This window comes from Streptomyces sp. RLB3-17 (genome assembly GCF_007113425.2).
In the GTDB taxonomy this organism is placed as follows: domain Bacteria; phylum Actinomycetota; class Actinomycetes; order Streptomycetales; family Streptomycetaceae; genus Streptomyces; species Streptomyces mirabilis_D.
Genome location: NZ_CP041610.2, coordinates 846994 through 904664, shown reverse-complemented (window position 1 = coordinate 904664; position 57671 = coordinate 846994). Strand labels below are relative to the sequence as shown.

42 protein-coding genes and 3 pseudogenes (2 of these 45 only partly in view) are annotated in these 57671 nt (G+C 70.3%); 15 read left to right on the top strand and 30 right to left on the bottom strand.

The window, feature by feature from the left end; all coding sequences use genetic code 11:
• From FNV62_RS04320 to FNV62_RS04305, 4 genes and pseudogenes are all read right to left on the bottom strand, one after another.
• On the bottom strand, positions 1–508 hold the start of the coding sequence (locus FNV62_RS04320) for an FUSC family protein (protein ID WP_060900542.1). Its footprint begins 1769 nt before the window's first position; only the first 508 of its 2277 coding nucleotides appear in the window; its start codon is at positions 506–508; the stop codon falls past the left edge of the window.
• A gap of 98 nt (positions 509–606) precedes the next feature.
• A complete protein-coding gene (locus FNV62_RS04315; RefSeq protein WP_144314689.1) occupies positions 607–1266 on the bottom strand; it encodes a spherulation-specific family 4 protein in 660 nt (219 codons plus the stop codon).
• Positions 1263–2022, bottom strand: a pseudogene (locus FNV62_RS04310) (NAD-dependent epimerase/dehydratase family protein). The gene FNV62_RS04315 and the pseudogene FNV62_RS04310 overlap by 4 nt, the downstream one beginning before the upstream one ends.
• Before the next feature lie 7 nt (positions 2023–2029).
• Positions 2030–2299: pseudogene (locus FNV62_RS04305) on the bottom strand (nucleotidyltransferase family protein); the annotation flags it as partial.
• A 440-nt stretch (positions 2300–2739) separates the two neighbouring features.
• Here FNV62_RS04305 and FNV62_RS04300 point away from each other — a divergent pair.
• Positions 2740–3633 (top strand): DMT family transporter, encoded by an 894-nt coding sequence (locus FNV62_RS04300; protein WP_054229397.1) that lies wholly within the window; start codon positions 2740–2742, stop codon positions 3631–3633.
• A 27-nt stretch (positions 3634–3660) separates the two neighbouring features.
• Here FNV62_RS04300 and FNV62_RS04295 read toward each other — a convergent pair whose 3' ends face one another.
• From FNV62_RS04295 to FNV62_RS04275, 5 genes are all read right to left on the bottom strand, one after another.
• Positions 3661–4194: a GNAT family N-acetyltransferase gene (locus FNV62_RS04295; RefSeq protein ID WP_054229396.1), complete on the bottom strand. Its 534-nt coding sequence runs from the start codon at positions 4192–4194 to the stop codon at positions 3661–3663.
• An 80-nt stretch (positions 4195–4274) separates the two neighbouring features.
• On the bottom strand, positions 4275–5015 hold the full coding sequence (locus FNV62_RS04290; protein ID WP_144314688.1) for an FAD binding domain-containing protein: 741 nt from the start codon (positions 5013–5015) through the stop codon (positions 4275–4277).
• Between the two features lie 142 nt (positions 5016–5157).
• Entirely contained in the window at positions 5158–6144 is a 987-nt protein-coding gene (gene meaB, locus FNV62_RS04285; RefSeq protein WP_143599975.1) for a methylmalonyl Co-A mutase-associated GTPase MeaB, read from the bottom strand.
• 5 nt (positions 6145–6149) lie between these two features.
• On the bottom strand, positions 6150–8333 hold the full coding sequence (gene scpA, locus FNV62_RS04280) for a methylmalonyl-CoA mutase (RefSeq protein ID WP_097282673.1): 2184 nt from the start codon (positions 8331–8333) through the stop codon (positions 6150–6152).
• Complete coding sequence (locus tag FNV62_RS04275; protein ID WP_143599974.1) at positions 8333–10138, bottom strand: methylmalonyl-CoA mutase subunit beta; 1806 nt, start codon at positions 10136–10138, stop codon at positions 8333–8335. The genes scpA and FNV62_RS04275 overlap by 1 nt, the downstream gene beginning before the upstream one ends.
• Before the next feature lie 393 nt (positions 10139–10531).
• Here FNV62_RS04275 and FNV62_RS04270 point away from each other — a divergent pair, with 393 nt between their 5' ends.
• The gene (locus FNV62_RS04270; RefSeq protein ID WP_143599973.1) at positions 10532–11707 is read left to right on the top strand and encodes a cytochrome P450; all 1176 of its coding nucleotides are present in this window, start codon (positions 10532–10534) and stop codon (positions 11705–11707) included.
• Here the strand turns inward: FNV62_RS04270 and FNV62_RS04265 are convergent, their stop codons facing one another.
• The 8 genes from FNV62_RS04265 to FNV62_RS04230 all read right to left on the bottom strand — a co-directional run bounded on the left by FNV62_RS04265 (position 11708) and on the right by FNV62_RS04230 (position 23651).
• Positions 11708–12736 (bottom strand): acyltransferase family protein, encoded by a 1029-nt coding sequence (locus tag FNV62_RS04265; RefSeq protein ID WP_063818498.1) that lies wholly within the window; start codon positions 12734–12736, stop codon positions 11708–11710.
• Between the two features lie 727 nt (positions 12737–13463).
• Complete coding sequence (locus FNV62_RS04260) at positions 13464–14951, bottom strand: MFS transporter (protein WP_143599972.1); 1488 nt, start codon at positions 14949–14951, stop codon at positions 13464–13466.
• A gap of 89 nt (positions 14952–15040) precedes the next feature.
• Entirely contained in the window at positions 15041–16366 is a 1326-nt protein-coding gene (locus tag FNV62_RS04255) for a serine hydrolase domain-containing protein (protein ID WP_143599971.1), read from the bottom strand.
• 197 nt (positions 16367–16563) lie between these two features.
• Positions 16564–18336, bottom strand: coding sequence for an RICIN domain-containing protein (locus tag FNV62_RS04250; protein WP_143599970.1), 1773 nt, complete (start codon positions 18334–18336; stop codon positions 16564–16566).
• Between the two features lie 52 nt (positions 18337–18388).
• A complete protein-coding gene (locus FNV62_RS04245; protein WP_143605152.1) occupies positions 18389–19150 on the bottom strand; it encodes a carbohydrate ABC transporter permease in 762 nt (253 codons plus the stop codon).
• A 56-nt stretch (positions 19151–19206) separates the two neighbouring features.
• The gene (locus FNV62_RS04240) at positions 19207–20184 is read right to left on the bottom strand and encodes a carbohydrate ABC transporter permease (protein WP_143599969.1); all 978 of its coding nucleotides are present in this window, start codon (positions 20182–20184) and stop codon (positions 19207–19209) included.
• 82 nt (positions 20185–20266) lie between these two features.
• Positions 20267–21517, bottom strand: coding sequence for an extracellular solute-binding protein (locus FNV62_RS04235; RefSeq protein WP_097282668.1), 1251 nt, complete (start codon positions 21515–21517; stop codon positions 20267–20269).
• 112 nt (positions 21518–21629) lie between these two features.
• On the bottom strand, positions 21630–23651 hold the full coding sequence (locus FNV62_RS04230) for a glycoside hydrolase family 127 protein (RefSeq protein ID WP_143599967.1): 2022 nt from the start codon (positions 23649–23651) through the stop codon (positions 21630–21632).
• Positions 23652–23902: 251 nt separating this feature from the next.
• Between FNV62_RS04230 and FNV62_RS04225 the strand changes: the two genes are divergently transcribed.
• Positions 23903–24922 carry a LacI family DNA-binding transcriptional regulator gene (locus FNV62_RS04225; protein ID WP_060895856.1) on the top strand — a complete coding sequence of 340 codons (1020 nt, stop codon included), beginning with the start codon at positions 23903–23905 and terminating at the stop codon, positions 24920–24922.
• 79 nt (positions 24923–25001) lie between these two features.
• Here the strand turns inward: FNV62_RS04225 and FNV62_RS04220 are convergent, their stop codons facing one another.
• The 3 genes from FNV62_RS04220 to FNV62_RS04210 form a co-directional block, all read right to left on the bottom strand.
• Positions 25002–25601, bottom strand: a complete 600-nt coding sequence (locus FNV62_RS04220) for a histidine phosphatase family protein (RefSeq protein ID WP_143599966.1) — start codon at positions 25599–25601, stop codon at positions 25002–25004.
• A complete protein-coding gene (locus FNV62_RS04215) occupies positions 25598–26590 on the bottom strand; it encodes a Ppx/GppA phosphatase family protein (RefSeq protein WP_143599965.1) in 993 nt (330 codons plus the stop codon). Before FNV62_RS04215 ends, FNV62_RS04220 begins: the two co-directional genes overlap by 4 nt.
• A 200-nt stretch (positions 26591–26790) precedes the next feature.
• On the bottom strand, positions 26791–27210 hold the full coding sequence (locus FNV62_RS04210; RefSeq protein ID WP_143599964.1) for an arsenate reductase ArsC: 420 nt from the start codon (positions 27208–27210) through the stop codon (positions 26791–26793).
• Between the two features lie 120 nt (positions 27211–27330).
• Between FNV62_RS04210 and FNV62_RS04205 the strand changes: the two genes are divergently transcribed.
• The gene (locus FNV62_RS04205; RefSeq protein WP_097282664.1) at positions 27331–27645 is read left to right on the top strand and encodes an ArsR/SmtB family transcription factor; all 315 of its coding nucleotides are present in this window, start codon (positions 27331–27333) and stop codon (positions 27643–27645) included.
• A gap of 64 nt (positions 27646–27709) precedes the next feature.
• Here the strand turns inward: FNV62_RS04205 and sbnA are convergent, their stop codons facing one another.
• On the bottom strand, positions 27710–28717 hold the full coding sequence (gene sbnA, locus FNV62_RS04200; RefSeq protein ID WP_143599963.1) for a 2,3-diaminopropionate biosynthesis protein SbnA: 1008 nt from the start codon (positions 28715–28717) through the stop codon (positions 27710–27712).
• A 487-nt stretch (positions 28718–29204) separates the two neighbouring features.
• Between sbnA and FNV62_RS04195 the strand changes: the two genes are divergently transcribed.
• From FNV62_RS04195 to sbnB, 3 genes and pseudogenes are all read left to right on the top strand, one after another.
• Positions 29205–31856 carry a Pls/PosA family non-ribosomal peptide synthetase gene (locus FNV62_RS04195; protein WP_375336681.1) on the top strand — a complete coding sequence of 884 codons (2652 nt, stop codon included), beginning with the start codon at positions 29205–29207 and terminating at the stop codon, positions 31854–31856.
• 35 nt (positions 31857–31891) lie between these two features.
• Positions 31892–34417 (top strand): annotated as a pseudogene (locus FNV62_RS04190) (non-ribosomal peptide synthetase); the annotation flags it as partial.
• A gap of 211 nt (positions 34418–34628) precedes the next feature.
• Positions 34629–35663, top strand: coding sequence for a 2,3-diaminopropionate biosynthesis protein SbnB (gene sbnB / locus FNV62_RS04185; RefSeq protein ID WP_097288670.1), 1035 nt, complete (start codon positions 34629–34631; stop codon positions 35661–35663).
• A 60-nt stretch (positions 35664–35723) separates the two neighbouring features.
• Here the strand turns inward: sbnB and FNV62_RS04180 are convergent, their stop codons facing one another.
• Entirely contained in the window at positions 35724–36149 is a 426-nt protein-coding gene (locus FNV62_RS04180) for an ATP-binding protein (protein ID WP_054229379.1), read from the bottom strand.
• A 197-nt stretch (positions 36150–36346) separates the two neighbouring features.
• Here FNV62_RS04180 and FNV62_RS04175 point away from each other — a divergent pair, with 197 nt between their 5' ends.
• Complete coding sequence (locus FNV62_RS04175; protein ID WP_097282661.1) at positions 36347–37111, top strand: IclR family transcriptional regulator; 765 nt, start codon at positions 36347–36349, stop codon at positions 37109–37111.
• Positions 37112–37153: 42 nt separating this feature from the next.
• Complete coding sequence (glpK, locus tag FNV62_RS04170) at positions 37154–38668, top strand: glycerol kinase GlpK (RefSeq protein WP_143599960.1); 1515 nt, start codon at positions 37154–37156, stop codon at positions 38666–38668.
• A gap of 145 nt (positions 38669–38813) precedes the next feature.
• Here glpK and FNV62_RS04165 read toward each other — a convergent pair whose 3' ends face one another.
• From FNV62_RS04165 to FNV62_RS04150, 4 genes are all read right to left on the bottom strand, one after another.
• Complete coding sequence (locus FNV62_RS04165; RefSeq protein WP_143605151.1) at positions 38814–40952, bottom strand: DUF1996 domain-containing protein; 2139 nt, start codon at positions 40950–40952, stop codon at positions 38814–38816.
• Between the two features lie 177 nt (positions 40953–41129).
• The gene (locus tag FNV62_RS04160; protein ID WP_143599959.1) at positions 41130–42413 is read right to left on the bottom strand and encodes a sugar ABC transporter permease; all 1284 of its coding nucleotides are present in this window, start codon (positions 42411–42413) and stop codon (positions 41130–41132) included.
• Positions 42414–42418: 5 nt separating this feature from the next.
• Entirely contained in the window at positions 42419–43201 is a 783-nt protein-coding gene (locus tag FNV62_RS04155; RefSeq protein ID WP_054229374.1) for an ATP-binding cassette domain-containing protein, read from the bottom strand.
• Positions 43202–43239: 38 nt separating this feature from the next.
• Entirely contained in the window at positions 43240–44328 is a 1089-nt protein-coding gene (locus FNV62_RS04150) for a substrate-binding domain-containing protein (protein ID WP_143599958.1), read from the bottom strand.
• Positions 44329–44509: 181 nt separating this feature from the next.
• Here FNV62_RS04150 and FNV62_RS04145 point away from each other — a divergent pair, with 181 nt between their 5' ends.
• Entirely contained in the window at positions 44510–47044 is a 2535-nt protein-coding gene (locus tag FNV62_RS04145; RefSeq protein WP_143599957.1) for a SpoIIE family protein phosphatase, read from the top strand.
• On the top strand, positions 47041–48126 hold the full coding sequence (locus tag FNV62_RS04140) for a sugar ABC transporter substrate-binding protein (RefSeq protein ID WP_143599956.1): 1086 nt from the start codon (positions 47041–47043) through the stop codon (positions 48124–48126). The genes FNV62_RS04145 and FNV62_RS04140 overlap by 4 nt, the downstream gene beginning before the upstream one ends.
• A gap of 40 nt (positions 48127–48166) precedes the next feature.
• Here FNV62_RS04140 and FNV62_RS04135 read toward each other — a convergent pair whose 3' ends face one another.
• On the bottom strand, positions 48167–48961 hold the full coding sequence (locus FNV62_RS04135; protein ID WP_143599955.1) for a polysaccharide deacetylase family protein: 795 nt from the start codon (positions 48959–48961) through the stop codon (positions 48167–48169).
• A gap of 570 nt (positions 48962–49531) precedes the next feature.
• Here FNV62_RS04135 and FNV62_RS04130 point away from each other — a divergent pair.
• Positions 49532–50257 (top strand): GNAT family N-acetyltransferase, encoded by a 726-nt coding sequence (locus FNV62_RS04130; RefSeq protein ID WP_143599954.1) that lies wholly within the window; start codon positions 49532–49534, stop codon positions 50255–50257.
• Between the two features lie 80 nt (positions 50258–50337).
• On the opposite strand, the gene FNV62_RS04125 is transcribed toward FNV62_RS04130, so the two are convergent.
• Together FNV62_RS04125 and FNV62_RS04120 are read right to left on the bottom strand one after the other, a co-directional pair.
• Positions 50338–52008: an MFS transporter gene (locus FNV62_RS04125; RefSeq protein ID WP_143605150.1), complete on the bottom strand. Its 1671-nt coding sequence runs from the start codon at positions 52006–52008 to the stop codon at positions 50338–50340.
• Positions 52009–52112: 104 nt separating this feature from the next.
• Positions 52113–52574 (bottom strand): MarR family winged helix-turn-helix transcriptional regulator, encoded by a 462-nt coding sequence (locus FNV62_RS04120; protein ID WP_225900137.1) that lies wholly within the window; start codon positions 52572–52574, stop codon positions 52113–52115.
• Between the two features lie 217 nt (positions 52575–52791).
• On the opposite strand from FNV62_RS04120, the gene FNV62_RS04115 reads away from it, so the two are divergent.
• The 3 genes from FNV62_RS04115 to FNV62_RS04105 all read left to right on the top strand — a co-directional run bounded on the left by FNV62_RS04115 (position 52792) and on the right by FNV62_RS04105 (position 56162).
• Positions 52792–54348: a hypothetical protein gene (locus FNV62_RS04115; RefSeq protein WP_225900136.1), complete on the top strand. Its 1557-nt coding sequence runs from the start codon at positions 52792–52794 to the stop codon at positions 54346–54348.
• A 123-nt stretch (positions 54349–54471) separates the two neighbouring features.
• The gene (locus FNV62_RS04110) at positions 54472–55329 is read left to right on the top strand and encodes a class I SAM-dependent methyltransferase (RefSeq protein WP_143599952.1); all 858 of its coding nucleotides are present in this window, start codon (positions 54472–54474) and stop codon (positions 55327–55329) included.
• Positions 55330–55340: 11 nt separating this feature from the next.
• Positions 55341–56162 carry a class I SAM-dependent methyltransferase gene (locus FNV62_RS04105; RefSeq protein WP_143599951.1) on the top strand — a complete coding sequence of 274 codons (822 nt, stop codon included), beginning with the start codon at positions 55341–55343 and terminating at the stop codon, positions 56160–56162.
• A gap of 42 nt (positions 56163–56204) precedes the next feature.
• On the opposite strand, the gene FNV62_RS04100 is transcribed toward FNV62_RS04105, so the two are convergent.
• On the bottom strand, positions 56205–57671 hold the 3' portion of the coding sequence (locus FNV62_RS04100; protein WP_413083912.1) for a HEAT repeat domain-containing protein. Its footprint extends 375 nt past the window's final position; 1467 of the gene's 1842 nt are visible here — the last part of the coding sequence; its start codon lies beyond the right edge, outside the window; its stop codon occupies positions 56205–56207.

The following is a 57671-nucleotide window of genomic DNA, read 5'->3' as shown; positions in this document are numbered from 1 at the left end:
CGACGACGAAACGCACCAGCGCGCTGCACACGAACGCGACGACCAGGGTCCCGCACAGTCCCGGCAGACCGGAGACGCCGGCCCTGACGAACAGCGACACGAAGTAGACCTGGAACCCGATGAGGCCCAGCGCCGTTCCGCGATCACCGAAGCGGCGGCTGTACACGGCGGCGAAGATCAGCGCCAGGAAGAAGAGGTCACCCGCGACCACGTGGGTGCTGAGCAGCGCCCCCAGCGACATCGCGGCGAGCGCCACGACCAGCCCGAGCGCGAGCGTGACCGCCTGTTTGCGCTGCTGCTTCTCCTTGATGGCGAAGGTCGCGGCCATGGCCGAGATGGCACCGGCGACCAAGTGAGTCTTACTGGCCCCGAGCAGCGCCAGTACGGCGAGCGTGAGCGCGATGGCCCCCACCGTCCGCAGCCCGGCCATGAGCCGCAGCAGCCCGGGGTCCGATGCCGCGAATCGGTCCCAGATCCTCGTCCGGCCCGGCCGTGTCGCTGTCCTCACGCTGTTGTTCTGCCTCGCTCTCCGCCATGATCAGCGCTTCCAGCATGGCACGTGTCGACGCCCGCGCGTCCTTCCCGGCGTCCGCGGCGACCCCGGGCTCAGTCGGCCTCGCTCAGCGCGGGCGTCAACTGCGCCCAGGGATTGGGCGGTTCTCCCGTCACGGGACCGCAGACCGCCGCGCCGCGTTCGCGCGCGGTGCGCACGGTGAGCGGTACGAGCGCCTCGGGCACACCGTGGACGAGATGGCAGAACCGGTCGGGCGGGTGCCGGGCGGTCCACGCCGGTCTGCTGAACGCCGACACATAGGTCGTCCAGTGCCCCTCGAAGGTCACCGTCAGGTCGGCGACACGCGCGTACCCCGGCGCCGGGTGCACCCCGGGGTTGAGCACGACGGTCGTGGCGCCCAGCCGGCGTACGGACCGCACCAGCCTTCGGCAGGCGGGCAGTTCGGCCGGGTCCGAGGTCACCCGCTCAAGGAAGCAGCCGTCGGCCCCGTACCACTCCCGGTGCCGTACGACGTCCTGCGCGACCTCGGCCGTGGAACGCGCACCGTAGTCGGTGTCCACGTAGCCGAGCAGGTGGGCGCCGGCCGCCCGCAGAGCTTCGGCCGCCGCCGTGAACGCCGGGTCGGGGCTCGGGCCCGGACCGTTCGCGGGATTGATCACCACCGCGTACGTACGGGCCGCGGCCGTGATCAGCCGGTGCCAGGCGCCCGGATCCTCGGCCGGGTGGACGTAGAGCGGGATGAGCAGGCTCACGGCGCCCGACCGCCTTCCGGACGGACGGACGTCGCCGCCCAGAGCGCGGCCAGCGACTCCTCCAGGGCGTACGACGGCCGCCAGTCCAGGCCCTCACCGGCGGCGGCGATGTCGGAGCACTGCCACGACACCGCCCCCGAGCGCGCCGAGCCGCCGCCGTCCTCCTCGATCCGGCCCCGGAACCCGGCGGTGCGGGCCAGCGTCCGTACGAGCTCGCGCACCGGGACGGCGCGTCCGCCCCCGATGTTGAGGACGTGCGGCAGGGGCCCGGGCGACGTGGCCGCGAGCACCGCCGCCCGCGCCACATCTCGTACGTCCACGAAGTCGCGGTAGGCCGACAGGTCACCCAGCCGGATCACCGCGTCCGGGTCCGGGCCGGCCGCGAGCAGCAGCCCGGCGATCCGACCGGGCAGCCCGGCGGGCGGGGCGCCGGGCCCCACCGGGTTGCTGGACGAGCCGGGCCGAGGGCGCTGCCTCCCGCAGCGCCGCGCACAGGACGGCGGGGCCACGGGAGTTGACCTCCGCGAGGGTCACGGCGTCCCCGTCGGTCGAGCCCGCGCAGTTGATCACGGCATCGGGTGCCGCCGACGCCAGGGTCTTCGCCAGCCCGTCCGTACGGGCGGTGGCCGGGTCGATGTCCAGCTCCGCGTGGGGCGAGCGACCGCCGCCGAACACCCGGGCGCCCGGCAGGGCGCGCAGGTGCTCGACGACGTGACCGCCCAGATAGCCGGTGAAGCCGAGGACGAGAATGCGCATGCGGTGGTCAGGCTCCCTTGAGCAGCATCGACTTGCGGGTGGTGAACTCGGCGTTGGCCCGGTCGTAGTCGTCGGGGCGGCCGATGTCGAGCCAGTACCCGTCGAAGTCGTAGGCGTGCGGGGGGTCCTGTGCTTCGAGCAGATCGAGGACGAGTTCGTCGAAGCCCAGCGGCAGCCCGGGCGTGTAGCCGTCGAGGGTCGTCCTGGACAGCCCGTAGACACCCATGGAGACGCGGTAGTCCATGCTCGGTTTCTCGGTGAACGCGACGACCTTGCTCGGGGAGCTGTGCGGTCAGCCACGTGGGGTCGATCGTCTGGTAGAGGAACCAGACGTCGTACGCCGCGCGATCACCCGCATCCGCCCATGACACCGAAGGTGCGGCCGACCGACCCCGGCGACTTCCGCCACCATACGGCTCCACAGGGTGACGGAGCGCTATTGGCCCGTACCGTCCGGGCCGGGAACGGCGGAACCGTTCCTACCGCTCGTGAGGCGCAGACGTTCTCGGCCGACGCGTGATTTCCGGCCGCGGGGCTGACCGCGTCGAGTGCGTGGCGGCCAAGGCGTGGCCTCGTCCGTGGTCCGGGCAACGGCACCTGGGTGTGCCAGGGGGCGGACTCCATGGTGGCGCGGGAGCATGGGGGTGACCCGTGCGCCTCGGTCGGTGCCCGTGGGAGAAAGCGGGAGAGGAGCGGGAGAGAAGGAGGGGCAAGCCGGTGGCGTTGGTGTTCTCCGTCGTCTTCGCGGTGCTGGCCGCGGTCAGCAACGCGACCGCCACTGTCCTCCAGCGCCGCGCGGCACAGGACGTGCCGTTGTCCGAGGGCTTCCACGCCAGGCTGCTCGTCGAGCTGCTGCACCGGCCGGTGTGGCTGGGCGGGATGGCCGCGGTCATGGCGGCGGCATGCTTCCAGGCGCTGGCGCTGGTCAACGGAGCGCTGTCCGTCGTACAGCCGATCTTCGTCCTGGAACTGCCGTTCGCTCTGCTCATCGGCGGTCTGGTGCTACGGCGTCGGGTGACCCGGCGCGGGTGGATCGCCGTGGTGTGCATCGCCGTCGGGCTGGGTACCGTGCTGGCCGCGGCCGCCCCCTCGGTCGGGACCGACCGGCCCACCACAGGCGGCTGGATCCTGGCCATCGTGTGCTGCGTCGGCGTCATCGTGGCTGCCGTCGGTGTCGCCCTGCGGTGCCCGGCCGGACGCGCCCGCGCGGCCTGTTTCGGCGCCGCGGCGGCCATCGGCTACGCACTCACCGCGGCCCTGATCAAGGACGCCACGCACGCCTGGGAGACGGGCGGCGTCACCGGGTTCTTCCTCGCCTGGCAGACCTACGCCTTCGCCGCCACCGGAGTCTGCGCGCTGTTCCTCCTGCAGAACGCCGTCCAGTCCGGCCCCCTCGTCGCTTCCCAGCCCGCGCTCACCCTCGGTGACGCCCTGGTCAGCCTCGTCCTGGGCGTCACCTTGTACGCGGAGCGGGTACGCACCGGCTGGTGGCTGATCCCCGAGACCGTCGGGGCCGCCCTGATCCTGTACGGAGCGATCCTGCTGGCGCGGATCCCGCTCACCCAGGTGCTCGTCGCGTCGCCGGCCGCGCCGGACCGTACCAGGGCATGAACCGCGGGAACCGACGACTCGGCGGGTTCAGGCCTGGAACTCGGTGAGATCGATGACGTGAACGAACAGTGGATAGCCGTACACCGGGTGCGTCGTCTCGCGCTCCAGCGTCATACCGAGCTTGCGGATGACGTTCTCGGACGCGTCGTCCCCCGGTCGGGTGATGCTGATGACGCGGTCGAGGCCACGGTCCTGGAGCGCGAACTCCAACGTGGCATGGGCGGCTTCGGAGGCGTACCCCTGACCCCAGAACGGTGAGCCGAGCCGCCAGCTGATGGCGACGGCGGGCAGTACCTCCGGCAGGAACTCGGGCACGGACAGGCCCACGAAGCCGGCCAGTTCGCCGGAGGCCAGCAGTTCGACGGCGAAGAGGCCGAATCCCTCCTCGTCCCATTCCTCTTCCCACTGTTCGATGGCCTCCGCCGTGTGGTCCAGGTCGCGAACGGAGCCGTCGTCGATCCAGTGCATGACTCGGGGGTCGGCATTGATGTCCGCCATCGGCACGAGGTCGTCGTCGGACCAGCGGCGGAGGAGGAGGCGGGGCGTGTGGATCTCGGTCATGGCGCCCATCCTGCCCGACGGGCGACCTCGGCCCGACGGCGGCGGCGCCAAGACCGTGCTGCCGGTGTTCGGGAGGGCCCTCAACGACCGGTGGGACGGGACAAGAGGTCGGTGACCAGTTCGTCGACCGCTTCCCGGGCCGTGGCGTGCAGTGCGCCGACAGCCGTGCGACGCAGATCGTCGAGGACCTGTTCGACGTCGGAGGCCGAGTCGGAACCGGCGTCGTACTCGGTGCTCTCGGTGAGTACGTCGTACCCGTCGCGGACGGCGACGCGCAGGCGCGTTCCTCCGGTGCCGACGGTGTGCAGAGCGGCGGCGACGACCAGTGGTGGCGGACCGCCCGCTTCGCCGGGCAGCTTGCGGTACGTGCTGGTGATGGGCTCGCGCCAGCGGAGGCCGAGCAGCAGGTGGCCCTTGGCCAGTACCTCGGTCAGGTCGGTCTCGTAGACGCTGTCCGGATCCAGGACCACCGCGCGCGCTTCCAGCACGAGTGCGGCGGGCAGCAGACAGCGCAGGGTGCTCCCGACGATGTTGCCGCCGACGGTGGCCGTGCGGCGCACGGCTCCGGTCCCCACGGTGGCGGCCGCCCGGCGCAGTGCTTCGGGCACGCGGTCGTCGATCCGGTTCAGTATCACGGCCCCGCCCAGCGTCTCGCGGCCGATCGTGTTGGCTTCCGGCAGGTCGCGCAGCGACATGGCCTGCTCGGGGAAGCCGTCCCGCTGCCAGGTGGCCCATATCAGGGTCGCCCCGCCTATGGGCACCGCCCCCTCGGCCATGCACTCCTGGGTTTCGGAAACGGACGTGGGCAGACGCAAGAGCACGGCAGCCGACCTGCTTTCTGGAAAATGAGCGGCTGAGTACGCACCACCCCAGCCATATGACCGTCGACATGGCGGATTTTCCCCCGGTACACAGGGGCGCGTACAGGGCTCACCGCATCACCCGGTGCGCCCTGTACGCGGTTCAGCCGCGCTCGCCGCCGAACACCCCCAGGATCCGCTCGGCGGCCAGCGTGGCCGTCAACTCCCCGTCCCGCACCTGCTGTTCGAGGCCGGGGGTGAGGGCGCGTACGGCCGCGTCGGCGTGCAGGCGGCCGAGGAGTTCGTCGCGGACCATCGTCCACGTCCAGTCCACCTGCTGGTCGCGGCGCTTGGCGGCGAGGCGGCCGGTGGAGTCGAGGAGCGTGCGGTGCTGTTCGAGGCGCTCCCACACCGTGCCCAGACCTGTCGACTCACGGGCACTGCAACTCAGCACCGGCGGCGTCCAGGCGGCGTCGACGGGATGCATCAGCCGCAGCGCGCCCGCCAACTCCCGTGCCGCACCACGGGCGTCGCGCTCGTGCGGGCCGTCCGCCTTGTTGACGGCGATGACGTCCGCCAGTTCCAGGACGCCCTTCTTGATGCCCTGCAACTGGTCCCCGGTACGGGCGAGGGTCAGGAGCAGGAAGGAGTCGACCATGTTCGCAACCGCGGTCTCGGACTGGCCGACGCCGACCGTCTCCACCAGGACCACGTCGTAGCCCGCCGCCTCCATCACCACGATCGACTCCCGGGTCGCCTTCGCGACCCCGCCGAGCGTGCCCGCGGTGGGGGAGGGGCGTACGAAGGCCGCCGGGTCGACGGCCAGGCGCTCCATCCGGGTCTTGTCACCCAGGATCGAACCGCCGGTCCGACTCGACGACGGATCGACGGCGAGCACCGCGACCCGGTACCCGAGCGAGGTGAGCAGCGTGCCGAACGCGTCGATGAACGTCGACTTGCCCACACCGGGTACGCCGCTGATGCCGATCCGCCGCGCCTTCCCGCTGTGCGGCAGCAGCTCGGTCAGCAACTCCTGTGCCAGGGCACGGTGTTGGGGCCTCGTCGACTCCACGAGCGTGATGGCGCGCGCCACCAGCGCCCGCCTTCCGTCGAGTACGCCCTTCACATAGATGTCGAGGTCGATCGCCATGGGGGTCAGAGGTCGTGGCCGAGGTCGGCGGACAGCCGCCGCACCAGGTCGTACGCCGCGTCCGGGATCACCGTCCCGGGCGGGAAGACGGCCGCCGCGCCCATCTCGAGGAGCGTGGGCACGTCCTGCGGCGGGATCACCCCGCCGACCACGACCATGATGTCCTCGCGGCCCTCCTCGGCGAGCGACTCCCTGAGCGCCGGTACGAGGGTGAGGTGCCCGGCGGCCAGCGAGGACACCCCGACGATGTGCACGTCCGCCTCGACGGCCTGGCGCGCGACCTCGCCCGGGGTCTGGAACAGCGGGCCGACGTCGACGTCGAAGCCGAGGTCGGCGAAGGCGGTGGCGATCACCTTCTGGCCGCGGTCGTGCCCGTCCTGGCCCATCTTGGCGACCAGGATGCGGGGCCGACGGCCCTCGGCCTCCTCGAAGGAGGACACCAGGGTGCGGGTGCGTTCGACGGACGGCGACTCGCCGGCTTCGGTGCGGTACACACCCGAGATCGTACGGATCTGGCTCGCGTGCCGCCCGTAGACCTTCTCCAGGGCGTCGGAGATCTCGCCGACCGTGGCCTTCGCGCGGGCCGCGTTCACCGCCAGCTCCAGGAGATTGCCGGTGCCTTCGGCAGCCCGGGTCAGGGCGTGCAGGGCGTCCTGGCACGCCTGTTCGTCGCGCTCCGCGCGCAGCCGCCGCAGCTTCTCGATCTGCTGCGTGCGCACGGAGGAGTTGTCGACCTTGAGGACGTCGATCTGCTCGTCGGTCTCCACCCGGTACTTGTTCACGCCGATGACCGGCTGGCGTCCGGAGTCGATCCGGGCCTGGGTGCGGGCAGCCGCCTCCTCGATGCGCAGCTTGGGGATGCCCGCGTCGATGGCCTTGGCCATGCCGCCCGCCGCCTCGACCTCCTCGATGTGCTGCCAGGCACGGCGGGCGAGGTCGTACGTCAGCTTCTCGACGTACGCGCTGCCACCCCAGGGGTCGATCGCCCGTGTCGTGCCCGACTCCTGCTGGATCAGCAGCTGGGTGTTGCGGGCGATGCGCGCCGAGAAGTCGGTGGGCAGGGCGAGCGCCTCGTCGAGGGCGTTGGTGTGCAGCGACTGGGTGTGCCCCTGCGTCGCCGCCATCGCCTCCACGCACGTGCGCGTGACGTTGTTGAACACGTCCTGTGCGGTCAGCGACCAGCCGGAGGTCTGCGAATGGGTGCGCAGGGAAAGGGACTTGGCGTTCTGTGGATCGAACTGCTTGACCAGCTTGGCCCACAGCAGCCGCGCCGCCCGCATCTTGGCGATCTCCATGAAGAAGTTCATGCCGATCGCCCAGAAGAAGGAGAGCCGGGGCGCGAACGTGTCCACGTCCATCCCCGCCTCCCGCCCCGCCCGGATGTACTCCACCCCGTCGGCCAGCGTGTACGCCAGCTCCAGGTCGGCCGTCGCGCCCGCCTCCTGGATGTGGTAGCCGGAGATGGAGATGGAGTTGTAGCGCGGCATCCGCTGCGAGGTGAAGGCGAAGATGTCGGAGATGATCCGCATCGACGGCTTCGGCGGATAGATGTAGGTGTTGCGGACCATGAACTCCTTGAGGATGTCGTTCTGGATGGTCCCGGCCAACTTCTCGGGCGGTACGCCCTGTTCCTCGGCGGCCACGATGTAGAGCGCGAGTACGGGCAGTACCGCACCGTTCATGGTCATCGACACGGTCATCTTGTCCAGCGGGATGCCGTCGAAGAGCTGGCGCATGTCGTAGATCGAGTCGATCGCCACGCCCGCCATGCCGACGTCACCGGTCACGCGCGGGTGGTCGCTGTCGTAGCCGCGGTGGGTGGGCAGGTCGAAGGCGACGGACAGGCCCTTCTGACCGGCCGCGAGATTGCGCCGGTAGAAGGCGTTGGACTCCTCCGCAGTGGAGAAGCCCGCGTACTGACGGATCGTCCAGGGCTGGTTGACGTACATCGTCGGGTACGGGCCGCGCAGATACGGGGCGATGCCCGGGTAGGTGCCCAGGAAGTCCAGGCCCTCCAGGTCCTGCCCGGTGTACAGCGGCTCGACCGCGATGCCCTCCGGGGTCTCCCACAGGAGATCGGCCCCGCCCGTGGCCTTCTTGACGGCGCTTCGCCACTCGTCGTTCCCGCCGTCGGCCTTCGGGACCCCCAGCTCGATCCCGGAGAAGTCGGGGATTCCCCTCGCTGCCATCAGGACACTCCCATACGGTCGAGGGTGGCGGAGAGCACGGCGACGGCGTCGCACCCCGCGAAGACATAGGCATCGACATCCGGGTACTGCCCGGGACGGCCCGCGAGGAACACGTGCCCGGCGCCCGTCGCCTTCAGCTCCTCGGCGACCTCCGCGGCCCGCTCCTCGTACAGCGTGTCGCTGGAGCACAGGCAGACCTCGGTGGCACCGCTGTCCTCGAAGGCGCCCTCGGTGACGGGCTCGATGCCACCCGCCTGGAACAGGTTCGAGGCGAAGGTGAGGCGGGCGGTGTGCGCGGCGGCCGGGCCGAGGGCGGCCAGGAAGATCCGCGGCCGGGAACCGGTCGCCGCCAGGTGGGCGTCGGACCGGGCTCGCAGCGCCTCGAACGCCTCGTCGCGCCGCACCCGCGGCAGCCCGCCGGACGGCGGTACGGGGGCGGGAGCGCGTTCTACGAGGCGTTCGGCGAGGTTCGGGAACTCGCTGACCCCGGTGACGGGTTCGCGCCGCTTGGCGAGCTTCGCGCTGCGCGCCTCCCAGGTGCGGGCGAGGTCCTGGCCGAGCCGTCCGGAGCGCAGGGCCGCCGCCTGGCCGCCCTCCCGCTCGATCCACTGGAAGAACTCCCAGCCCGCGTGGGCGAGTTCGTCCGTGAGTCGCTCCACGTACCAGGAGCCGCCCGCCGGGTCGATCACCCGGGACAGATGCGACTCCTCGACCAGGATGGTCGAGGTGTTGCGGGCGATCCGCCGGGCGAACGCGTCCGGCAGCCCCAGGGCGTGGTCGAAGGGCAGCACGGTGACGGCGTCGGCGCCACCCACTCCGGCGGCCAGAGTCGCGACCGTCGTGCGCAGCATGTTCACCCACGGATCGCGGCGGGACATCATCACCGGCGAGGTCACCGCGTGCTGCACCTGCCCGCCCGGGGCCCCGCAGACCTCGGTCACCCGCGCCCAGAGCCGGCGCGCCGCCCGCAGCTTGGCGATGGTCAGGAACTGGTCGGCGGTGGCCGCGTACCGGAACTCCAACTGGGCGGCGGCCTGTTGGACGCTCAGGCCCGCCTCGGTCAGCTCCCGCAGATAGGCGACGCCGGTCGCCAGCGAACTGCCCAGCTCCTGCGCCGCCGAGCCACCGGCCTCGTGGTACGGCAGCGCGTCCACGGTCAGCGCCCGCAGCCCCGGGTACTCCTCGGCGCACAGCCCCGCGAGGGAGGCGACGGGCGCGAAGTCGAGCCCGCCGTCTCCCGTGCGGGCCTCGTGGCCCAGCGGGTCGGCTCCCAGGTTGCCGCGCGCCGCCTCCTTGGCGACCCCGCGCTCCTGGTAGAGCCGTAGCAACTCGCGTGCGGCGGGCTCGACGTCACGTCCCGCGTCGAGGACGACGGGCGCCAGGTCGAGATAGACGCCGTCGAGGACCCGGTCGAGCGAGGACACCGGAATGCCGTCCGCACCGGCGACCAGCCAGAGCGAGGTGACGCCGTTCTCCAGGTCCCCGAGGACCGCAGCGCCGTCGGCGGCCGTGTGCTGCTGCCGTACGTCCCAGCCGCCGAGGGTGTTGCCCTCGGGGCGTCCGCCCCGTACGAAGGGAGCGAAACCGGGCAGGCCGGGATCGGGCGCGGAGTCGTCCGCGGTGTACAGGGGACGGGCGCGCAGCCCGTCCTCCAGCGTGGTGGACAGGGCGTCTTCCGCTGCCGCGCCCGAGACTTCCTTGCCCGACTTGCGCAGGACGCCTTCAACCAGGCGTTGCCACTGCTCATGGGTCGCGTCAGGGAACTCGGCGGCCAGCGAGAGCCCGTCGTCAGGCAGGACCGTCATGCTCGGATGCTAGGCCAGATACGCAGGTGAGCAGCAGAGGACGCGGCTGTGACCTTGACCTCCCAGGGGTGGTCTTGATCAACAGGCCGGGTTCGTACTACGGCAGCACAGGGATCTCGGACACCGCCGGGTACCGCGGAGCGAGGAGGACGATCTGCGCGGGGTGCGCCCCTGGCCGCGGGTACACGGTCTGGCGCCGGCCCCGGCAGCGGAGGAAGTTCAGCGCCGCGGTGTCCTGATGATCGGTCACCGCCCGGGCTCGGTCGTCCAGGGCGGGCAGCAGCAGTACGTCGAGGATCCCGGTGGCGACACCACGCCCCCGTCGGCCGCGGCTTCGGCACGATTGTTAGCCTTGGTTGTGATCCAATTCCCCGTGCCCGGCCAAGGCTTGCGATGAGCGCCGTCGGCTCCTTCCCGCTCGGTGCCGCGACCACGCTCGCCGAACTCGCCGCGGATCCGCATCCGCGCCTGGCGCGACTCCGCGCCCACGAGCCCGTTTCCTGGCTGCCCGAGCTGGACGGCTGGCTGGTGACCCGCCGCGATCTCGCGCTGAACGTGATGCGCGACCCCGCGACCTTCACCGTCGACGACCCCCGGTTCTCCACCGCACAGGTCGTCGGCCCGAGCATGCTGTCCCTGGACGGTGACGAGCACGCACGCCACCGGGAGCCCTTCACCGCTCCCTTCCGCCCCAGGGAAGTACGCGTCGGCTTCGCCGCGTTCATCGAGCGGGAGACCGACCGGCTCATCACCGCGCTGGAACCGGCGGGCGCCGTCGAACTGCGACGCGCCTTCGCCGGCCCGCTCGCCGTCGCCGTCGTGACCGAGGCGCTCGGGCTGGTCGGCACCACCGCGGACACGGTGCTCTCCTGGTACGACTCCATCGTGCGGTCGGTCTCGGACATCACCGCAGGACACGAGGCGGCACCCGCGGGCGCCGAGGCGTACGCGCGGCTGAGGGCCGCCGTCGAGGCCACCGTCGCCGACCCGGGTACGGCGTCGCTCCTCGGCTCCGCCGCCGAGCGGCTGGCACTGCCCGAAGTGGCGTCCAACGCCGCGGTGCTGATGTTCGGTGGGATAGAGACCACCGAGGCGATGATCACCAACGCGTTGCTGCACCTGCTGCGACACCCCGACCAACTCGCCCTCGTCCGTGATGACGACGGCCTGCTGGACGGAGCGATCGAGGAATCGCTGCGCCTCGAACCCGGAGCGGCGGTCGTGGACCGCTACGCCACCCGTGACACCGTCCTCGGCCCGGCCACGATCCGCCGGGGTGAACTGGTCACCGTCTCCCTGTCCGGCGCCAACCGCGACCCGGCCGTCTTCGCCGATCCCGATCGGTTCGACGTCCGCCGCGAGAACGCGCGTCTCCAGCTGGCCTTCGCGCACGGCCCGCACTACTGCCTCGCCGCGCACCTCGCCCGACTGGAGACCCGGATCGCCCTTCAGCGCCTGCTCGAACGCCTCCCCGCCCTGCGCCTCGACCCGGCCCGTCCGGCCACTCCGCAGGGGCTGGTCTTCCGCAAGCCGCCCACCCTGCATGTCCTGTGGGACAGCCCCGCCTGATCAACGCGACACCGGGGTGCGTCGCAGGGATCTCAGGAAGGGCCGCAGAAGCCATCGCCGGGCGGGTACCTCCACGTACTCGTACAGGAGCCAGGCGAGAGCAAGGGACACCCCGAAGGCGGTGAGCGCGCCGATCGGCGACGGTTTGAACAGGTGCTGCCCCGCGCGCAGCACGAGCAGGTGGACCATGTAGAAGGCGAAGGAGAGTTCACCCAGTCGGACGAGGGCCGGATGCCGCCACAAGCTGGGCAGGCCGCGTACGTCGGCCAGGGCGGCCGCGGGGATCAGACAGGTGAAACCGACCAAGGTGCAGGCGACGCAGGCGTACGATCCGCCGACCTGGGAGACCAGGAAGTAGCCGATGATCGTCAGGGCCACCGACGCCTCCAGGCCGGGGCCGCGCCAGCGGCCGAGGAGCACGAGGCGGGCGACGGCGACTCCGAGGACGAACTCCGGCAGCCGGGCGGCGGGGAAGGAGTACAGGGTGCGGCCGACCCCCAGATGCAGGTCCGCCCGGGTCAGGATGAGCACGGTCAGGACGCTCGCGCCGGCGAGCGCGGTCGCGGTGAGGGCCCCGGCGTGCCGCAGCAGCAGGGCGAACGCGGGGAAGGTCGCGTAGAAGAACGCCTCGCACGCGAGCGACCAGCTGACGGGGTCGAGTGTCTGCCACCACGGGTGCCACCAGGAGTGGACGAGGAGCAGATTCGCCGCGCTGCCGGCCGGCTTGCCCATGCCCATGACGAATACCGCGATACAGGCCGTGACCAGGTGGACGGGGTAGAGGCGGGCGAAGCGGCGGCGCCAGAAGGCCGTGGGGCGGTCGTCGGACCGGGCGGACCAGCCGAGGACGAAGCCGGAGAGCAGAAAGAAGAAGGAGACCCCGGTGGAGCCCGCCCCGAAGCCCCAGTCGGCGAAGTGACGGGCCTGCCCGTTGAAGTAGCCCAGATTGCGGGTGTGCAGGCAGAAGACGAGAAGGGCCGCCACCCAGCGCAGACCGGTGAGGGAGGGCAGTGGACCGGGGTGAGTCACCTCGCGGTGGTGAGTCTTCGATCGGACCGGCGATTCGGATTGCTCCGGCTCGGCGAAGGAAGACTTGCTCACGATGGGACCGCCTGTGTTGGTCAAGGAGAGGTGCTCGCTGGGGGACTGGGGTGGTGAACTGGGCATGTTTGGGGTGGTTGTCGTCGACGCGTCTTCCCCGAGGAGCCGATAAGTATGCGTGTCGAATTACCGTTCGATCTGGTGATGGGCACCAGCTGCTGCGATGCCTTGTCAAGGTGTGAACGCCTGGTCGGACGCTGGGTCACCCTCCATCCGACGGTGGACGGGACATCTTCGGGCAACGGGATGGCCGATGGACTGTGACACGCACGGGGCCCGCGTCACGTACCGAGCGCTGGGGCGCCGGCACAGGAGGGGGTCGGCACGGTCGCCGTGGGCGCGGCGGTCGACGCCGCGGCGATCGGGAGCCGGGGCCACACGGGCCCGGGCGGTCGCTTTCAGGCCCCGGTCAGCAGCGTCACCAGGAACCGCACAAGCCGCCCGGCAGGCCGGTGGTGAGCGCACCACGGTCCACCGTCCCGCGGGGCCGGGGCTGCCGGCAACGCGCAGCGGGTTTCCAAGCCCTTCAGGGGGCGACGCCGCGAACCCTACGGAAGCACCAAGGCGGTCGCCGGCCCCGGGGAACGGGGGCGGCGACCGCCTTGGATCTGGTGTCGGCGGGGTACGGCAGGCCCGTACCCCGCCTCCGTGACCGCTACGACTTCGCCCCGGAGACCTCCGCGGGCCGCTCGGCCGGCCCACCGGCCACCGGCGTCGCCGAGCCCGCCGCCCGCCGGCCGGGCAGGAAGGCGGCGAGGGCGAGGGCGAGGAGGGCGGCACCGGCACCGATGGCCATGACCACCTTGAAGCCGTTCTCCGAGGGCAGCGCGGTGGTGCCGAAGTCGGTGGTCATCTGCGCCAGGACGACACCGGCGATGGCACTGGCGAACGATGTACCGATGGACCGCATCAGGGTGTTCAGGCTGTTGGCGGCGGCCGTCTCGGAGGCGGGCACGGCGCCCATGATGAGGGCGGGCATGGCGCCGTAGGCGAACCCGACGCCGCCGCCGATGATGCAGGAGACCAGGACGAGGTGCCAGACCTCGGACATCAGCACGATGTTGAGGCCGTAGCCCGCGGCGACGATGACGGCGCCGAGCATCAGGGTGGTCTTGGGGCCCTTGGCCCTCGTGATGGCGGCGGACAGCGGCGCCATCGCCATCATCACCAGACCCTGCGGGGCGAGGACCAGACCGACGGTCATCATGGACTTGCCGAGGCCGTAGCCGGTCTGCTCGGGCAGCTGGAGGAGCTGCGGCAGCACCAGGGACATGGCGAACATCGAGAAGCCGAAGGCCACCGAGGCGAGGTTGGTGAACAGCACCTGGCGACGGGCGGTGGTGCGCAGGTCGACCAGCGGCTTGGCGATGCGCAGCTCGTAGACGCCCCACGCCGACAGGACGACGACCGCGACGGCGAGCAGGCCGAGGGTGGTGGCGCTGCCCCAGCCCCAGTCGGCGCCCTTGGAGACGGCCAGCAGCAGGGAGACCAGGCCGACCGCCATGCCGACGGAGCCGAGCAGGTCGAAGCGGCCGCCGGTGCGGACCTTGGACTCGGGCACGAGGACCAGGACGAGCACGAGGGCGACGGCGCCGAGCGCGGCCGAGGTCCAGAACAGGATGTGCCAGTCGAAGTTGTCGGCGATGAAGGCCGCGGAGGGCAGGCCGAGGGCGCCGCCGACGCCGAGGGAGGCGCTCATGAGCGCGGTCGAGCCGGCGAGCCGCTCCGAAGGCAGTACGTCACGCATGATGCTGATGCCGAGCGGGACCACGGCGGCGGCCAGGCCCTGGAGGGCGCGTCCGGCGATCATCGGGATGAGGGAGTCGCTGAGCGCGCAGACCACCGAGCCGGAGATCAGCAGAACGATGCTGACCAGGAGCATGCGGCGCTTGCCGAACATGTCCCCGAGGCGGCCGACGACCGGGGTGGCGACGGCGGCGGCGAGGAGGGTGGCGGTGACCGCCCACGCGGTGTTCGACGCCGAGGCGTCGAGGAGCTTCGGCAGCTCGGGGACGATCGGGATGACCAGGGTCTGCATCAGCGAGACCACGATGCCGGCGAAGGCCAGAACCGCGACCACGGCGGTCGACCTCGGCGGGGCGGAGCCCTCGGCGTCGGTGGGTCGGGCAAGGGCGTCGGACATGGACGTGCCTCCGTCGGGCGAGCCGGTTTGCTTAACTCACTCAACCATAATCCAGATTGATTGACTTAAGCAAGCGTGTCCATGCGAGGTCACCGCGTGGCGGTGGAGGACGGTGCGGGTGACGGCGGCAATCCCGCGTAGATCTCGTCGAGAACGGTGGGGAGCAAGGCGTTCGCCGTGGTCCTGCCGTCCGGTGACAGGGTCAGGTTCGTCCAGATGACGAGCGTGACGTCGTTGTCCGGGTCGTGGCCGATGAACGAGTTGAAGCCCGGAAGCTCGCCGCCGTGGTAGTACATCGCGGCGTTCGGGCCGAAACGCTGATAGCCGATGCCGTAGCCGTATCGCTGTCCTTCGGGTGCCTCGGGGTCCTCGGGTTGCGGGCTGTGGAGCCATTCCCGCTGGTACGTGGGGTTCAGGACCTTCCCCGAGACCAGTGCCCGGATCCATGTGGACAGGTCGTCCGCCGTGGAGATGACGCCGCCGGCGGCGGTGGCGTACGAGGGGTTCTGGCGGGTGTAGTCGACGGGCGGGAGTTTCCCGGTCCGCGCGGCGGCCTGCAGCTCGGGCGGATACGGCTTGTCGACCAGCGCGTAGGACGACCCCCCGTACATGTAGCCGTGGGAGAAGCGGTCCGGCAGGGAGCTGTCGTCGGCGGCGGGGAGCGAGGTCCGCCGCAGCCCCAGTGGGCCGAACAGACGGTCCTGGAACTGCTGGGCCAAGGGGCGCCCGCCGGCCTTCTCGGCTACGAGACCCAGCAGTGCGTAGTTGGTGTTGCAGTACTCGAAGGACGCGTCGGGCGGGAACTCCGGTGGATGCCGGAACGCCATGGCCAGTACCTCGTGTGGGGTCCAGGCCTTCGCCGGGTCGGCGTCCAGAGTCGCCGCCAGTTCGGGGGCGCTCGTGTAGTCGTAGAGTCCGCTGCGCATTTTCAGCAGGTCGGCGATGGTGATGTGCTTGCCGCCCGGCACGTCCGGGACGTAGGCGGACACCGGGTCGCCGAGGTGGAGCCTGCCGTCCTGGGCGAGCAACATGATCAGCGCCGATGTCATGGTCTTGGTGTTGGAGGCGATCCGGAAATGCGTGCCCGCGTCGGGCGGAGTGTGGCCGCTCAGATCGGTGGCGCCGACCTTTGCCTCGAAGGTGCCCTGCGGGGTGCGCAGCAGGACCACCGCCCCGGGGACGAACAGTTTCCTGGCGGCGCCGGCCACGGCGGATCGGAATGCGGCCGGATCGATCGGCTTCAGCGCCGGCCGCCGGGAAGCGGAACCGGTCGCGTTCGTGGCGCCGGGCGACGCGTCCGGGAGCGCCGTGGTGACTGCCGTCCCTGAAGTGACCCAGCAGCTCGCGATCAAGAGGGCGCAGCAAGGCGCGAGCACGCCGAAACGGGTGCGGCGCGCCTTTCGGGGAGGACTCATCGTCGGCATCACGGCCCTCGCGCCCAGAGATCGGGACCACGCCGAAAAGCGGTGCGCGGTCCCGTTCGGGACCAGTCACTCGACCATTTCACGGCATTCGTACAGGTGCACGCCGATGTCGACGCTCCCGCGCCTGCGGTGGGCGGCAGGCGCGGGAGCGTTCGGCCGGGCGCTCGACGCGACATTCGGTCGGGCACTCAGCGCGAGGTGAGTTTCCACAGATGGTCGGCGGTGCCGTTGTCGTCCCACTGGAGGACCTGGGCGCCGGCAGAGGTGCTCATGTTGGTGACCCCGAGCAGGAGGCCGCTGTTGTAGTTGGCGATCTTGTAGGAGCCGTTGTCGGCGGGGATCAGTTGCCAGAGGTGGTCGGCGGTGCCGTTGTCGCCCCAGACCAGGGCCGTACCTCCGGCGGCGGTGCTCATGCCGTTGATGCCGAGCAGCAGACCACTGGCCTGGTTCACGATCTTGTAGAGGCCCGAACCCGCCGACACCAGCGTCCAGTTCTGGTCGGTGCCGGTGGTCGAGGTGGCCTGGACGACGGCGGTGCCCTGTGCGGTGCCCGCGTTCTGTGGGTCCAGCGCGAGCCCGCTGTTCTTGTTGCTGATCTGATAGCGCCCGGCGAGCGAGGTGGACGTCCCGCTGGGCGTGACGACCAGGTGGTAGCCGTCGGACGCGTTCATCGCGACGGGGACGGTGATGGAGCCGTTGCTGACCGGATAGTCGCTCTCGGAGATGGTGTACGGGGCGGAGACGGCCGTGGTGCGGCCCTTGGACGGGGTGTACTCCAGCTTGACGTGGACCGTGCCGCCGAAGGCGGACAGGGAGCCGAGTCCGTTGACGGTGACGGCCGTCGAACCGGTGCCTCCGCCGAAGATCACGCTGATCTGCCGGCCGTCACCGGTGAGCGAGGCGGCGCCGTCGATGCCGGTCTGCGCCGGGGGAGTGGTGGTGAGCATGTTCCCGGACATGTCGCCGTACCACTTGTAGAGCCAGTAGGAGCCGTTGGGCGATCCGCCGGTGTCGGTGAGGGTGTCGCCCAGGGTTCCGTAGTGGTTCCAGAAGGCGAGTTCCGCGTCGTGGACGCCCGCCCGCTCGAACTTGGCGACGTAACCGACGAGAGCGCCCGGTATGCCCATCTCACTCGGTGTCGCGTACTCCTCGATGGAGATCGGCCGCGGGCTGATGCCGAGGCCGCTCTCCAGGGAGCGGTAGGCGGACACGTGCGCGGCGATGTCCTTGCTGCCCTGGAGCTCGTGCCAGGCGATGACGTCCGGGACGGTGCCACTGGCCTTGGCGTCGGTGAGGAACTGGCTCATCCAGCTCTGGTTCCACGCCGAGTAACTGGGCCCCTGGATGGGAGTGGCGGTGTCCTTGACACGTACCTCCTTGTACGTCCGTGCCCAACCCGCGTCGAAAGCACCGGCGTTGGCGGTGGCCCAGGTCCAGTCGGGCTCGTTCCACAACTCGTACGCGCTGATGTTTCCGGCGCCGGAGGACTTGACCGAGGCGACCTGGGTGTCGACGGCGGACAGCCAGTCGTTCCAGCTCACCCACTTGTAGGGGAAGTCGGGGTACCAGTCGGGCATCCGGACGACGACCTTCGCACCGGCCCTGGCGGCCTTGGGGGCGACGACCAGGGAGTCTCCGGCGGGGCTCGGCTCACCGTTGGGCAACTGGTGGCCGCCGGGTGCCATCTGGACGAAGGTGTTCGGCTTCAGCGGCTGGACGAGGCTGTCGGCCGGGGTGCTCGCGTCGGCGAGGCCGTAGAGGCTGCCCGTGGCGACATGGGTGACGGACCGCAGGGTCTGGGCGGCGTTGACGACCAGGGTCGTGGACGCGGTGGGGGCCGCCTGGGCGGGCGTGCCGGTGAGGGCGGTCGCGGCGGCGGCCAGGGCCGTCGCGAGGACGGCGGCGGCCGTGCGGTCGAACGGCCTTCTGGGCGCGCGTGGTTGAGATCTCAAAACAGGCATGGGTGGCGGCTCTCCTGACGGATGAGGAGGTGGACGGGGGCTGACGTCCCGGTCAGTCCTTGACCGCGCCCGCGGTGACCCCGGCGGCCACGTACCGCTGCGCGAGGACGAGCAGGACGGCGGCGGGTACGGACGCGACGACGGCGGTGGCCATGATCGCGTTCCATTCCTGGTTGTTGTTGCCGATGTAGCGGTAGATGCCGAGGGTGATCGGGCGAAGATCGCCGCCGCCGTCGAGGGTGTTGGCGAAGACGAAGTCGGACCAGGCCCACAGGAAACTGAACAGCGAGACGGTGACCACGGCGTTACGGCTCACCGGCAGGACGACGGACCAGAAGGTGCGCCAGGTACCCGCGCCGTCGATGCGCGCGGCGGCGGTGAGCTCGTCGGGGATGCCCGACATGAACGCCGTGAAGATCATGACGCCGAAGGGCACGGCGATGGTGGAGTCCGCGATGATCAGGCCCCACCAGGAGTTCAGCAGGCCGAGGTTGAGGAAGATCCCGTAGAACCCCATCGCCATGACGATGCCGGGGATCATCTGGGCGACGAGGAGGGCGAGGCCCATGATGCCGCCGCCGCGGGGGCGGAGTTTCGCCAGTGAGTAGCCGGCCGGCGCGGCGAGGACGAGGGTGGCGGCGACCGTGCCGAGGCCGATCAGCAGACTGGTGCCGAGATAGGGCATCTGGTCGTGCAGCACGGCCCGGTAGCCCGCGAACGTGGGGTGCAGCGGGAACAGGTCGGGCGGGGACTTGCGCATGTCCTGCTGCGGGGTGAGGGACACGTTCAGCATCCAGTACACCGGGAACAGCATGATCCCGGTCAGCAGGAGTCCGACGGCGGTGTGACGGCGGGAACTCGCGGGAGACTTCACGCTTCCTGCCTCCTCTGGACGCGGATGTACAGCAGGCCGAAGACGAGGGCGATGAGGATGAGGATGTTGCCGACGGCGGCACCGGGACCGAAGTGCGGGAGCAGAGTGCCGAACGCGAGCTGGTACGACCAGGTCGCCAGCGTCGACGAGGAGTCGCCGGGACCTCCCTTGGTCATGATCCAGATCAGGTCGAACACCTTGAGCGTGTAGACCAGTCCGAGCAGCAGCGTGATCGCGGAGACCGGCCGCAGCAGGGGAAAGGTGATGCGCCGGAACTGCTGCCGACCGCTCGCCCCGTCCAGTGAGGCGGCCTCGTACAGCTCCCCGGGGATGTTCTGCAGACCGCTGTAGAGGATGACGAGGTTGAAGGGGATGCCGATCCAGACGTTGGCGATGACGACCGAGGCGAGCGCCCAGTGCGGCGAGGTCAGCCAGTCGACGGGCGGAACACCGACGAGGTGGAGGGCGTAATTGACCACGCCCGACTCGCTGTTCAGCATCCAGGACCAGGTCGACGCCGACACGATCAGCGGCAGCAGCCACGGGATGAGGAACAGCGCCCGCAGCGTGGTGGAGAGACGGAAGTGCCGGTTGAAGAAGACCGCGAGCGCCAGCCCGGCCGCGTACTGGAGCGCGATCGACACGAAGGTGAACACCATCGTGTTGCGCAGCGCGGGCCCGAAGGTCGGGTCGTTCAGAATCTGGGAGAAGTTGTCCCAGCCCGAGAACGGCGCGTCGCCCGCCACGAACGAGCGGACCGTGTAGTCACGCAGGCTCAGATCGAGGTTGCGGTAGAGCGGATAGAGGTAGAAGGCGGCGAGGTAGGCCACGAGCGGGGCGAGGAAGCCCAGCGCGGTCAGCCGGTCCCTGCCGCGCCGACGGCGTGGCGGCACGTCACGCCGGTCGGCGCCGCCCGCCGCTCCGGACACGGCCGGGGACCGCTTGGGACGGCGGTCGACTCGGGCGATGGTCATACGAACTCCTGGATGCGGGTGGCGGTGTCCGGACGCGGCCTGCGGCGCCGCGCGCTGTCGGTCCTTGCTCTGGCCGGTCGCGTCAGCCCTTGCTCTTGCCGGCCGCCGTCTGCGCGGCGTCGAGAGCCGCCTTGGGGCTCTTGCCACCGGACAGGGCCGCCTGTACGGCCGTCCACATCGGCTGCGAGATGGTGGGGTACTTCGTGCCGAGACCGCCGCTGGTACGGCCACGCGCGGCGGCCACGGCCGCCACCCATGGCTTGAGCTTCGGGTTCGCCTCGACCTGCTGGGCCTGGACCGCCGCGGTGGGTGCGACGTACGTCAGGGCGGTGTCGCTCGCCAGCAGGCTCTCCGAGCTGGTCAGACAGGTGACGATCTTCTTGCTGATGTCGTAGCGCGCGGTGTCCCGCTGCACGGGTACGGTGACGAACTCGCCGCCGGTCGGCACCGGCGCCGAACCGCCGTTCTGCCCGGGAATGCTGACGACCCCGTAGGGGAATCCGGCCTTCTCCGCGTTGGCGAGCTGCCAGGTGCCGTTCTCGCCGAAGGCGTAGTCGCCGGTGGCGAATTCCTGCCAGCTGGTGGTCTGGGTGTTGTTCAGGACGTCCTTGGGCGCGAGACCCTCGTCGACCCACTGCTTCCACAGTGACAGCGCGGCGGCGCTCTTCGGCGAGTCGAGGTGGGTGAGGTCGCCGCCCGCGCCCCAGAACCACGGCAGGAACTGGAAGCTGCCCTCCTCCGTCCCGATCGCCGAGAAGGTGATGCCCTTCTTCCCGGCCGACTTGACCTTCTTCAGGGCGGCCGTGAGCGACGCCCAGTCCTTGATGGAGGCGGGGTCGACGTGGGCCGCGGTCAGGATCTTCTTGTTGTAGTAGAGGGCGAGCGTGTTGGCGCCGATCGGTACGCCGTAGGAGGCGCCGTCGATGGTGCCCGCGCCGATGATGTTCTTCTGGATCGCGGACGTGTCCAGACCGAGGTCGTTCGTCTTGTTGAGGATCCCCGCCTCGACCAGTGTGGAGACGACCGGGTTGTCCACGAGCATCACGTCGGGCGCGTTGCCCTGCTGGGCGGCCAGCAGCGCCTTGTTGCCCAGGTCGGTGGTGTCGTAGCCGGTGCGCTTGATCTTGACGCCCGCCGAGGTACCGCACTGGGCGACGCGCTTGCCCCAGTCCGAGGAGGCGTCGAACTGCGGGTACGGGTCCCAGAAGGTGTACGTCGCCGACTTGCCGGTGGAGTCGGAGGAACCCGAACCGCCGCCCCCGCAGGCCGTGACGGAGGCGAGGGTGCCGGCGGCGACACAGGCGGCGAGGAGAGTTCTGCGGGTGTTTCGCATTGCGGTGACCTCGTTGTCATGAGTGGTCATGAGTGGTCGTGCGGGGTGACGGGGTGACGGCGTGACGGGGTGTATGCGGATGCCGGGCGGATGCCGTGGAGGGCGGCCGGCGTCAGGAGGTGGGCAGCCAGACGCGCATGCTGCCGTCCTGCCGGTTGGCCCAGGCGTAGTAGGGGATCGCGGTGAGCTCGACGGACTCGCCCGAGGGTGCGATGGCCGGGTCGGCGTCGGCGGACCGATAGGGCCACCAACCGGTGTCCGGGACCGCGCGGCGACGGCCCGTGGCGACCACGGTGGTGACACCGCCGAGCAGATCCGGCCGCTGCTTCACGGCGAGCGGGTGCGCGGTGTCGATGACGACATCGTCCAGACCGCCCCCGGGGTGGTCCACCTGCTCCAGGCAGTACACGAGCGGTCCCCGCTCGATGGCCACACAGCCGCGGACCGCGTCCACCCGGGGGTCGGCCGCGGTGAGGCGGGGCTCCAGGCCGAGTTCGAGGACGACCCGGTCGCCCGGCGCCCAGGTGCGTTCCAGGCGCAGCCAGCCGTCGGTGACGGGGGCGTCGGCCTCGTCGTACGTCCGGTCGCCGCACCGCACGCGGTACTCGTGGCACCACTGAGGGATGCGCAGGGACAGCGTCCAGGGCCGCTCGCGCGGAGTCTCCTCGACGGTCAGGGACACCGCGCCGTGCCAGGGATAGTCGGTCTCGGCGGACACGGTGACGGGCGTGCCGGCGAGGTCACCGCGGTAGTGGCCGGTGACGTACTGGTGGATCTGCAGGCCCTGGCCCCCGGCGTCGGTCGAGGAGAGGTAGTGCTCGAGTCCGGCCAGGAGTCGCATCACGTTCGGGGGGCAGCAGGCGCAGCGGAACCAGCGGGTGCGGCGGGCCGACTGGTCGCCACCCGGGTCCGTGTGGCCGTCGCGGACCTGGAGCGGATTGACGTACAACCAGCTCTCGCCGTCCAGCGAGACACCGGCGAGGAAACCGTTGTAGAGGGTGCGCTCGATCAGGTCGCTGTAGCGGGCCTCGCCGGTGAGCAGGGCCATGCGCCAGCTCCACTGGATCGAGGCGATGGCGGCGCAGGTCTCGCAGTAGGCGCGTTCGTTGGGCAGCTCGAACGGGTCGCCGAAGTCCTCCTCGTCGTGGTGCGCCCCGAGACCACCGGTCAGATGGGTCTTGGTCGTGGTCATCGCCCGCCACAACCGCTCGGCGGCGGAACGGAGTTCGGCGTCGCCCGTCTCGGTGGCCACGTCCGTCGCACCGGCCAGCAGATACAACTGACGCACGGCGTGCCCCTCGACGGTGACCGCCTCGCGCAACGGCACGCGGTCCTGGCAGTACGCCTCGCCGCCGAGCAGGCCGTGGCCGTAACGGTCGACGAAGTAGCCGGCGAGATCCAGATAGCGTCGCTCGCCGGTCTCCCGGTACAGCTCGACCAGGGCGGTCTCCACCTCCGGATGCCCGTCGACGCCGTCGATCGGCCTGCCGCTGCCGGGAAGGCCGAAGACGGAGTCGAGGTGGTCGGCGAACCGTCGTGCCACGACGAGGAGTTCGTCGCGACCGGTCGCACGGTGATGGGCCACCGCCGCCTGGATCAGATGGCCCGCGCAGTACAACTCGTGCCCCCAGCGCAGGTCCTGGTAGCGCTCACCGTTCTTGCGGACCTGGAACCAGGTGTTGAGGTAGCCGTCGGACTGCTGGGCGTCGGCGACCAGGGCGATGATCCGCTCGACTTCGGCGGCGAGTTGACGCAGGTGGGGGCTGTTCTCCTCGCCGTCGCCCGACGGCCCGCTGGGGGCGAGCTGCCAGGAGGCGGCCTCCAGCCACTTGTAGACGTCGGTGTCGACGAAGGGGTAGCCACCCTGGAACTCGCCCTGGGCCGTGCCGGCCGCCAGGCGCAGGTTGTGCAGGTTGCCCGCGGACTCCAGCAGAGCGGGGCCCTGCGGGATCGAGGTGTGCGCGTTGACCTCGCGCCGGGCGTGCCAGAAGCCGGTGCGCACCTGCGCGGCGGCGGGGCGCAGCGCGGCGGGGGCGTCCGGGCCGAGCCGGACCGGGCCCACGGGGGCAGCACCCTGTTCGGCGGCGGCCGAGACGTCGGTGCGGGAGGGCAGGGCGGAGTCTGTGCGGGGCATGGTTCTCCGAGAGGGGTGGTGGCGGGAGGGGCCGGGCTGCGGGGCAGGGCACGACGGCCCCCGTGCTCAAGAGGCGAGAGGTTCTCGGAACTCGTTTGAGCAACCGTTTTTCCTGTCGAGAAGTAGAGGGCAGCGGGGTAGTCGGGTCAAGAGTCGCGGCAAGAGATTTTTCTGTTGCCCGGTGGCTGGCACTCACCCCCGTGAGGCTGCGACGATGGACGGGTCGTTGCCATCCAGGAAAAGGTTTGCTCGTGACCGTTGCTCCAGGTTCCCGCTCCGCCGGCCCGGCGAAGCTCGCCGACGTCGCCGCCCTGGCGGGCGTCAGTGTGGGTACGGCGTCGAAGGCGCTGAACGGCGGCGGGCGGATGCGTCCCGAGACCCGCCAGCGGGTCCTTGACGCCGTCGACGCACTCGGGTTCCGGCCCAACCAGCACGCGCAGAGCCTGCACACCGGGCGGAGCTGGACGGTCGGGCTGATGACGACCGACGGCATCGGCCGCTTCAGCACCCCCGTACTGCTCGGCGCCGAGGACGCGCTCGGGGCCGGCAAGATCTCCGTGCTGCTGTGCGACACCCGCGGTGACGCGATCCGGGAACAGCACCACCTGCGCAACCTGATGGACCGCCGGGTGGACGGCATCATCGTCACCGGCCGCCGTACGGACCCCCGTCCGCCCCTGGACGGCATCGAGGCCGTCCCCATCGTCTACGCGCTCTCGCCGTCCACCGATCCGGCCGACACCTCGGTGGTCTCCGACGACCGGGGCGGGGCCGTACTGGCCGTCGAGCACCTGCTGGCCGCGGGCCGCACGCGCATCGCCCACATCACCGGCCCGGAACACCACGCGGCCGCCCGCGACCGGGCCCGGCACGCGGTCGAGCATCTGGAGCGGGCCTCCCTCGGACTCTCGACGGGGCGAGTGCACCACGGGGAGTGGAGCGAGGCGTGGGGGCGGCGCGCCGCCGACGCGGTCCTGCGCACGGCACCGGACACGGACGCCTTCTTCTGCGGCAACGACCAGATCGCCCGGGGTGTGGCGGACGCGCTGCGCGAGCGGGGCGTCAACGTGCCCGGCGACATCGCGGTCGTCGGCTACGACAACTGGGACACCATGGCCCTGGCCAGCAGGCCGCCCCTCACGACGATCGACATGGATCTCACCGAGATCGGCCGGATCGCCGCCCTGCGACTCCTCGAAGCCATCGACGCCGACCCGGCACCGGGGGTGCACACCGTCCCGTGCCGACTGATCGTCCGCGAGTCCAGCTGAAGCGATCCGAGTCGCGGCGGGTCCCCGTGATCCGATCCCACGGTCGGCCGGGCGCAGCCGTCAGGTCGCCTGCGTCAGGTCAGTGGGTGCTGCCCTGATCGCCACCCGCGGCGGGACCGAGCGGTCTCCCGAACGTCGCGTTCCAGCGTCCGGCACGACCGCTGAACTCGGTGGCGGTCAGCGGCGGTACATCGATCCGCCAGAACGCCGACTCCGGTGCCCCGAGTGCCCGAACGGCCGCGGCTCGTACGACTTCCGGCTCCACCACGGCGACGGTCCGTCCGGAGAACCCCGTGGCCTCGTCCAGCCAGGCCGCGACCCGCTCGCACAACTGGTGCACCGACTCACCGCCGTGCGGTGCGGCGGTCGGGTCCGCCAGCCAGAGGGCGACGGCGTCCGGGGCGTCGGCGCTGACGTCGCCCAGCGTACGGCCCCGCCAACCACCCACGTCGAGCCCGGCAGGCGCGCTCTCGACAGCGCCGTCGAACCCCAACGCCGACGCGGTCTCCCGGCATCGCGGAGTGGGGGATACGAGTACCCGCTGTGCTGCTGGAAGGGAGCCCGCGGCCGATCGCGCACGCGCGGCGCCGGTGGCGTCGAGCGGGCATCCGTCGTCGAAGCGCGCCTCCCGCAGCGCCGCACTGATCGCGGGAGAGATCATCATCACTCGGCTCGTCATTCGCCCACCGTCATGTCCGACTTCCCTGTCCGCCCGGGCCGGTGAGACTCCGGACCACCGGGTGTGTCGTGGAGGGCGGCGAGGTGCTCGAGCAGCAGGCCTTCGCGGGTGGACCAGGGGCAGACCTCGACCGCCTTCGCCTCGCAGGCCTCCATGAGGGCCTCGGCGACCAGAGCTCCGGCCAGGGACTGCTCGGCGCGGTGCCGGGAGATGCCGGGGAGCTTGGCGCGGCGCGCCGGATTCGCGGCGGCCAGTACCGGGACGCAGGCATGCAACTGGGACAGGGCCAGCCTCCGTTGCGAGCGGTGTGCCTTGCCCCGGGCGGCGGCGAGCCGGGCGAGCTGCTCGAAGGTCTTGGAGCAGGCCAGCACGCGGGTGCCCGGTTCCGCCCGCGGCAGATCGGGGACGGCTTCCAGCTTTCGACGCAGATACCGACGGATCTCGGTGAGACCCTGTTTGGACGGGGCGATGCCGCCGGGCAGCCAGTCCCGGGTGATTCTGCGGGCGCCCAGGGGCAGGGAATGGACGCTGTTCGGCTGGTCTCCGGTACCCGAGGCGATCTCCACGGTGCCGCCGCCGACGTCCAGGACCAGCAGTCGGCCGGCCGCCGGGCCGACCCACTGGCGGGCGGCCACGTAGGCGAGCCGCGCTTCCTCTTCGCCGTCCAGCACGCTCAGTTGGGTGCCGGTTCTGCGCGCCACGCGCCTGATGACCTCGTCGCGGTTGGGTGCGTCCCGGATGACGGAGGTGGCGAACGCGAACATGTCGGTGCCGCGCAGCCGGGGGTCGGAGGCGATCGCCTGGGCGACGGCGCGCTCGACGCTCTCCACCCCGGCGTCGTCGAGTCGGCCCTTGCGGTCGAGCGTCTCGTGCAGTCGCAGCCGCACCTTGTGGGAGAACACCGGCTCCATCACATGGCCCGGCCGCGATCGCACCACCGTGAGCAGAGCGCTGTGGCACCCGACGTCGAGTACACCGGCCTGCCGCATCCCATCGCCTCCCCTGGTCTCGTTTCCTCCATGTCGGAACGGATCGACTGCGTCTCCCCGTCGTCCGACGGCCCCGTCACCGACGCGCCGGGACTTCCGGTTCACTGCGTGCACGTTCCCTCACCAACCGTGTACCCTACGTCCCGCTCGTATGAGAGGGAGCCGCGGTCTACGCGAACCTGGAGGGAGGGCCGACGGCCTCACGCCTCCGGCCGGACATCGATCTCGCTGATCAGGTTCTCGACACGGGCCTTGATCTCGTCCCGGATGGGGCGCACGGACTCCACACCCTTGCCTGCCGGGTCCTCCAGGGCCCAGTCGAGGTACTTCTTGCCGGGGAAGACCGGGCAGGCGTCGCCGCATCCCATGGTGATCACGTAGTCGGACGCCTGGACGGCCTCGGTGGTGAGGAGCTTCGGCTGTCGGCGGGCGATGTCGACGCCGACCTCCCGCATGGCCTCGACCGCGGCCGGGTTGACCTGCTCGCCCGGGATCGAACCGGCCGAGCGGACCTCGATCCGGTCGCCCGCGAGATGCGAAAGGAAGCCGGCCGCCATCTGTGAACGCCCGGCGTTGTGCACACAGACGAACAGCACGGAGGCGAGCGGAGTGGCAGACATCGGTACTTCTTTCGCGGTCAACGGGTCGTGCGGGGGTGAGTGTCGGCCCGGAGGGCGTGAACCCTGGTCGGTGTCGGCCGGAACTCGTATCAGCCTCGAGTGATGTGACAGTATCAGTCCATGCTGACGTCAGCCGATGCTGATCTGATGCGGGTCCTGGCCGACCCCCTCAGACTCCGGATCGTGACCCTCCTCGCCCGGGAGACGCTCTGCACCACGCACTTGATCGAGGAGACGGGCGCCAAGCAGACCAACCTCTCCAACCACCTGAAGGTGCTGCGCGAGTCCGGGATCGTGGAGACGGAGCCGTGCGGCCGGTTCGTCTACTACCGGCTCAGGCCCGAGGCTCTCGCCGCCCTCGCCGGTCGATTCGCCGACTTCGCCGCAACCGCGCGCACCACCGCCGAGAACGACACCAAGCGGTCCTGCCCCTGACTTTCCGTCAGTTTCCTTCCCCCGGTTCTCTTCCCCGGTTGCGGGGCGCTGAACGGACACGGGGTCAGGCCGCCCGGGACGTGCCGGTCAACGCCTGGGACGTGCCGGTCAACGCCTGGGAGTCGACGGCGTCCTCGCCGTACAGGTCCCGCACCCAGTTGGTCTGGTAGATGGTCTCCAGATACCGCTCACCCAGATCCGGGGCGATGGCCACCGCGGTCAACTCCCGCCCCTCGTGCCGGGCCAGCCAGTCCATCGCGCCGCTGACCACCGTGCCGGTGGACCCTCCGAACAGAAACCCGCGCCCGGCCAGCCGGTGACAGGCCCGGATGGTGTCGGTCTCCGCCACGCGCACCACGTCGTCCACATACGACTCGTCCAGCATCGGCGGGCGTCTGCCGGCGCCCAGGCCGGGAATCATCCGCCGACCGGCGTCGCCCCCGAACGTCACGGAGCCCACGCTGTCCACGGCCACGACGCGCACCGGGCGGTGCCACTCGCGGAAGTAACGCGCGCAGCCCATCAGGGTCCCGGTCGTGCCGGCCCCGACGAACAGGACGTCCAGGTCCGGGAACTGCCGGGCGATGGCCGGTGCGGTCCTGCGGTAGTGGGCCATGCCGTTGTTGGGGTTGGTGTACTGGTTGAGCCACACATAGCGGTCCTCGGAGGCGCACAGCGCGCGGACGTGGTCGATGCGCGCGCCGAGGAAGCCGCTGACGGGGTCGGGTTCGGTGATGACATGGACCTGGCCTCCCAGGGCCTCCATCATCAGCCGGGTCGCCAGGTTGCAGCGGGAGTCGGTCACGCACAGGAACGGGTAGCCCTTGGTGGCAGCGATCATGCTCAGAGCCACGCCCAGGTTGCCCGAGGACGACTCGACCAGAACCGAGCCCGGCCTCAGCAGGCCGTCGCGTTCGGCGGCCTCGACCATTTCGGCGGCGGCCTTGAGTTTGATCGAACCGGCGAAATTGAAGCCCTCGCACTTGAGGAACAGCGAGTGCCCGAATATTCCCTCGAGGTCGACGAAGAGATCGTCCTCGTTGAAGTCCTGGGGGACGGATATGACGGGCATGGTCGTCTCCTTCACTGCGGGGGTGGGATAGTCATCCGGTCTTCCTGCCGCTGGTCCGTCCGGGTGTGGCGTGGAGAGGAATTCGGAGCGGCGGGTCGCGAGTCGCCGGAACGACTCCAGTACGCCCGAATCCAGGCCCCCTGTCATGCCACCGAAATTCGGGACTTGACACGCGCTGTCTGCGTGCAAAAGCAGTCGTGACCGGGCCGGGCGGGGCCGTTCAGCGCAATTCCCGGGTGGTTTTCCCGCGGGTCGAACGGGTCTGTGTGAGGCGTGGTCGTATGCCTGCGCGACGCGCACGGAAAGCACGGGATCGCGGGGCGACGACGGGCAAAATGGCCGGACTATCAAGACCCATGCGCTTCGTCAAGCCCCGAAATTCAGGGGCAGGACACGAAGCCCTCGGCCGGGCCTACTGGAGAGGCGCGGACATCACGAATCCGTCCGTACCGACCGACGCCGAATGAAACGTCATCGAGGAGCTCACGTGCTAGAGAAATCCGTGGAGGTCTTGACGGCCGAACCGGCTGACATCCCACCCCTCCAGGACAGCGGGGACGCCGATGCGGCGACCGACACCGAAAGGCTTCTGGCCGACGTGCTGGCCGGGGTCGTCCGCGTCGAGCAGATCCCGGTCGACAGCCACTTCTTCAACGACCTGGGTGCCGATTCCCTGGTGATGGCCCAGTTCTGCGCGCGCGTCAGGAAGCGGGGGGACATGCCGGCGGTGTCGATGAAGGACATCTACCGGCACCCCACCATCCGGAGCCTGGCCACCGCGCTCGTCGATGCCGCTCCCGCTCCCGCCCCCGTCGCCGCCCCCGTCGCCGCCCCCGTCCCGTCCCCGTCCGCGGAGGCGCCGTCACCGGCACGGACACCGACCGACGTACGGGCATCGGCAGAGGGGACGGCCCGGGCCGAGGCGCAGGCGGCGGCTCGTACACGGCGCTACATCGTCTGTGGAGTGCTGCAGTTCCTGATCTTCCTGGGCTATTCCTGCCTGGTCGCCCTGGCCGTCGAGGAAGGTCATGAGTGGATCTCCGCGGGATCAGGCCTGTTCGACCTCTATCTGCGGTCCGTCCTGCTCGCCGGCGCGGGCTTCCTCGGCCTGTGCGCGCTTCCGATCGTGGTGAAGTGGACGCTCGTCGGCCGCTGGCGGTCCGGGGAGTTCCCCCTGTGGGGTATGGCCTATGTGCGTTTCTGGGTCGTCAAGACGTTGATCCGCACCAGCCCCGTGCGTCTGTTCGCCGGTTCACCGCTCTACGTGCTCTACCTCAGGGCGCTCGGGGCACGGATCGGCAAGGGCGTCACGATCCTCTCCCACACGATCCCGGTCTGCACCGACCTGCTCACCGTCGGCGAGGGCACGATCATCCGCAAGGACGTGCTGCTGTCCTGCTACCGCGCCCACGCCGGCGTGATCCAGACCGGTCCGGTCACTCTCGGCAGCAACGTGCTCGTCAGCGAGCACACGGTCCTGGACATCGAGACCTCGATGGGCGACGGCGCCCAGCTGGGTCACGCCTCCTCCCTGCACACCGGCCAGGTGGTGCCCGCCGGCGAACGCCGACACGGCTCCCCCGCGCAGCCGACCGAGGTGGACTACCGGAGGGTCGCCCCCGCCGACTGCCCCACCTCCAAAAGGACCGTGTACAGCGTTGTACAGCTGCTGAGCCTGCTGGCGGTGTACCTGCCGCTGGCGCTGGGCGGCGTGACCGCCCTGCTCACGGGTCTTCCGCAGCTTCAGACGCTCCTGAACCCGCAGCCGATGGCCAGCCCGGCGTTCTACGTCGATGCCCTGATCGCCTCCGTGGTCCTCCTGTTCGGATCCCTGCTCGCCGGCCTCCTCGTCGTGGGCACCGTGCCGCGTCTTCTGAGCCGGGCCGTCCAACCCGGCAAGGTCTATCCGCTGTACGGCTTCCACTACGGCATTCAGCGGGCGATCGCGGTGATGACCAACAGGAAGTCCCTCACCACCCTCTTCGGCGACAGTTCCGGCATCGTCCACTACCTGCGCTACCTCGGATACGACCTGTCCCGCGTCGAGCAGACCGGATCGAACTTCGGCACCGAAGTGCAGCACGAGAACCCGTACCTGAGCTCGGTCGGCACCGGCACCATGATCGCCGACGGACTGTCCATCATGAACGCCGACTTCTCCAGCACGTCCTTCCGTGTGTCCCGCACGTCGATCGGGCCGCACAACTTCCTCGGAAACCGCATCGCCTACCCCGCGCAGGGCAGGACCGGAGACAACTGTCTGCTCGCGACGAAGGTCATGGTCCCCATCGACGGACCCGTGCGCGAAGGCGTGGGCCTGCTGGGCTCACCCAGCTTCGAGATCCCGCGCACGGTGATGCGCGACAACCGGTTCAACCACCTCGAGACCGGCGACGAACTGCTCCGCCGCCTGGCCGCCAAGAACAGGCACAACGCGGCGACCGCCGGCCTGTACCTGCTCGCGCGACTGATCCACTTGTTCGTGATCACCCTCATCACCATGGGCGCGGTCGACCTCTACCCCTCGTTCGGCGCACCGGCGATCGCACTGGCCAGCGTCCTCACCCTCACGTACACCGTCGTCCACTTCGCGCTCGTCGAGCGGGCCTCCACCGGATTCAAGCCCCAGAAGCCGCTGTACTGCTCGATCTACGAACCCTCCTTCTGGCGCCACGAACGCTTCTGGAAGATGGCCTCGGTCCACTACATCCAGGCCTTCGACGGCACCCCGTTCAAGAACGTGATCTGGCGGCTGCTGGGCGCCCGGATCGGCAAGCGGGTCTTCGACGACGGCTGCTTCTTCCCGGAGCGCACCCTCGTCACCATCGGCGACGACAGCACGCTGAACGCGGGCACCGTGGTCCAGTGCCACTCGCAGGAGGACGGCGCCTTCAAGTCCGACCGCAGCGCCCTCGGCAACGGCTGCACCCTCGGCGTCGGCGCCTTCGTCCACTACGGCGTGACCATCGCGGACGGCGCCGCGCTGGCCCCCGACTCCTTCCTCATGAAGGGCGAGGAGATCCCCTCGCACGCCCAATGGGGAGGCAACCCTGCCCGGGACATGCCGGACCACAAGACCCAGGTCGAGGCCGGTAAGGAACCCCACACCAGCCAGTCCGCCCCGGCTCGCGGCCTCTGACACCGCGCGCCGCCGACAAGCAGAGGAAAGACCCGATGGACACGCATGTGAGTCCCGGCCGGACCGCCCGCGCATACTGGCGCGGCGCACTGACAGCCGGGGGCTTCACCCCCGCCCCACGCTGGACCCTTCAGCCCGTGCCCGGCGTGGGGGAGTACGAGACACCGGTCCCCGAGGACACCGTGACCGGGCTGCGCCGACTGGCGGCGGAGCTGGCGGTACCACCGGCCTCGCTCCTGCTGACCGCGCACGCCAAGGTTGTCGCGGCACTGTCCGGAGAGCGGGAGATCACCACCGGCTACGTCGCCCGGGGCGGCAGCCCGCTCCTGTGCCGGCTCACCACCGCACCCGCCTCCTGGCGCGAGTTGCTGCACCACGTCCATCAGGTCGCCACCGAACTGCCGGCGCACCAGGACGTCCCGGCCGAGGACATCGAGGCTCTGAAGAGCGAACTGGGCCTGACCGGGCCGCTGTTCGAGACGGTCCTCGACCTCACCGAGACCGTCTTCGAGCCCACCGAGTCCGTCCTCGATGCCGCCGCGATCGACGGAGCCCTCACCGAGGACACCGCACTGCGGGTGGGCATCCGTCACCGAGACGGGCGGCTCGTACTGCGGCTGCGCTACCGCACCGACGCGCTGGACGCCGACAGCGCCGCCCGTATCGCCGGCTACCACCTGACCGCGCTCGCGCTGATCACCGCCGACCCCGATGCCGAGCACACGCACCAGAGCCTGCTGTCCGCCGAGGAATTGCGGTTCCAGCTCGACCAACTGGCTGGACCGGTCCGGGAGCTGCCCGATGCGCGGATGCACGAGCTGTTCGAGGAGCGGGTGCGCAAGCATCCGGACGCCGTCGCGGCCGTGCACGCCGACCGGCAGTGGACGTACGCGGAACTCAACGCCCGGGCCAACCGGCTCGCCCGCGCCCTGGTAGCTCGTGGGCTCGCCCGCGAAAGCGTGGTCGCGGTGGTGACCGAACGCAATCTGGACTGGCTGGCCGCCGTCATCGCGGTCTTCAAGGCCGGAGGCGCCTACCTCCCCATCGAGCCGCACTTCCCGGCCGCACGCATCGCCGCCACCCTCTCCCGCGCCGCATGCACGCTGGTGCTGACCGAACCCGGCAGCACCACCACCCTCGACCGGGCCCTCGACTCCCTTCCGGGAACCGAGCGGCTCCTCGTCGACACGGCCTACGCGGAAGGCCACCCCGACGGTGATCTCGGCATCCCGGTCACGCCGGACCAACTCGCCTACATCTACTTCACCTCCGGCTCCACCGGTGAGTCGAAGGGCGCGATGTGCGAGCACGCGGGGATGCTCAACCACCTCTACGCCAAGATCGACGACCTCCAGGTCGGCGAGGGACACGTGGTCGCCCAGACCGCGCCCCAGTGCTTCGACATCTCCCTGTGGCAGTTGGTCTGCGCGCTGCTGGTCGGCGGGCGGACCCTGCTGGTCGCACAGGACGTCATCCTCGACGTACCCCGCTTCCTCGACACCCTCATCGACGGCGAGGTCACCGTCCTCCAGGTCGTGCCCTCCTACCTCGAAGCCGTCCTGACGGAGCTCGAACAGCGCCCCCGCCCGCTGCCGGACCTGCGATGCGTGTCGGTCACCGGCGAGGCGCTGAAGAAGGAGCTCACGGAGCGCTGGTTCGCCGTCCAGCCCGGGATCAAGCTGGTCAACGCCTACGGGCTGACCGAGACCTCGGACGACACCAACCACGAGGTCATGGACCGGGCGCCGGACCGCATCCTGCTCGGCCGCGCGGTCAACAACGTACGCGTCTACGTCGTCGACGAACACCTCACCCCGGTGCCGCTCGGCGCCCCGGGTTTGATCGCGTTCTCCGGGGTCTGCGTCGGCCGCGGCTACATCAACGACCCCGAACTCACCCGGGCCTCCTATCTGGTCGATCCGCACCGCGAAGGCACACGGCTGTACCTCGGCGGCGACCACGGCCGCTGGCACCCTTCGGGCAAGCTGGAGTTCCTCGGCCGCCGCGACGCCCAGGTCAAGATCCGCGGCTTCCGGATCGAGATCGGCGAGATCGAGAACACCCTGCTTCGTGTCCCCGGTGTCCGCGACGGCGCGGTGGTGACGGTCGAACGCGCCGACCGGAGCAAGCACCTGGTCGCCTTCTACTCCGGCCCGAAGCCCCTGGACACGGGGACCCTCAGCGACCGGCTCGCCGAGTCGCTGCCCGAGTACATGGTCCCGTCGGCCTTCCACTGGCGCGAAAGCCTGCCGCTGACCGCGAACAGCAAGATCGACAAGAAGGCCCTGGCGGCACTCGCCGAAGCGCCCGCCACCACCGACGACGAGCACCAGCCGCCGGTCACCTCGACCGAGCAGCGCCTGGCGGCCGCCTGGGCGAAGGTCCTCGGCGTCCCGCAGGACCGGATCGGACGCCGCGACCACTTCTTCGACCGCGGCGGCACCTCCCTCTCGGCGGTGAAGCTCGCCATCGCCCTGGACCGTGCGGTGTCCCTCAAGGACGTCACCGCACACCCGGTCCTCACCGACCTCGCCGCGCTGGTCGACCACGGACCCCAACGCCACACGACCCCACCACCGGCCTCCGCCTGACCGGCATCGAAAGGACCTGACCGACATCGAAAGGATCAGCACCATGCCGTACGCGACCCCGGCGCCCCTCCTCGAGGTGGGTTCTCGCCACGGCCGAGCCGCTGCGCCGGGCCGCGTGGCCGCCGACCGGCGAGGTGAGCGCCGTACGACCCCCGTCCGTTCCCTCGCACTGGAGCCCGTCATGTCCCAGCCACACCTCGTGCCGACCTTCGCAGTGATCTCCGGCGCCCAGGTCCAGCACGCCCTTCAGGACCGGGAGAAGCAGATCGTGGACCTCGTCGAGGCCACCTATCACCTGCACGCCGCCGGAGAGTCGGTCAACCCCCCGTCCTACTTCCTGCGCTTTCCCGACCGGCCCACCGCCCGGATCATCGCGCTGCCCGCCTCGATCGGCGGACCGGCGCCGGTGGACGGCGTCAAATGGATCTCCAGCTTTCCCGACAACGTCCAGGCCGGCATCCCCAGGGCCTCCGCGGTACTGATCCTCAACGACCACGACACGGGCTACCCCTTCGCCTGCCTGGAAAGCTCCATCATCAGCGCCACCAGAACCGCCGCGTCGGCGGCGCTGGCCGCCGACCACCTCACCCGCAACCGGCTGCGCCCCACCCGCATCGGGTTCTTCGGCACGGGCCTGATCGCCCGCTACATCCACACCTTCCTGACCGCCCTGGGATGGTCCTTCGAGGAGACCGGCGTCCACGACCTGTCCGGCGACAGCGCCGCAGGTTTCCGCGACCACGTCCAACAGAGCGACGCCACGGGACAGGTCACCGTGCACGAGACTGCCGAGGCGGTCATCCGCTCCAGCGACCTCGTCGTCTTCGCCACCATCGCGGGCGAGCCGCACATCGGCGACCCGGCCTGGTTCGACCACAACCCCCTGGTCCTGCATGTGTCCCTGCGCGACCTCGCACCCGAGGTCATCCTCGCCTCGGCGAACATCGTCGACGACGTGGATCACTGCCTCAAGGCCGGCACGTCCCCCCATCTGGCCGAGCAGCTCACCGGCAACCGTGACTTCCTGCACGGAACACTCGCCGACGTCATGACCGGCCGAGTGACACCGCCCACCGACCGGCCCCTGGTGTTCTCACCCTTCGGACTCGGTGTGCTCGACCTCGCCGTCGGCGCATACGTCTACAACGAGACCGCCCGCTCCGGGCACCTCCACGTCATCGAGGATTTCTTCCACGACCTGCGCCGACACGGCTGATCGGCAGAGCTCGTTTCATACGGAGTGAGACATGGGTTCTCCCCAACGAGAGGTTCGCTCTCAGGGTGCGACGAGATCGGCCCAGCGAGTGATCCCGCCGGAGTGGACACGTATGCCGTGCCGAGCCGCCAGCGCGTGGACGATCTCCTGGCCCCGGCCGTGCTCGTCCGGATCGATTCCCGGGGGCGACTGTCCGGCCGGAAGCTTGGATCCCGCGTCGGTGACTTCGACGCGCAGCGTGCTGAGCCCCTCGGCCCGTACCCAGGACAGCCGCAGCTCCGCCGGGGGCAGGGCGTGGACGATCGCGTTCGTGAGCAGCTCCGACACCACCAGGAGACAGTCCTCGGCGATCTCGCAGGACACGTTCCAGTCGGCGAGGACCGCCTTCACCCGTCGGCGTGCGGCCGAGACGACCTCGGCGACGTGGGGCAGCGGACCGACGTGTTCGACCGCCTCCCGAAGCATCGTATTGAGCTGTGCCGCCATGTCTTCTCCTCCGGAGCGCTGTCGGCGGGTTGCCGAGCCTCAGCGCGCGTTGCCGGGCCTCAGTGAACGGTAGGAAGCGAAGTGGGGCCGGTCAATGAACGGCGGTCGCCATTACCGAACGCTCACCTTCGCCGGGGGTGAACCGACGGTGGCCTGCACGTAAAGCGAACCCTCCGTGACGGTACTAGGCTCGCCTCATGGCCGGCCCAGTCCAGTCGATCGAACGGGCGGCGGCGATCTTGCGTCTGCTCGCCGGTGGGCCCCGTCGACTCGGGCTCGGCGAGGTGGCGGCCTCGCTCGGGCTGGCGAAGGGCACGGCGCACGGCATTCTCCGCACCCTCCAGCACGTGGATTTCGTGGAGCAGGACGCGTCGACGGGAAAGTACCAGCTCGGCGCGGCGCTGCTGCACCTCGGCACGAGCTACCTCGACATCAATGAGCTGCGGTCGCGCTCCATCAACTGGGCCGATGCCCTGGCCGCCCGTAGTGGGGAAGCGGTCCGCCTGGGCACCCCCTTCGAGGGCCAGGTCCTCGTGATCCATCACGTGTTCCGGCCGGACGACACCCTCCAGACCCTGGACGTGGGTTCACTGCTGCCTCTGCACGCCTCCTCGCTCGGCAAGGTGCTGCTGGCGTACGGAACCGCGTCCCTGGAGTCGGCCTCGGAAGCCGGGCTGGAGGCCTATACCCGGCACACCCTGGTCGCACGGGAGAAACTCACCCGCGCGCTCGCCGAGGTCCGGGAAGTCGGCTGGGCCGCGGAGATCCAGGAAATGAGCATGGGGGAGGCCGGTATCGCCTCGCCGATCCGGGGGCACGGCGGCCTCGTCGTGGGCGCCGTCGGCCTCTCCGGCCCGGTCGAGAGGATCTGCGACAGCCACGGCCGTCCCCGGCCGAACCTGATCACCCTGCTCCGCGAGGCCGCACGGGCGATCTCCAGAGATCTGGGAGCAGCACGCTAGGAGAACCCCGCCTCCTCGACACATCGGAAGGCAGACCGGATCATGGTTGAACGGTATGTGATGTCCATCGATCAGGGCACCAACTCCACCCGATGCATTCTGTTCGACCACCACGGGCGGCTGGTGTCGGTCGTCCAGCGGGAGCATCAGCAGCACTTCCCCAAGCCCGGCTGGGTCGAGCACGACGCCGTCGAGATCTGGCGCAATCTGCGGCGCATCATGCCCGAGGCACTCTCCGACGCCAGTGTCGGCGCGGGAGAGGTCGCCGCCATCGGTATCGCCAATCAGCGCGAGACGACGGTGCTGTGGGACCGGCGGACGGGTGCGCCGCTGGGCAGGGCGATCGTCTGGCAGGACACGCGTACGGCACCGCTCGTCGAGGACCTGAGAAAACGGCCCGGGGACGAATTCTTTCTCGAGCGTTGCGGTCTGCCCCCCTCGACCTACTTCTCGGCACCGCGGATCCGCTGGCTGTTCGACCACGTGAACGGACTGGACCAGCGCGCCAAGGACGGCGAGGTGCTGTTCGGCACGATGGAGACCTGGCTGATCTGGAACCTCACCGGGGGCGCGGACGGTGGCCTGCACATCACCGACGTCACCAACGCCAGTCGCACCATGCTGATGAACATCCGGGCCCTCACCTGGGACGAGGAGCTGCTGGAGTTCTTCGGGGTTCCCCGCCCCATGCTGCCCGAGATCCGGTCCTCGGCCGAGGGCTACGGGGATGCCCGCTCGGTCCTCCCGGGTGTCCGCATCACGGCAGCCCTTGGTGATCAGCAGGCCGCCCTGTTCGGCCAGACCTGCTTCACACCGGGTGAGGCGAAGTGCACGTACGGAACGGGCAGCTTTCTGCTGCTCAACACCGGTACCGATCTCGTGCGGTCCCGGCACGGACTCCTCACGACCGTCGCATACAAGATCGGGGACCAGCCCCCGGCCTATGCCCTGGAAGGATCGATAGCCGTCACCGGCTCGCTGGTCCAGTGGTTCCGTGACCGTCTGGGACTGATCAACAGCGCGCCGGAGATCGAGACGCTCGCGCGGACGGTCGATGACAACGGCGGTTGCTACATCGTCCCCGCGTTCTCGGGTCTCTTCGCACCTCACTGGCGCAGCGACGCACGCGGTGTCATCGTCGGTCTCACCTCCTACATCACCAAGGGACACCTGGCCAGAGCCGTCCTGGAGGCCACCGGCTGGCAGACGCGCGAGGTCGTCGACGCCATGAACGCCGACTTCCGGGTCGCGCTGAAGGAGCTCAAGGTGGACGGCGGCATGACGGCGGACAACCTGCTCATGCAGTTCGTCGCCGATGTGCTCGATGTGCCCGTGGTGCGGCCCATGGTCGCCGAGACGGTCTCCCTCGGCGCCGCCTACGCCGCGGGGCTTGCCTCCGGCTACTGGCCGGACCTGGAAGTGCTGCGCCGCAACTGGCACCGGGCCGCCCAGTGGCTGCCGGACATGGACCCCGAGCGGCGGGACCTGGAATACGACAACTGGCAGCGCGCCGTCGAGCGGTCGCTGGGGTGGATCAAACCGCCGAGGGTCAGGTGATTCCCGGTCGACGTCGACCGCGCGCCGGAGTGCCCGGCAGTGGGCGGCCGGGAACGGCGAACACCGCGCCGCCCGTACCCGCGGAGTGCGGGTACGGGCGGCGCGGTGTGTGCGGCTCGGGGGTGTCGTTACCCCGGGGGTGTTGTTACACGGAGCCGCGCCGGATGCGGCGCAGGAGCACCAGGCCCGCGATCACGAGAACCCCTCCGGCCGCGGCCGGCCAGAGGTTCGTGCCGGTGTCGGCGAGATCGCCGGTGACCGCCTGCGGTTCGGTCTGCGACTGCGACTGCGAACCTGCCGGTGACGTGTCCTGCGCTGTCGCCTGCGTGGACGGGGTGTCCGCGCCCGCTGCCGGCGTCTGCGGGCGGTGGGTCGCTTCGCTGCCATGGTGCTCGTGCGCGCCGCCCTGCGGTGCGGCGGCCGTGTCGCTCGCCGCGGCCGAGGGCGATGTGTCCGCCTTGGGCACGACGACAGTGTGGCCGGTACCGGTGCCTGTGGTCTGGCCGCCGCGCGTCGGTTCGGTGGTGCCGGGCGTACCGGCCGGAGGCTGCGTGGTCTGCGTGTCCGTGGGGGTTGCGGAGGCTGTCGCGTCGTTGCCGCCGGACGAGGCGTCAGGACTCGGGGACGGCTCGCCCGTGCCGGCTCCGCCGTTGCCACCGGTACCGCCGTTGCCACCGGTACCGCCGTTGCCTCCGGCTCCGCCGTTGCCGCCGGCACCGCCATTGCCGCCGGCACCGCCATTGTCACCGGCACCGCCATTGTCACCGGTACCGCCGCCGGCCCCTCCACCAGCACCGTCGCCGCACTGTCGCCCGGCGTTGATGCAGTCCACCATCTCCCGCATGAGGGATGCGTCGAAGACGTTGATGAAGTCGTCGTGGTCGGTGATCGCCTTGTGCACCTGCTCCGGGAACCCGTCCACGGCGTACGGGTTCTTCACCTGGCCGTTCTCGAGGGTCGGCGCCGGAACGTCGTAGACCAGGCGCATCGTCAGCTGCGGGATCGCCTTGAAGCCGCCCGCGCAGTTGCCGTTGGCGTCGGCGAAGGCGACGTGCGTGCGGTGGTTGGCGCTGTCGATGTTCTGACCGTCCCAGCAGCTCTGGAAGGCGAACGACCGCACCACGCTGCTGCCCTGGGGACAGATCGGGTACTTGTCCGTCAGCTGCACCTTGTCCTCGAAGCCGGTGCAGCTCCAGTGGGCGTTGGCGTTCGCGGGGCCGTTGGTGAACGCCTTCGCGTCGCCCGTGATGATGCGCAGGAACGTCGGCATCTCGACGACCTTGCTCTGCGGGTTGCCGATGAACTCGATCTGCGCCTGCTTCGCCTGCAGGACCTTTCCGACGTTGCCCTCCAGGCCGCCGCCGTTCTTGTCGGCGTCGAACTCCTGCGTACCGTCCTGCACTCGGAGCACCGGCCAGTAGTACGTGGACTTGTCGCCCTGGTTCTGGCACGTGGTCGCGGCTTTGGCGAGATCGTCGTTCGTGGCGAACGCGTCGTTCGACTGGTTGCCGACGTAGTCGTGCAGGTGATGGGCGCCGTTGGTGACACCGGGGGCGACGATCACGTTGTCGGTGTTGAACTTCTTGTTGGCGTTCACACCGCACGAGCTGGTGAACGTGCCGGTCGAGGCGTTGCCGCCGCTGCCCGGCTTCTGCGGCACGTTCGGCTGGAGTGTCGTGATGTCCACGAAGTCCGCTGCGACGGGGCCGCTGACGGCGCTCGCGCCGCCGCCCTGCTGGCCGCCGCCCTGTTGCCCGCCCTGCTGGCCGCCGTTGTTGTTCTGCTGCTGGCCGTTGCCGTTCTGGCCACCGGCGTTGTTCTGGGTCGGGTCCGCGGGGACCGCGGTGCAGGTGGCCAGAGCGTCGAGCGAGTTCGGGGCTTCGGCGCCCGCGTTCTTGAAGCCGGTCTTGATGCGGTCGATGACCGCGCCCCGCTTCTCCTTCAGCGGACCGAGGATCGCGTTCTGGACGAAGTCCGCGTCCTGTGCCTTGGCCTGCTGCTCCGAGGCCATTCGTGCGTACGCCTCGGAGACCTGCTGGTCGAGAAGGGCGAGTTCCTTGTCGACGTCCGCCCGCGCCTGCTGTGGCACCTCGGCGAGTTTGCTGCCCACGTCCGGACAGTCGATCGTGCCGGCTCCCGACCAGGTCTGGTTGCTCGGGTTCGCCTGACCGGGCGCACCGGCCGAGCCGCTCTCGGTCGCTGAAGCGTAGACATTGACCGCTACGAGCCCTCCTCCGCCCAGTATCAGTGCGGCTGCGGCAAAAGTTGCACGCTGTGCCCCCATGGGGCGTCTGCGCGTGTTGCGTCTCACGTGTGTACTCCTACGTCCCGTGGCAGGCCAGGCATGGAAATCCCCCGTCCCATACGCAGGCGAGCCCGGTAGCGTTCAAACGCCGCACGAATTCACAGCAGCCTCGTAGCTCGCGGCCAAACCTGCCGCGGTGATCTCGGGCCGCACTCGTCAAGCCCGCCCGTGTGCCTTCTGTGAGCGGCGTGACAGCGAGTCGATGACCACCGCGGCGAAGAGCACCCCGCCCGTGATGACGAACTGGACGGCAGCGGGGGTGTCCGTGAGCGCCATGCCCGAGGCGATCGACTGGATGATCAGCATGCCGAGCGCGGCAGACCAGGTCGTGCCGCGTCCTCCGAACAGGCTGGTGCCCCCGATGACGGCTGCCGCGATGGCATTGAGCAGCAGGACGCCCGAGCCCGAACTCTGGCTCACCGAGGTGATGCGCGAGGCCAGGAACAGACCGCCGATCGCGGCCATGGTGCCCGAGATCGCGAGCACCGCGGTCTGCACCCCCGTGACACTGAGACTGGCGCGGCGGGCTGCCTCGAGGCTCCCGCCGAGTGCGTAGATCTGCCGCCCGTAGTGCGTGCGGCGCAGCACGATGTCCAGGCCGGCCACCACGACGAGGAAGATCAGGAGGGCGAGCGGCAGGCCCTGGAAACGGTTGAGCAGATACGCGCCGGTGAACGCGATCGCCGCGAGTACTCCGGTGCGCCCCACGATTCCCCGCAGCGAGCGGTACGGCATGCCGACGGTCTTGCGGCGCCGCCTGTCCTGGTAGCACACGAGGAAGACCAGGGCCGCGGCGATCGCCGCGAGGCCGTAGGCGACGGCGTCGTTGGTGAAGTAGTAGCTGGTCAGCTTGGCGACCAGCCCGTTCTCGTCGAGGTTGACGGTGCCGCTGGCCCCGAGGATGTACAGCATGAAGCCGTTCCAGGTGAGCAGTCCCGCGAGTGTGACGACGAACGCCGGCACCCGGGTTTTCGCGAAGGAGAAGCCCTGGATGGTTCCCGCCGCGGTACCCGTGAGCACCCCGATGATGGCGGCAAGCCATTCGGGCACGCCGTTGTTCACGTTGAGGACGGCGAAGACGGCCGCCGCGAGACCGCTGATCGAGCCGACCGACAGGTCGAGTTCACCGATCAGCAGGACGAAGACGATGCCGACCGCGATGAGACCGGTGCCCGCGACGTCCACGCTGAGATTGGACAGGTTCCGGGGCGAGAGGAAGCTCTGGTTCAGGGACTGGAAGGTGGTCCAGACCGCGGCGAGGACGAGGACGACGGGCAGTGAGCCCAGTTCGCCGGCGCTGAGCTTGCGCCGGGTGACGGCGGCCCAGCGATCGACGACACCAACGACGGCGCGGACGTAGGCCTGCCCGTGACGGGGCTGCGGGGCCTCGGCGTCGGGTTCGGTGGGTTCGGCCCGAGCGTTGTCCGCCGTCCTGCGCATCCCTTTCACCACCTCGACTCGTGGGAGGCCATCCGGTGGGGCTCGTTCTCCGTGGCGCCGGTGACGGAGGAGATGATCTGTTCCTGAGATGCGGTGTTCACGTCGAAGAAGCCGTTGTTGCGACCGAGCCGCAGCACGGCGGCCCGGTCCGCGAGAGCTTTGACGTCGCCCATGTTGTGACTGATGAGCAGTACTCCCAGGCCGCGGTCGCGCAGCTGGTCGACGAGGTCCAGGACCTCGCGTGTCTGCTCGAATCCCAGAGCCGCGGTCGGTTCGTCCAGGAGGAGAACCCGCGGGTTGCCGAGGAGCGAGCGGGCGATCGCGATCGTCTGCCGCTGGCCGCTGGAGAGTGAGACGGTGGGGACCCGCAGATCGGGGACACCTTTGGTCAGGCGTTCCAGCAGGTGCCTGGTGCGGCGCTCCATCTCCACCTCGTCGAGGAACCCGAACCTGCGGATCTCGCGCCCGAGGAAGAGGTTGCCGACGACATCGAGGTTCCCGCACAGCGCGAGGTCCTGGTAGACGGTGGCGATACCGAGGTCCCGGGCGTCGTGGGGGCGTTTGATGGGGACGGCCCGCCCTTCCCACTCGATGGTGCCCTTGTCCGCGGGGGCGACGCCGGAGATGACATTGACGAGGGTGGACTTGCCGGCACCGTTGTCCCCCAGGAGAGCGACGACCTGTCCGGCGTAAATCTCCAGTTCGATGTCGGTGAGGACCTCGACGACGCCATAGCGCTTGCACACGCCGCGCAGCGCCAGCAAGGGGGGAGTCGGCACGGTCACCATCTCCTTCCCGGGGCCCGGGCCTGCTCGGTACCTGCCCGTCAGGTGAGCCCCGCCTTGCCGCAGGCGGCCGCGAGTTGGGGGGTGCAGATCTGCCGGATCGTGTAGACGCCGTCCTTCACCAGGGTGTTCTTGATGTTGCCGGCGGTCACGGACACGGGGGTGAGCATGGTGGCGGGAACCGTCCTCCCGTCGCGGGTCCTCACCTTGCCCGTGGCGACCCGGTCGAGGTTTTCATGGCGGGCCGCGGCCACGGCCATGGCCGCGGCGGCGGAAGCCTCGGGTGCGAAGGGTTTGTAGACGGTCATGTACTGATCGCCTGCGACGATGCGCCGCAGGGCTCCCAGTTCGGCGTCCTGCCCGGTGACGGGAGGCAGTGGGGCGACCTTGTTCGCCTTGAGGGCGGAGATGCTGCCGGCGGCGAGGCCGTCGTTGGCTGCGTAGACCCCGTGGATGGTGGAGACACCGAGAGCGGAGATGGCGCCGGACATGTCGAGGTTCGCGCCCTCCGGCCGCCACTGGAGGATGTCGTACGCCTTGCCGATCTTCACCTTCCCGTTGAGCACGGACAGCGCGCCCTTCTTGAACGCCACCGCGTTGGGGTCGCTGGGATCGCCGTTCATCATGACGACCGCGCCGGTGCGGGCCTTGGCGCCCATCGCCTTCAGCAGTGCCCTGCCCTGGAGCCTGCCGACCTCTTCGCCGTCGAAGGAGGCATAACCGGAGATCGGGCCCTCGGAGAGACGGTCGTAGGCGATGACCGGGATGCCTGCCGCATGGGCCTTCTTGACCGCGACGCCGAGCGATCTGGCGTCGACGGCCACGAGCACGATGGCGTCGACCCCCCTGGTGATCATCGAGTCCATCTGCTCCTGCTGGGTGGCCACATCGCCCTTGGCGTTGACGTGCTCGACCGTGCAGTCGTGGCACAGCTCCTTGATCTTCTTCGTGAGCAGTGGCGCGTCCTGTGTCTCCCAACGGGTCGTGGCGGCGTCGGGCAGCAGCACACCGATCGTCAGGTTGTTGCCACCGCCGGAGCCGCTCCCGGCGTCATGCCCGCAGGCCGTGAGAGCGACGGCCGTCGAGATCGCGGTCACGACGACAGCCGCGCCCCGGATGCAGGCCTTCATGCGAGAGACCTCCCTGTCTTTCACCTCGCGCGGCGAGGGCCCGGTGGCAGGACGACCACGTCGTAAGTGTGACACCGGCAGATGGATATGTCCTATTGATACCCATATACGATTCTGGTGTGCGGGTGCCTGATTTCCATCCGTCGGCACCTGACGCATCGACGGGAGGTAGGTCGCCGACATGCCTCATGACGGCCGTGCCCGGACCGGGGTCTCGGAGCCACGGGCACGCGAGGCCGACGCCGCCGACACCGGTTCACCGCCTCCGGTGCCGGAGGCGGTCACGAGCGAGCGGGCCCTGACGTTCGTGGGGGCGGCGCTGACAGCGGTCTATCTGCCCGGTGCCGGGAATCAGGAGCTCCGGCTGGTGGAAACGGCCGGAAGCGCCCGTTGCGAGTACGGGCTGCCGGAGCGTTTGCCGCTGTCCGGCGACTCACCCGCGGCGCACACCTTTCGCACCGGCCGGCCACTGTGGCTGACGGCCGAGGCGCTCGCCTCCTACTCCACGGGCGGGCCCACGCCCCCGCGGCCGGAGACGTCGCTCGCCGCACTGCCGCTCGGGACGGGGCGCGGTCGCCTGGGCTGCCTCGTCGTCGTGGGGGATTCGACGGACGGCTTCGAGGCCGAACAACGCCGCTTCCTGGAGCAGTACGCCGACGCGGTCCTCGCCGTGCTCCGGACCGGAACCAGCAGGCCCGCTCCGTCGCCGCTACTGAGTCCGGCCCTGCGGAGTCTGTGCGTCGGCTCCTTCGTCATCACGCCGGACACCGGCCTGATCGAGGCGGACGAGACGCTGCTCGAGCTGGCCGGTATCACGCCCGACGACTTCGACGGCAAGGCGGACACCCTGCTCGCGCACGCCCTCCCGGAGGACATGCACGCGCTGATGTCGGTCCTGGAGCCCTCCACCCAGACGGTCGGCCGGCGGGAGCTGGAATTCCGTGTCCGCCGTCCGACCGGCGAGATGCGCTGGCTGAGCCTGAGCTGCCAGGTGGCGGCCGGCTGTGACGGCCGGCCGGAACAGGTACTGGGTGTGGTGACGGCGACCTCGGTCCTGCGGCAGAGCGCCGACGACGTGTCCAGGATCCAGTGGCTGACTGCCGCACTCGACGATGCCGTAACGGTCCGTGACGTCAGCCGGGTGGTGGTCACCGCGCTGGGCGAGCCGCTGGGCGCCGACCGGGTGGCGCTCGCCGAGCTGCAGGACGACCGGCTCGCCGTCACCGTGCTCGATCCGCCCGAGCCCGCCGCCTGGCCGCAGTGGTGGCGTTCCGAGTGGCGTTCGGAGTGGCCCGACGCGCCGGTCAGCGCCCTGCCCACCCTTCAGATGGCCCTGCGGGACGGACGTATGGATCTGTGGTCCGCCGGCGCGGCCCTCGAACCCGGGCTCGCGGGCATCGGCGCCGGAGGTCTGGCCGTCCTGCCGCTCCCCGCCAAGGGCTGGGTCGCCGGCGTGTGCCTGGTCGGCTGGGACCAGCCGCACGAGTTCGTCCCCGAGGAGCGGTTCCTGCTGACCGCCACCGCGGCACTGGTGGGACAGGCCCTCAAACGTGCGCGCGCACACGACGCCGAACAGGAACTCGCGACGATGCTGCAGCGCAGTCTCCTGCCCCGGCGCCTGCCCGAGCTGCCCGGCGGGACGGCCGTCGCCCGCTATCTGCCCGCGAAGCGGGGGTTGCAGGTGGGCGGTGACTGGTACGACGTCATAGCCCTCTCCGACGACCGGGTGGCGCTCGTTATCGGTGACGTCCAGGGACACAGCGCCGGAGCCGCGACGATCATGGGTCAGATGCGTACCGCGATCAGGGCGTACGCCGTGGAGGGCCATCCGCCCGACGTGGTCGTCTCGCACGCCAACCGGCTCCTCGTCGGTATGGAGACTGATCTGTTCGCCACCTGCTGCTATGCCGAGTTGGACATGGAGGAGGGCAACGCCCTGTTCGTACGGGCCGGGCACCTCGCACCGCTCCTGCGCCACCCCGACGGCAGGACCGAGGAGGTACAGGTCGAGGGCGGACTCCCGCTGGGCATTCTCGCGGACGCGGAGTTCCCCATGACCACCTGCGCCCTGGCCCCCGGCACGGTGATCGTCATGGTCACCGACGGCCTGGTCGAGGCCGTCGACCTGCCGCTGGACGAGGGCATGGACCGGACCCGCACCGCGCTCGCCGGGGCCGATCCGGCGGATCCGGGGGAAATGGCCGACGAACTGCTCGGCGAACTCGACCCTCGGGAGGACGACGTGGCGCTGTTGCTGCTGCGCTACGACGGCATGAAGACCCGACCGATACGGGCCGGCTGGGCGGTGTGGCGGCTGCCCGACGCCGTCATGCACGCACGCCGCTTCACCGCACGCGCGCTGCGTCGGTGGAAGGTCGAAGAAGTGACCGACGCGGCGTTGCTGGTGGTGTCGGAACTGGTCACCAACGGCCTCGTGCACACTCAGGGCCCGGTCCGCGTCGACCTGATGCTCCGCGGAGACCGGGTGCGGGTCAGCGTGAGCGACTGCTCGCCGCGTTCCCCGGCCAAGCCGGTGATCGTGGACTGGGACGCGACCGGCGGCCGAGGTCTGCTGCTCGTCGAAGCGATGTCGGAGTCCTTCGGCTCCGTGCCGGTGGCCGGCGGCAAGCAGGTGTGGAGCGAGCTCGTCGTGCCGCACTGCGATCAGGCCCACGTGGACTCGGGGCCCCGGACGCAGCGAAGGGGGCTGCCATGAGGACCTGTACATGGCACGTCGTCGCGGTGCTCGTCGCGGGATTCATGACGACGTCCCTGGCCGCCTGCGAAGAACTGGAAGAGGAGAGGGGCAAGGACGGCTTCACCGTCGGCCTGCTGCTCCCGAGCCGAACCGTCCCCCGCTGGGAGCGGTCCGACAAGCCGCTGATCGAGAAGCGGCTGAAGCAACTGTGCCCGCACTGCACCTTGGAGTACGCCAACGCCCAGAACGACGCGATGAGGCAGCGGCAACAGATGGCCTCCATGATCACCAAAGGGGTCAGGGTCCTGATCCTGGACGCCACCGACACCAGGGCGCTGCGCTCCTCGATCCAGGAGGCGCACGAGTCGGGTGTCCCGGTCGTCGCCTACGACCGGCTCGCCGAAGGCCCGATCTCGGGCTACGTCAGTTTCGACGGCGCGCAGGTCGGCCGGCTCCAGGGCGAGGCGCTCCTGAAGGCGATGGGCGCCAAGGCGAACGGCGGAAACGTCGTCATGATGAACGGTGATCCCAGCAGCCCCAACGCGGATTGGTTCCGTCGCGGCGCACTGTCCGTCGTCTCCGGCAAGGTGAAGATCGGAAGGGCGTACGACACCCAGGGCTGGAGCATGGACAGTGCTCACGCCAACATGTCCGCCGCGATGGCGGCCCTGGGCCCGGACCGGATCGACGGCGTCCTGGCGGCCAACGACACCATCGCCGCGGGCGTCATCGCCGCTCTCAAGAGCGCCCGGGTCAAGGACCTTCCTCCCGTCACCGGCCAGGACGCCGACATCGACGCCGTGCGGCGCATCGTCAAGGGCGAGCAGTACATGACGGTCTACAAACCCTTCAAGGCGGAGGCCGACGCGGCCGCCGCCATGGCCGTCGCCCTGGGACGCGGAGAGAGCCTGCGCAAGATCGCCACGACGACGACCGACAGCCCCACCACCAGGCACATCCCCTCCGTCCTGCTCACGCCGAGGGCGGTGACGGTGGACAAGATCAAGCCGACGCTCCTCAAGGACGGCATGTACAGGATCGACGAGATCTGCACCGCCGAGCTCCGGCCCGCCTGCGAAAAGGACGGACTCACCCGCTGAAGGGTCGGACGCACCCGCTGAGAGGACGAGTGGCGGGTACTCAGCGCACGGGAAAGCCGAAGGAGTAGCCCTGCTGCTTCAGCCAGGGCAGGACCTCACGCAGGGCGGCCACGGTCTGGGAGCGGTCCCCGCCGGCGTCGTGGAAGAGGATGGTCGGGCCGTTGGAGATCTCGCTCTTGACGGTGGCGACGATGGCGCCCGTGCCGGGGTGTTCGAAGTCCTTGGAGTCGACGTTCCAGCCGAGCGGTCGCATGCCGTGGGAGGCGGCGAGGTGGCGGCTGTAGGGGGTGAAGGCGCCGCCCGGGGCGCGGTAGTACTCCGGCCGGACGCCTCCGGAGGCCTGAGTGATCATGCGTTCGGCGTCCAGGATCTGCTGGGACTGGTAGGCCTGGGACTTGGTGTCCATGGTGGTGTCGTGCGAGACGGTGTGGTCGCACAGCCGGTGCCCGGCGGCCACCACCGCCTTGACCAGGTCAGGGTGGGCCTGGGCCTGGGTGCCCACCATGCAGAAGGTGGCCTTCACACCGTTGTCCCGCAGCACCTGGAGGACCTGCGGCGTCCACGTCGGGTCCGGTCCGTCGTCGATGGTGATGTTGACACCGCGGGCCCCGCGGTCCGAGGAATGGGCGATATCCACCGACACCGGCGTCCCGCCCGGAGCCTTGGACCCGGCGTTCGGCGCGCCGGAGTGCGCCGAGCCGGCGGCCGGCGCGTGCTGCCCCTCGACGGGATTGGCCTGCGCGGTCCACATCGAGGTGGCGGCAGCCGCCGCCGTCACCCCGAGCGCCGCCGCGAGAACCCGACCGTGCCAACCCCGTCCCCCATGCCGCGACATGTCCGCCCCACTCCTCGTCGTGCTTGTGGATCTCGTGCACCCGTGAGGACGGAGATGGGCCGCCGGGGGATGCGTCCGTTACCGATCACGGACAATTCCGCGGGGATTCGGAGACAGAGCGGCGACACCACGCAGGGAAAGTCCTCCGAACGAGCGGCGGTGAGCCCGGTGTTGGTGACCCCGACCCCCTTCTCCGGTACGGGGCCCGGGCTATGCGTTCTGGTGGACGCCGTCGTTCTTCGTGTCGAACGGGCCTGTGGCCTGGGGAGGTTCGGGCGCCGGCAGGTCGGGTTCCTTGAGCACGAGGAGGGACGGGTCGCTGGTGCTCCGCCGTCGGTGGCGGTGGCGTACGGGAGGTCCTCGATGCTTCAGGCGTGCGGAAGGTCGAGCGGCCGCCAGGACCGTCGTCGAAGGACGGCGCCGCGGCGTCGCTCGTGTCGCCGCGGAAGAAGAGCCACCCTTAGTCGAACGACCGCTCCCTGGCCCACCCGACCCGGGCCGGACCCTCATGGTCGACCGACTTCGGCCGGACGAGCGTGGGAACTGGGGCCTGCTGACAGGATGAGGGCCATGTCGAGAGAACCGCTGCTGGTCAGAGCCCGTGGGCTGTGGGAGGGCCTGGCCCGGGTGCCGGTGTCGTTCGCGCCGACGGGCGGTGTGAGCGTGGTGGTCTCCCCGGAGTCCGGGATGTGCCCGGTCGGCTGGGTCGGTGTGGTCGCCCTGGGCGGATCGGCGATCGTGACCGTGCCGAGCGCGCGTGCCGCCGTGATCGTTCGCGACGCGGTGGCGGGCCTGTCGGTGGAAGACGTCGTGGAGGGCGTTGCGGTCCGGGAGGTGCTGCCCGTGGCCCGGGTGCTGGGGCCGGCAGCGCTGGCGTACGTGTCCCCGGAGGCTTTCCGTCCGGTGGAAGCCGGTGCGTCGACGGTGGAGCAACTGCCCGCCAGTCACCCGGAACTGCGGCTCCTGGAGCGGGCGGCCGGCCGTGAGGACGCCGGCGAGGCCGCACTCGACGAGATCACGTCGCCCGTGTTCGTGGTCCGAGAGCATGGTCAGGTGGTTGCCGCTGCCGGGTATCGGGCCTGGCCGAGTCGGACCGCACACATCGGCGTGCTGACGGCGCCAGGAGCGCGAGGACGCGGGCTGGCGCGGGTGACCGGCTCGGCGACGGTCGCGCATGCCCTCGCCGCCGGACTCCTGCCGCAATGGCGCGCGCGGCCTCCCGCCTCCCGGCGTGTTGCCGCCGTACTGGGTTTCGAGGAACTGGGCTCCCAACTCAGCGTTGATATCGCCGGTTGAGACCGCCCGGAAGCGGTCGACGGCCGTTCTCGCGCCGCCCGTACCGGCGTCGCACCGCCGGCCTGGGCGACGACCCGCGCCTACGAGGGTGCGTTGTTCCGGCGCTGTTCCGCCGGTGCCGGGTCGGCCACAGTGGGCGGTCGGCTCCGCGGCGGGTTGTCCAGAGCGGTACGCGGCCCGCCGCGTAGGGCAGAGGCGAGGGCGGAGACCAGCGCCATGCCCGCGGCGACGCCGAAGACGATGGCCAGGCCGTGGTGGAACGGACCGGAGACCAGCTGCGGGAAGAAGGTGTGACCGGTCAGGGTGGCGTGCTGGGCCGCGCTGAGGTGGGTGAGGGTTCCACCGGATCCGAGCAGGTGCTCGATGGGGTTGTTGCCGAGGAACGTGGCGAACAACGTGCTCACCGGCGGCAGCGACGCGGCATGCTCGGCGGTGCCGGCCGGTACGCCGTGCGCCTGGAGTCCGCTGCTGAGCGCCCCGGGCAGGGATGAGGCCAGTCCGGAGACCATCAGGGAGAAGAACACACCGATGGACAGAGCCGTGCCCGAGTTCTGGAACGTGGAGCGCATGCCCGAGGCGACGCCCCGGTACTCGGGCGGCACGCTGCCCATGATCGAGGACGTGTTCGGCGCGGAGAACATGCCCTGGCCCAGCCCGTTGAGCAGGAGCAGCGCCGCGAAGAGTCCGTAGTCGAAGTCGATGGGCAGCGCGAGCAGCCCGAGGAAGGAGACCGCGACCACGACCAGACCGGTCGTGGAGAACATCCGGGCGCCGAACCGGTCCGACAGGTAACCCGACACCGGACCCGCGATCAGGAAGCCGAGGGTCAGCGGCAGCATGAAGATGCCCGCCCACAGCGGGGTGTCCTCGAACGCGTAGCCGTGCAGGGGCAGCCAGATGCCCTGCAGCCAGATGATGAGCATGAACTGCAGCCCGCCGCGTGCGATCGCGGTCAGCAGCGCCGCCAGGTTGCCCGCGGCGAACGCCCGTATCTTGAACAGCGACAGGGTGAACATGGGGTCGGTGACGCGCGACTCGACGTAGCAGAAGAGCAGCAGCAGTACGACGCCGCCGATCAGGCCGCTGAGCACCCAGGGATTTCCCCAGCCGGTGGCGTCGGAGCCGTAGGGCTGGATGCCGTAGGTGATGCCGGCCAGCAGGATTCCGGCGCCCGCGGCGAAGGTGATGTTGCCCAGCCAGTCGATGCGGCCGGGGCGTCCCGCCGCGGTCTCGCGCAGGCTCAGGTACGACCAGACGGTGCCGGTGATGCTGATCGGCACGCTCACCCAGAACACCGCGCGCCAGTCGACGGCGGCGAGGAGGCCACCGGCGAGGAGGCCGAGGAACTGGCCGGCGAGCGCGGTGATCTGGTTGATGCCGAGGGCCATGCCGCGCTGCCGGGTGGGGAAGGCGTCGGTGAGGATCGCGGCCGAGTTGGCGGTGAGCATGGAGCCGCCGAAGGCCTGCACGATGCGCCAGAGAATCAGCCACATCGCGCCGGCGCCGGCCCGGAAGGGGTCGAGGGACAGCGCGACGGAGGCACAGGCGAAGATGAGGAAACCGAGGTTGTAGATCTTGACCCGGCCGTACATGTCGCCGAGTCGGCCGAGGACGACGACGAGTACGGCCGACACCAGGAGATAACCCAGGATCATCCAGAGCAGATAGCCGATGTTGCCGGGCGCGAGCGGGTCGAGCCCGATCCCGCGGAAGATCGCGGGCAGCGAGATGATCACGATGGAGGCGTCCATCGTGGCGATCAGTACACCGAGCGTGGTGTTGGACAGGGCGACCCACTTGTAGCCGGGGCCCGCGGGGGTGTCCTTCCGGCGCGTCCAGCGTGAGGTGCGCGCGGTCACAGCCGTTCCGCCAGTCGGTCGAGGAGGGGCAGGGCCGACGCGAGTGTCCCGCGCTCCTCCGGGGTGAACTCGTCGAGGACGGCCGAGAGCCGGTGTACGGACTCGGAGCGCCGCTCCGCCAGCATGGCCCGTCCCTCCTCGGTGATCGCCACGATGATCCGCCGCCCGTCCGCCGCGTCGGGGCCACGACCGACGAGCCCGCGCTGTTCGAGTACGGCGAGCGTGCTGGCCATCGCCTGTGGCCGTACGCGTTCCAGGTCGGCGAGGGATCCCGGGGAGCCGGGGCCGTCGGCGGCGAGCCGCGCGAGCACCGAAACGCCGGAGAGTGACACGTCCCCCACGGCGTGGGCCTGGCGCAGTCGCCTGGTCATGCGGCCCACGGCGAGGCGCAGGTCGGAGGCGAGCCGGACGGTGTCGTGCGGTCCGTGGGTGTGATCGGTACCTGCTTCTGTATCCACCTGCACAAGTACTAACAATAGGTTTATCAGTCTGAACTGGCCAATCAAATGTTAGTAATGACGAGCGGGTGATCTCCGGCGACGACACTCCGCTTCCCGTGGGTCCGCACTGTCTCGGCGCACCCTCTGCCGCGGCGCACCCTCTGTCGCGCCCGAAAGATTGAACGTACTCTGACAAGTCATAGAACTTCGGGCGTGATTGACTGGGGGAGCCGTCATGTCCTGGGACAACAACGGCCCGCGCGCCGGATTCGTCGTACCACCGATGCCGAGCGCACCGCCGCCCGCTCCGGCTGACGGGCTGCGAGCGGCCGCGGTGGCACTGCTGAACCTGTGCGGACTGGGCCTGGGTTATGCGCTGGTGCGCCGGCGGGGACTCATGGCGCTGTGCTGGGTCGCGACCGCGCTGCTGCTCTTGGTGGCCCTTCCCGCGGACCCGGACGGCGTCCCGGGCGCCGCCGTCGTCGCCTACCTGGTCTTCCTCGGTCTCGCGGCCGTTCACGGTGCGGTCGTGGGTCTGCGGACCCGTCTGGTGTGGCCGCCGCGCGCCTGGCTCGCGATCGCGCTCGGGGTCGTCCTTCTGGCCGTGCCGACCGGAGGCGTCGTCCTCTACGACGGCGCGCGTGACGAGGCCACCGAGGCGATGCTCATGGACCGGTTGGAGCGGGCGGACAAGCTCGTCCAGACCGCCGGCAAGCAGCCGTTCGCGACGGCGGAGGCCGACTACCGCCGGGCACTGACGGTCTATCGGGGCCTGCGCGGCGACCATCCCGGCTCACGCGCGGCCGCCCGCGTCCCCGACCGGCTCAAGACGTACTACGCCACAGTCGGTGCGCCCTTCGACCAGAAGAACTACTGCGACGCCATAGCGCCCTTGAAGTACCTGCGCACGGTACCGAGGACCATGGGCAAGCGGGACCTCGGAGCACTGTCCACGTGGCCCGACGACCGGCTGGCGACCTCGCTCTACGAGTGCGCGTCGCGGTCGCTGAGCGGTGGCGAGGCGGACTGGACCACGCACTTCAGTGATCTCCTGACGACGTTCCCGCGATCCGCGTCGGCCGCGAAGGTGGAGCCGGCGGTCAAGACCGCGGTCGACAAGGCGGTGAAACAGGTGGCCGGCGGCGATCCCTGCACGGCCGTCCAGCACCTCAACAGCCTGGGTACCCAGGTCCGCGCGTTGCCGGGAGAAGAGGCGGGTGTGGCCGCGGACCTCGGCAAGGACGCCGAACGGGCCGACAGGACCGCGGACTCGGGTACGTACGCCTGCGGAGTGGACCAGTTCAAGAACGGGCGCTTCGACGAGGCCGTCACCACGATGAACGACTTCGTCAAGAACCATCCGCACCACACGAACCGAGCCCGCGCCCAGAAGATCGCCATCGCGGCGGAAATCGCCCAGACGGTGCCCGCCGCGGGCAAGAGACTGCCCACGACGGCATCCGGCGGCAGTATCTCCGTCACCGTCAAGAACGACAGCCCCGACGACATCACCGTGATGTACACCGGGCCGGTGACGGGAAGCTTCCCTCTCAAGGCCTGCGGGAGATGCACGTCCTACTCCCTCGCCAGCACGCTCGTGCGAGGCTTCACACCGTGCAACGACAGCGGGAAGAACTATCCGCAACGGACCATCCAACTGCCCGCGGGCACCACGTACTTCGTGCACAAAGCTCGGAGCGGAACCGGGAAGTCCCCCGCCTCGGACACGGCCGAGCTGCGGTCCGGCTACATCTACACCGAGTGCGCCTACACGACGAGCTTCGGCTACTGAGGCCGCGGCGTGTGGGATGGTCGTGGCCCCGACTGATCGCGACACTGCCGCCCGGTGCTCCCGGAACCCACGTCGCGGTGGTCCACGGCCGACTCGGGGACCGACCGCAAGGAGAGGGGCATCGTGGCGGACGAGCAGAGCGAGGTGCCGGACAGCACCGCGGTGCGCGTCGCCCTCTGGCGGGCGATGCACGTGCGGGTCGACTCGCCGCCCCACGTGATCGAGGACGAGATCGGGCTGCGTCTGGCGGCACCTGATGAGGGATGGCGGCGCCGCCCGGACATGGACCCGCGGGACACCAGCGGGTTCCGGGCGGCCATCGTGGCCCGAGCCCGGTTCATCGAGGACCTGGTGGCCGAGCAGGCCGGCCACGGCGTCGCCCAGTACGTCGTGCTGGGCGCCGGTCTTGACACCTTCGCCCAGCGCAGGCCCGAGATCGCCGCCCGCCTGAGGGTGTTCGAGATCGACCAGCCGGGCACCCAGTCCTGGAAGCGCCGACGCCTGATCGAACTCGGCTACGGGATCCCCGACTGGCTGCGACTCGTGCCGGTTGACTTCGAGGCGGGTGCGGACTGGTGGGAGCAACTGTCCGACGCCGGCTTCGATCCCGGCCGACCGACGGTCGTCGCCTGCACCGGCGTCACCATGTACCTCACGAAAGACGCCACCGCGGCGACCCTGCGGCGGCTCGCCCTGCTCGCCCCCGGCTCGACGCTCGCCATGACCTTCATGCTGCCGGCCGCACTCGTCGATGACGCCGACCGCCCCGCGCTCGAGGCGACCGAGCCACAGGCGCGAGCGGCCGGAACGCCGTTCATCAGCTTCTACGCCCCGCAGGAGATGCTGGCGTTGGCCCGCGACGCCGGCTTCAAGGACGTCCACCACGTGTCGGGAACCGTCCTCGCCGCACGCTACTTCGCCGATCGGACCGACGGCCTTCGCCCGTCGAGCGGAGAAGATCTGTTGCTGGCCACTACCTGACGGGTGCTCGCATGGCAGGTGACGTGAGGTTCGAGCCCGATCTGTACCACGGCACGGCCGACTACTACGACCGGTTCCGGCTTCCCTACCCCGACGCGATGATCGCCGATCTCGTACGCCGGGCAGCCCCCTCGGGGCGTGGGCGGCTGCTCGACCTGGCATGCGGCACCGGCCAACTCGCCTTCCCGCTGCGCGGCTCGTTCGCGGAGGTGTGGTGCGTGGACGCCGAACCCGATATGACCGAAGTGGTCCGCGCCAAGGCCCTCGCCGTCGGCGCGACACACATGCGCGCGATCACCGTCGGCGCCGAGGATCTGCCCGCCGGGCCGGACAGCTTCGAGTCGATCGTCATCGGCAATGCCTTCCACCGGCTCCGCCGCGCCGCGGTCGCCGGACTCGCCCACACCTGGCTCAGGCCCGGTGGCTGCCTCGCACTGTGCTGGTCGACCTCGCCCTGGGCGGGTTCCCGGGACTGGCAGCGGGCGCTCGCCGGCGTGCTGCGCACATGGCAGAACGCCCTCGGCGCGGCCGGACGCGTTCCGCCCGGCTGGGACCGGCCGAGGCAGCGGGACCCTGACCACGACGTGTTGTCCCGTGCCGGGTTCGAGCCCGCCGGACGCCACGCGTTCTCGGTCGAGCACCACTGGACGATCCGTGAACTCGCCGGACACATCCGGTCGACATCGTTCCTGCCGCCGCCGGTGCTCGCGGACCACGCCGCCGCCTTCGACGCCGACCTCACCGCCGAACTCAGCCGCCACACGGCCGACGACCGCCTCACCGAGACGGTCGGCTTCGCCTACGAACTGGCCCGCAAGCCGGCACGGGCGTGACAGCCGGCGGGCGGCGGTGGTGGGTTGTGGTTGTGGGTTGCTTCAGGACGGCATCGGCTCGTCGAGGAGGGTGCGGGCGAGGCGGCGCAGCTCGTCGTCGTCCTTCCACGCGACGCGACGCGGAGAGGTGGCACAGAGTTCCAGCAGGGGCCGCAGCTCCGGCGGGGTGGTCGCGAGGGCGCCGGCTGTCCGCATGCCGGCAAGGACGCACAGGGCATCACGGCGGTCGTACCAGGCGGTGTCGTTCGGGGCGTAAGTGGTGGTGGGCGCGGCCCGAGCGAGAAGGAGGGGGAGCACGGGCCGAGGGTTGCCGGTGATGCGCCAGTAGACGTCGGCGGCCTGCGAACGGCCGTACTCCCGTGGGTCGTTGAGCAACGCGACGACCTCCGGCGCGAGTGGCGCACCGAGTGGGCCCAGCCGCCCGACGGCAGGGAGGATGCCGGGCGGGGACTGCGTGCGCAGCAGGCCGCGCAGGGTCTCGACGGCCGGTTCGGCATCCCCGGTGATCAGGGCCCTGGAAACGGCGGCCTCCGCTTGGATGTCGTGCCGCGCGGTGGGGTCCAGGGTGGCCAGCAGGTCGGCGGTCTCGGCGTCGGTGTCGGACGGGCCGAGTTCCCCCAGCAGACGGGCGGCCGCGACGGTGGGGTGCTCGCGCAGGGCCTGCTTGAGCTGGGGGAGGTGGGCGGCGGCCAGGTCGGGTCCGAGGGCGTCGAGGAGCTCCGCACTGCCGCGAGCGATCAGCTCGGGAAGCACCGGGTGCAGGCGGGGCAGGGCCTCGTCGCGGTGGTGGGTCAGGAACGTGGCGAGGACCGGTCCGCTGAGGTTGCCGGGCTGTTCGAGCAGGCGCAGGTCGCCGCAGCCCGCCAGCGCGAGGCGCGCGCACTCGACCACTTCGGCGCGGGCCAGGGCCCGTTGGGCTGCCCGGATCGTCCGCTCCCGCCCCGTGGAGCGGGGTCGGACGATTTCCGGACCGTCGGTGACCGTGGCAGCGGCGCTCTGCGGGACCACGGCACGGTCGTCGTCCGCGCCTTCGACGTCGACCCACAGGAGCCCGTGCCCCTTCCCCCGGCTCGACTCGCGGCCGGAGACGCCGGGAGCGTACGGGGAGCCGGCCGCGTAGTCCTGCTCGTCACCGGCGGCCTCGGCGAGCAGCAGGTCGAGGAGGTGGCTGCCGGGATCCCCGGCCCGGGGCGTCAGGCCTGCGATCGCGCGCACGATCGAGGAGCGCGCGGCGCCGTCCTGGTGCAGGGGCAGTGCCTCGGCCAGCGCCGCCACGCACTGGGCCTCACGGTCCCGCCACCGCTGATCGACTTGTCCGACCAGGCGGGAGCCCCATCGATGCGTGTCACCGGCCGCGATCCATGCCCGCGCGACGCTCAGCGCGCCCTCCGGGTCCTCGGTCAGGAGCTCGTTCTCGCGGTCGTGGGGCGCACCGGGATACGGGAAGGGCCTCGGGCGGGCGGTGAAACGGTGTGAGCCCGGGAGAGCGGCGCCGTCAGCCGCGACGAC

Coding starts and splice junctions, on each gene's coding strand:
- FNV62_RS04295 (WP_054229396.1), bottom strand. CDS start 4,194: ATGACCGAGATCCACACGCCCCGCCTCCTCCTCCGCCGCTGGTCCGAC.
- meaB (WP_143599975.1), bottom strand. CDS start 6,144: ATGGCGATCGACCTCGACATCTATGTGAAGGGCGTACTCGACGGAAGG.
- scpA (WP_097282673.1), bottom strand. CDS start 8,333: ATGGCAGCGAGGGGAATCCCCGACTTCTCCGGGATCGAGCTGGGGGTC.
- FNV62_RS04275 (WP_143599974.1), bottom strand. CDS start 10,138: ATGACGGTCCTGCCTGACGACGGGCTCTCGCTGGCCGCCGAGTTCCCT.
- FNV62_RS04270 (WP_143599973.1), top strand. CDS start 10,532: ATGAGCGCCGTCGGCTCCTTCCCGCTCGGTGCCGCGACCACGCTCGCC.
- FNV62_RS04260 (WP_143599972.1), bottom strand. CDS start 14,951: ATGTCCGACGCCCTTGCCCGACCCACCGACGCCGAGGGCTCCGCCCCG.
- FNV62_RS04255 (WP_143599971.1), bottom strand. CDS start 16,366: ATGAGTCCTCCCCGAAAGGCGCGCCGCACCCGTTTCGGCGTGCTCGCG.
- FNV62_RS04250 (WP_143599970.1), bottom strand. CDS start 18,336: ATGCCTGTTTTGAGATCTCAACCACGCGCGCCCAGAAGGCCGTTCGAC.
- FNV62_RS04245 (WP_143605152.1), bottom strand. CDS start 19,150: ATGCTGTTCCCGGTGTACTGGATGCTGAACGTGTCCCTCACCCCGCAG.
- FNV62_RS04240 (WP_143599969.1), bottom strand. CDS start 20,184: ATGACCATCGCCCGAGTCGACCGCCGTCCCAAGCGGTCCCCGGCCGTG.
- FNV62_RS04235 (WP_097282668.1), bottom strand. CDS start 21,517: ATGCGAAACACCCGCAGAACTCTCCTCGCCGCCTGTGTCGCCGCCGGC.
- FNV62_RS04230 (WP_143599967.1), bottom strand. CDS start 23,651: ATGCCCCGCACAGACTCCGCCCTGCCCTCCCGCACCGACGTCTCGGCC.
- FNV62_RS04220 (WP_143599966.1), bottom strand. CDS start 25,601: ATGACGAGCCGAGTGATGATGATCTCTCCCGCGATCAGTGCGGCGCTG.
- FNV62_RS04215 (WP_143599965.1), bottom strand. CDS start 26,590: ATGCGGCAGGCCGGTGTACTCGACGTCGGGTGCCACAGCGCTCTGCTC.
- FNV62_RS04210 (WP_143599964.1), bottom strand. CDS start 27,210: ATGTCTGCCACTCCGCTCGCCTCCGTGCTGTTCGTCTGTGTGCACAAC.
- FNV62_RS04205 (WP_097282664.1), top strand. CDS start 27,331: ATGCTGACGTCAGCCGATGCTGATCTGATGCGGGTCCTGGCCGACCCC.
- sbnA (WP_143599963.1), bottom strand. CDS start 28,717: ATGCCCGTCATATCCGTCCCCCAGGACTTCAACGAGGACGATCTCTTC.
- sbnB (WP_097288670.1), top strand. CDS start 34,629: ATGTCCCAGCCACACCTCGTGCCGACCTTCGCAGTGATCTCCGGCGCC.
- FNV62_RS04180 (WP_054229379.1), bottom strand. CDS start 36,149: ATGGCGGCACAGCTCAATACGATGCTTCGGGAGGCGGTCGAACACGTC.
- FNV62_RS04175 (WP_097282661.1), top strand. CDS start 36,347: ATGGCCGGCCCAGTCCAGTCGATCGAACGGGCGGCGGCGATCTTGCGT.
- glpK (WP_143599960.1), top strand. CDS start 37,154: ATGGTTGAACGGTATGTGATGTCCATCGATCAGGGCACCAACTCCACC.
- FNV62_RS04165 (WP_143605151.1), bottom strand. CDS start 40,952: ATGGGGGCACAGCGTGCAACTTTTGCCGCAGCCGCACTGATACTGGGC.
- FNV62_RS04160 (WP_143599959.1), bottom strand. CDS start 42,413: ATGCGCAGGACGGCGGACAACGCTCGGGCCGAACCCACCGAACCCGAC.
- FNV62_RS04155 (WP_054229374.1), bottom strand. CDS start 43,201: ATGGTGACCGTGCCGACTCCCCCCTTGCTGGCGCTGCGCGGCGTGTGC.
- FNV62_RS04150 (WP_143599958.1), bottom strand. CDS start 44,328: ATGAAGGCCTGCATCCGGGGCGCGGCTGTCGTCGTGACCGCGATCTCG.
- FNV62_RS04145 (WP_143599957.1), top strand. CDS start 44,510: ATGCCTCATGACGGCCGTGCCCGGACCGGGGTCTCGGAGCCACGGGCA.
- FNV62_RS04140 (WP_143599956.1), top strand. CDS start 47,041: ATGAGGACCTGTACATGGCACGTCGTCGCGGTGCTCGTCGCGGGATTC.
- FNV62_RS04135 (WP_143599955.1), bottom strand. CDS start 48,961: ATGTCGCGGCATGGGGGACGGGGTTGGCACGGTCGGGTTCTCGCGGCG.
- FNV62_RS04130 (WP_143599954.1), top strand. CDS start 49,532: ATGTCGAGAGAACCGCTGCTGGTCAGAGCCCGTGGGCTGTGGGAGGGC.
- FNV62_RS04125 (WP_143605150.1), bottom strand. CDS start 52,008: ATGGACGCCTCCATCGTGATCATCTCGCTGCCCGCGATCTTCCGCGGG.
- FNV62_RS04115 (WP_225900136.1), top strand. CDS start 52,792: ATGTCCTGGGACAACAACGGCCCGCGCGCCGGATTCGTCGTACCACCG.
- FNV62_RS04105 (WP_143599951.1), top strand. CDS start 55,341: ATGGCAGGTGACGTGAGGTTCGAGCCCGATCTGTACCACGGCACGGCC.